We start from the raw sequence: 57,671 nt of genomic DNA on the forward strand, positions 1-57,671 counted from the left end.
CCCCCCCCCCCCCCCCCCCCCCCCCCCCCCCCCCCCCCCCCACCCCCCCCCCCCCGCCCCCCCCCCCCCGGGGGGGGGGGCCCCCCCCCCCGCTGCTCGGGGCTCTTCATCCGGATCATCCTAGGCGGAGTTTGTGACGCGGGTTCATCGGCGGTGTCCGTCGTGGGTACGGCGTCTGTGCGGGTACGGGGTCTGTGGGCACGGGCGTCAGTGGGTACGGACGTCGGCGTTCCCGTGTTCACCGTGCTCGGTCCCGCGGCGGGCGGTGGCCCGGTCACTCCTCGTCGGCTGTCACGCCCGGTTACTATGCTGACTTCGTGCCGGAGGCTGGAAGCAACAGTGGGGCCTTGGAAAATGCTGAGAGAGGTCACCGCAACCCGCTACCTCGAACCCCTGCGGTCCGGCGGCTCCGTCCCCGGCATCGTCGAGGCCGACGACCTGGGCACCTACGTCGTGAAGTTCACGGGTTCCGCACAGGGCCGCAAGGCGCTGGTCGCCGAGGTGATCGTCGGTGAGCTGGCGCGAGCTCTGGGGCTGCGCTTCCCCGAGCTGGTCCTGGTGCACTTCGACCCGGCCATCGCGGGGCACGAACCGCACCAGGAGGTACGGGACCTGCACGCCGCGAGCGCGGGGCTCAACCTGGGAATGGACTTCCTGCCGGGCGCGAAGGACTTCACCCCGGAGGTCGCCGCGGCCTTCCCGGTGGATCCGCTGGAGGCCGGAAGGATCGTCTGGCTGGACGCCCTGACCGTGAACGTCGACCGCACGGTCCACAGCTCCAACCTGATGGTCTGGCCCACGTTCGGCACCGTCCCGCCACGGCTGTGGCTCATCGACCACGGCGCCGCCCTCGTCTTCCACCACCGCTGGGACGGCGCCGACCCCGAGAAGGCGTACGACTTCCGCCACCACGCGCTCGGTCACTCCACCCCGGACACCCGCGCGGCCGACGCCGAGCTGGCGCCCAGGGTGACCGAGGAACTGCTGCGCCGGATCGTGGCGGAGGTCCCGGACGCCTGGCTGACCGCCGAAGAGGGGTTCGCCACCCCGGACACCGTCCGGGAGGCGTACGTGCGGTACCTCCACGCGCGCGTGCGGGCCTCCGCGGACTGGCTGCCCACCGACTTCCCCGCCCCGGAGGAGCTCGCCGCCGACGAGGCCCGGCGCGCGGCGCGGACCCGGCAAGGACGGCCCGACTGGCTCAAGCGGGTCCCCGACCTGCACGGCAAGCCGGCCGCGGAACAGGATTGGTCGGTACACCTCGGATGAGCGACCTGAGCGACCTGAGCGACCTGAGCGACTGGGCGGACTGAGTGACGTGGGTGACATGAGTGACACGAGCGGACCGAGTGAGCCGAGTGGGTCGAGTGACCCGAGCGAGTCGCGTCGGCGGGTCGAGATCGAGTACTGCACCCAGTGCCGTTGGCTGCCCCGCGCGGCCTGGCTGGCGCAGGAGCTGCTCACCACGTTCGAGGCGGAGCTGACGGAGCTGGCCCTGAAGCCCGGCAAGGGTGGGGTCTTCGTCGTCCGGGTGAACGACGAGGTGGTCTGGGACCGCCGTGAACAGGGCTTCCCGGAGCCCACGGCGGTGAAGAAGCTCGTACGCGACCGAGTGGCCCCGGGGAAGTCCCTGGGCCACTCGGACAAGTGAGCGTTCCGGTTCGCGCGGGGACTCAGCCCTTGAGCTGCTCGTACGCCGGCAGGGTGAGGAAGTCCGCGTAGTCGTCGTCGAGGGAGACCGTCAGCAGCAGGTCGTGGGCCTGCTGCCAGTGGCCGGCCGAGAAGGCCTCCTCGCCGATCTCCTCGCGGATCGCCGCCAGTTCCCCGGCGGCGACCTCGCGGGCCAGCTCGCGCGTTGCCCTGACCGTATGACCGGCGTGCTCGAACTCCACACCCGCGTTGATCCACTGCCAGATCTGCGAGCGGGAGATCTCGGCGGTGGCCGCGTCCTCCATGAGGTTGAAGATGGCGACCGCGCCCAGGCCGCGCAGCCAGGCCTCGATGTAACGGATGCCGACCTGCACGGCGTTGACCAGACCCTCGTATGTCGGCCTGGCCTCCAGCGAGTCGACGGCGATCAGGTCGGCCGCCTTGACGTCGACGTCCTCGCGCAGCCGGTGCTTCTGGTTCGGCCGGTCGCCGAGCACGGCGTCGAAGGAGGCCATGGCGATCGGCACCAGGTCCGGGTGGGCCACCCACGAACCATCGAAACCGTCGTTCGCCTCGCGGTCCTTGTCGGCCTTCACCTTCTCGAAGGCGACCTTGTTGACCTCCTCGTCGCGGCGGGACGGGATGAAGGCCGCCATGCCGCCGATGGCGTGCGCGCCGCGCTTGTGGCAGGTGCGGACGAGGAGTTCGGTGTACGCCCGCATGAACGGGGCGGTCATCGTGACCGCGTTGCGGTCCGGGAGGACGAACCTGGGTCCGCCGTCACGGAAGTTCTTGACGATGGAGAACAGGTAGTCCCAGCGGCCGGCGTTCAACCCGGAGGCGTGGTCGCGGAGTTCGTAGAGGATCTCCTCCATCTCGTACGCGGCCGTGATCGTCTCGATGAGCACGGTGGCGCGGACGGTGCCCCGCGGGATGCCGATGTGGTCCTGCGCGAAGACGAACACCTCGTTCCAGAGGCGGGCCTCCAGGTGCGACTCCGTCTTCGGGAGGTAGAAGTACGGCCCCTTGCCGAGGTCGAGGAGACGCCGGGCGTTGTGGAAGAAGTACAGGCCGAAGTCGACGAGGGCGCCCGGCACCTGACCGCCGTCCGCGTCGACGAGGTGCCGCTCGTTCAGATGCCAGCCGCGCGGGCGCATGACGACCGTGGCGAGTTCGGCCTCGTCCTTCAGGGCGTACGACTTGCCGGACCCCGGGTCCGTGAAGTCGATGCTCCGGGTGTACGCGTCGGCCAGGTTGAGCTGACCGACGACGACGTTCTCCCAGGTCGGCGCCGAGGCGTCCTCGAAGTCCGCGAGCCAGACCCGGGCGCCGGAATTGAGGGCGTTGATGGTCATCTTGCGGTCGGTCGGCCCGGTGATCTCGACCCGGCGGTCGTCCAGGGCCGCGGGGGAGGGGGCCACCTTCCAGGAGTCGTCCGCGCGGATCGCGGCGGTCTCCGGGAGGAAGTCGAGCGAGGAGGTGCGGGCGATCTCGGCGCGGCGCTCCGCGCGCCGGGCCAGGAGCTCGTCGCGGCGCGGTGTGAACCGCCGGTGCAGCTCGGCCACGAAGGCGAGCGCCGCCTCGGTGAGGACCTCCTCCTGCCGCGGCAGGGGCTCGGCGTCGACGATGGCCAGCGGGGACGGCGCTGGTGCGGACATGAGCGGTCACTTCCTTCAGCGGTGGCACCGGGTGCCAGTCGAACCGGGTACGGCGAGCGGGGTCCCGAACGGGCCGGACCCTTCTGAGCAGTGGATACTAGTTTCCTCATCGTGGAACTTCAATGATTTGTTGATGTCGAGATTCTCCGCGTCGAGGGAAGGTGGCGCCCGGTGCCGGGCGGCTCACTCGAGGTGGGCGAGATCCTCGTGGGTGTCGATGTCGAACGGGCGGGCCACGTCCGCGCACTCGACGAGCGTGATCGCCTCCTCGTGCTCCTTCAGATAGGCACGTGCCCCCCGGTCGCCGGTGGCAGTCACCGCGATTCCCGCCCAATGGGCGGCCCCGAAGAGGACGGGGTGGCCGCGTACGCCGTCGTAGGCGGCGCAGACGAGCGAGGACTCGTCCTCGTACGCGGCGAGCACCCGGGCCACGGCCTCCGGCCCGATGCCGGGCTGGTCGACGAGGAGGACCAGCGCGGCGCGCGCTCCGGTCCCGGGGAGCGAGTCGAGCCCGGCCCGCAGCGAGGTGCCCATGCCCTGCTCCCACTCCGGGTTCGGCACGATCACGCACCCCTCCAGCCGTGCCCGCTCCCGTACGGCGTCGGCGGCGGCCCCGAGGACCACGTGCACCCGTGCGCAGCCCGCCGTGCGCAGAACCCCCACCGCGTGTTCGACGAGTGGTCGATCCCGGTGTTCGAGCAGCGCCTTGGGCTGTCCGCCGAGCCGCCGGCCCCCGCCCGCCGCGAGGAGCAGGCCCGCCACCTGGTCTGCGGCCCGGTTTCCCTTTCGTGTCATGCGTCCTGCATACCTGACCCGGCGGTGTCCGCACGGTTTCCAGGGGCTGAATTTCGGTCCGCGCGGTGGCGCACGCCGTGTCGGGTGGCGTTTACTGACCCGCGCGTCCTGCGGTGCCCGGTCGGCGCCACGCGGATGCGGGGCGGGTGAAGCGCGCACTCGCGCTCGGCGGAGCGTGAGGGGGGAGAGCTGTGTTGCGGAGCTTGGGGCAGAGGGCAGTGACCGGCGGCGACGAGGATCAGAGGGTGGCGGAACTGCGGACCGCGGTCTCCCGGCTGCGCCGCGAACTCGCCACGCACCCGGCCGAGTTCCCGGACCGGGTCATCGCCGAGGACGAACTCGCCGACCTCGCCGCGATGGTGACCCACGGTGTCCCCGAACTCCCGCGGTTACGCCGCTCGTTGCTGCTGATCGCGGGGGCGATCGGCTCGGTGAGCGCACTGGCCCGGAGCCTGTCGGACGTACACCGGGCCGTGGAGCAGTTCGGGGAGACGCCACGCCGCTGAGCCGCGGCCGGCGCCGGTGTCCCGGGCCGTCCCCGGGGCGAGGGCCTGCCCTAGGCCGTCGGGCCGGGGCTCGCCAGCGCCTGCGACAGTTCCACCGCCACCTGCTGCAGCACCGGCACGATCCGCTCCGTGGCCGACTCCGTGACGCGGCCGGCCGGGCCCGAGATGGAGATGGCCGCGGCCGTGGGTGAGTCCGGAACCTGCACCGCCAGGCAGCGGACGCCGATCTCCTGCTCGTTGTCGTCGACCGCGTAACCGGCGTGCCGCACCTCCGCGAGGGCCGCGAGGAAACCGTCGGGGGTGGTGATCGTCTTGTCCGTGGCGGCGGGCATGCCGGTGCGGGCGAGCAGAGCGCGCACCTCCCCGTCCGGGAAGCCCGCGAGCAGCGCCTTGCCGACGCCCGTGGAGTGCGGCAGGACCCGGCGGCCGACCTCGGTGAACATCCGCATCGAGTGCTTGGACGGCACCTGCGCCACATACACGATCTCGTCGCCGTCGAGCAGCGCCATGTTCGCCGTCTCGCCGGTCTCCTCGACCAGGCGGGCCAGATAGGGGCGGGCCCAGGTGCCCAGCAGCCGGGCGGCGGACTCGCCGAGCCGGATCAGCCGAGGGCCCAGCGCGTAGCGGCGGTTCGGCTGCTGGCGGACGTAACCGCAGGCCACCAGGGTGCGCATCAGGCGGTGGATGGTGGGCAGGGGCAGCCCGCTGCTCGCGGACAGCTCGCTCAGACCGACCTCGCCGCCCGCGTCCGCCATCCGCTCGAGCAGATCGAAGGCGCGCTCGAGGGACTGGACCCCGCCGCTTGCGGACTTGGCGGAGTCGGTGGTGCTGGCGCTGGACGTCGGCACGGCGCGTTCCTTTCGAAACTGGCGGGAAGGGCTGAAGCCTACCCGGCGGTCGGTTGACTCCTCGTTTGTGCGTAGCTACGTTCTGCTGGTCGGAATATTAATTCCATTATGTGGAAACGTCCAGAGGGGCGGGGATGGGTGCACTGTGGGGGAGTGTGCTCTTGACGGCGCGAAGGCGGGAGGTGAGACTCCTTCAACAGAACGTTGAATTCCGTTGCGTGGAAGTTTCCGCCGAGTAAACGGAAGAGAGGGGACCGGGTGTCCGACGCTGAACTGGTGCTGCGCTCGACGCGCGTCATCACTCCCGAAGGTTCACGGCCGGCTACGGTCGCGGTCGCCGGCGGCAGGATCACGGCCGTCCTGCCCTACGAGGTGCCCGTACCCGGCGGAGCCCGCCTGGAGGACCTCGGCGACGACGTCCTGCTGCCCGGACTGGTCGACACGCACGTGCACGTCAACGACCCCGGCCGCACCCACTGGGAGGGCTTCTGGACCGCCACGCGCGCGGCGGCGGCCGGCGGCATCACCACGCTCGTCGACATGCCCCTCAACTCCCTCCCGCCGACCACGACGGTGGACCACCTCCGGGTCAAGCAGGAGGTCGCCGCCGACAAGGCGCACGTCGACGTCGGCTTCTGGGGCGGCGCCCTGCCCGGCAACGTCAAGGACCTGCGCCCGCTGCACGACTTGGGCGTCTTCGGCTTCAAGGCGTTCCTGTCCCCGTCGGGGGTGGACGAGTTCCCGCACCTCGACCAGGACGGGCTCGCCCGCTCCCTCGCCGAGATCGCCGGATTCGACGGCCTGCTGATCGTGCACGCCGAGGACCCGCACCACCTCGACGCCGCCCCGCAGCAGGGCGGCCCCCGGTACGCGGACTTCCTCGCCAGCCGTCCCCGCGACGCCGAGGACAGCGCCATCGCCCACCTCATCGCGCAGGCGGCACGCCTGCACGCACGCGTGCACGTGCTGCACCTCTCCTCCAGCGACGCGCTGCCGCTGATCGCCGCCGCCAAGGCGGACGGCGTCCGCATCACGGTCGAGACCTGCCCGCACTACCTGACCCTGACCGCCGAGGAAGTCCCCGACGGCGCCAGCGAGTTCAAGTGCTGCCCCCCGATCCGCGAGTCCGCCAACCAGGACCTGCTCTGGCAGGCCCTGGCGGACGGCACGATCGACTGTGTGGTCACCGACCACTCACCGTCCACGGCCGACCTCAAGACCGACGACTTCGCGACGGCTTGGGGCGGCATCTCGGGTCTTCAGCTGAGCCTGTCGGCCGTGTGGACGCAGGCCCGGCGCCGGGGCCACGGCCTGGAGGACGTCGTGCGATGGATGTCCGCCCGCACGGCGGCCCTCGCGGGCCTCTCCCACAAGGGCGCGATCGAAGCGGGCCGTGACGCGGACTTCGCCGTCCTCGCGCCCGACGAGACCTTCACCGTCGACCCGGCCTCCCTCCAGCACCGCAACCGCGTCACGGCGTACGCCGGAAAGACCCTGTACGGCGTGGTGAAGTCCACCTGGCTGCGCGGCGAACGGATCGTCGCCGACGGCGAGTTCACCGAGCCGAAAGGCCGACTCCTCACCCGCACCCCCTGAACCGAGGCAGCGGCCCGGCCGCGCTTCCGGCTCCACCCGCACCCGCACCGGCCGACTCCGAAAGGCAGACCTGATCACCGTGACGGCGATAGAGAGCTTCACCGGCGACGCGAACCCCTACGGCGGCGGCGACCCGTACGCGGACTACCGCACCGCCGACTTCCCCTTCACCCGGCACGCCAACCTCGCCGACCGGCAGCTCGGAGCGGGAGTCGTCGCCGCCAACGACGAGTTCTTCGCCCAGCGCGAGAACCTGCTGGTCGCCGGTCCCGCGGAGTTCGACCCGGAGCACTTCGGCCACAAGGGCAAGATCATGGACGGCTGGGAGACGCGCCGCCGGCGCGGCGCCTCCGCCGACCACCCGTGGCCGACCGACGAGGACCACGACTGGGCGCTCGTCCGGCTCGGCGCGCCCGGGGTGATCCGCGGCATCGTCGTCGACACGGCCCACTTCCGCGGCAACTACCCGCAGGCGGTGTCGGTCGAGGGAGCCTCGGTGCCGGGCTCGCCGTCCCCCGAGGAGCTCCTCGGCGACCACGTGAAGTGGACGACGCTGGTGCCGCGCACACCGGTCGGCGGCCACGCGGCGAACGGCTTCTCCGTGTCGGTGGAGCAGCGCTTCACCCACCTGCGGGTCAACCAGCACCCCGACGGCGGCATCGCCCGCCTGCGCGTGTACGGGGAGGTCGTGCCCGATCCCGGCTGGCTCACGGTGCTCGGCACCTTCGACGTCGTCGCCCTGGAGAACGGCGGCCGGGCCGAGGACGCCTCCAACCTCTTCTACTCACCCGCGGGCAACACCATCCAGCCGGGCCGCTCCCGCAAGATGGACGACGGCTGGGAGACCCGCCGCCGCCGCGACCGGGGCAACGACTGGATCCGCTACCGCCTGGCGGCCCAGGCGCGGATCCGCGCGCTGGAGATCGACACGGCCTATTTGAAGGGCAACAGCGCCGGCTGGGCCTCGGTGTCGGTCAGGGACGGCGAGAGCGGCGAGTGGACGGAGATCCTCCCGCGCACCCGCCTCCAGCCCGACACCAACCACCGCTTCGTCCTGCCGGCCCCGGCGGTCGGCACCCACGCGCGCGTGGACATCTACCCCGACGGCGGCATCTCCCGCCTCCGCCTGTTCGGCTCCCTCACGGAGGCGGGCGCGGCGGCGCTGGCCGCCCGCCGGCAGGAGCTCGGCGACTGAGCCGGCCGCCGTCGCCGCGCACATCCCGGCGGGAGACGGGGCGTGCACGGCAGCGGAGCGACGGCGGTCCTGCCCCCTGGAAGGTCCCGGCCCTGTCCCGGCCCGGTCCTCAGGCCGCGTGCCCGCCGTCCACGGCGAACTCCGCGCCGGTGACGTACGCGGCTCCCGCGAGGTGCGCGACCGTGGCGGCCACCTCCTGCGCGGTGCCGAAGCGGCCCAGCGCCGTCATCGTCGCCTGACCGGCCGCGTACGGGCCGTCCGCCGGGTTCATGTCGGTGTCGATCGGGCCCGGGTGCACGAGGTTGGCCGTGATCCCGCGCGGGCCGAGCTCCCGGGCGAGCGCCTTGGTCAGACCGACCAGGGCCGCCTTGCTCATCGCGTACAGGGTGCCGCCGGGACCGGGCACCCGCTGGGTCATACAGGTGCCGATCGTGATGATCCGCCCGCCGCCCGCCATCCGCCCGGCGGCCGCCTGCGAGGCCAGGAACACCCCCCGCACGTTCACCGCGAGCACCCGGTCGACGTCGGAGAGGGCGAGCCCCTCCAGTGGGCCGAGGACGCCGACGCCCGCGTTGTTCACCAGCACGTCGAGGCCGCCCAGCGCCCGGGCCGTACGGTCCACCGCCCCGGCCGCCTCGTCCGGGTCCGCAGCGTCCGCGCGCAGGGCCACCGCCCGCCGCCCCAGCGACTCCACCGCCCGTACGACCTCCTCGGCCGCCTCCTTGCCGTTCACGTACGTCACCGCCACGTCCGCGCCTTCGCCGGCGAGCCGCAGGGCGGTGGCGGCTCCGATGCCGCGGCTGCCGCCGGTGACGAGTGCAACCTTGCCGTTCAGGGTCTTCCCGTTCGTTGTCATGGGTCCATCCCAGCGGCCGGCACCCCGTCCTGCTGGCGGTGAACGGACGTCGAGTGTCCGGCCCGGCGCCCGGTACGCCGTCCGAGGAGACCGGAACTCTTTCCTCCGCCTCCCGCGTTCTCCTTCTGTGACCCTTCAGCAAGAGATCGTCGGCAACGCCATGCAGATGGCGGTCGTCAGCCTGCAGCCCGGCCAGACCGTGTACTGCGAGGCCGGAAAGTTCCTCTTCAAGACGACGAACGTGACCATGGAGACCCGTCTGGGCGGCCCCTCCGACGGCGGTCGGCAACCCCAGGGCGGCGGGGCCGGAGGCGGCGGCATGGGCGGCATGCTGCGCCAGGCCATGGGGACGGCCATGCAGGCAGGTCAGCGCGCCCTCGCCGGCGAGTCGCTGGCGTTCCAGTACTTCGCGGCCCAGGGCGGCGAGGGCACGGTCGGCTTCGCGGGCGTGCTCCCCGGTGAGATGCGTGCCCTCGAGTTGGACGGCACACGTGCGTGGTTCGCCGAGAAGGACGCGTTCGTGGCCGCCGAGTCCACCGTCGACTTCGGCATCGCCTTCCAGGGCGGCCGCACCGGCATGAAGGGCGGTGAGGGCTTCGTGCTGGAGAAGTTCACCGGCCGCGGCACGGTGATCATCGCGGGGGCCGGCAACTTCATCGACCTCGACCCGGCCGACTTCGGCGGACGCATCGAGGTCGACACCGGCTGCGTGGTCGCCTTCGAGGAGGGCATCCGGTACGGCGTCCAGCGCGTCGGCGGTCTCAACCGCCAGGGGGTCATGAACGCCGTGTTCGGCGGCGAGGGTCTGTCCCTGGCCACGCTGGAGGGCAGCGGCCGGGTCATTCTCCAGTCCCTCACCATCGAGAGCCTCGCCAACGCCCTGAGGAAGGCCCAGGGCGGCGACAAGCAGGGGCCGACGGGCGGACTGTTCTCGACGAACGCCGGCTGAACCGATGAGCTGCGGGTGCCCGTCGGGTCCGAGCTGGCTCGCCTGGGCCTGTTCGTCGAGGGCTCGCCGCGCACGGCCTTCCGGCACATCGGCGGCCTGATCACCGCGGCGGGCGTCTCCGTCCAGACGTACGACCTCGACGGCCACCCGCGCTACGGCTCCTGCGCACTCCCGGACGACGCCCCAGCCGTGAGGTGACCCCCGGTGACCCGGCCGGACGTGCCTCGCCCCGCGGCCGGCAGAGGTGGGGGGACCGCGGGGCGAGAGTCTCGGATCGGTCGAGCCGCGAACGGTCGAACAGGGTCGCTCAGCAGCCGTAGTTGATCAGCTTGAAGGTGACGTAGTGGTCCGCGGTGTAGTAGTCCTCGGCGGTCTTCTTCCCGGTCACGACGCGGCGTGCTCCGCGCGTCGAGGAGCCGGGCGTCTTCACCGTGTACTCGTGGTAGTAGCCGGACGTCTGGCCGGGCAGGACGCCTTCCCGGTTCTGGAAGACGGCCCCGTCCTGCGAGTACGGGAACGGCCCGCCCTGCTCGATCAGTTCGAGCGTGTCGTACGCCTGGGAGGGCAACTTCGTGTAGCAGACGCTGCCGACGGCGGCGTGGGCGGTGGTGGCGGAGACGGCGCCGCCGACGAGGAGGGCGGTCAGGGCGGCGGCCGAGACGCCGGTACGAGTGATCCGTGGGGGGAATCTCATGGCTTCATGATGACGCGCGTAGACAGTGTCATGTCAATGACAAGGTAAGGGAATTCGCTGTCGGTCCCGAGAAGTTTTCACGGCGTTAACGGCGCTCCGGCCCCGCCCGCTCAGTCCGGCTTCCGGCTCTCCGAGGCGGCGAACAGGGCGAACGCCAGCACGATGAGCGCGACGCCGGCGTACACCTCGTAGCCGTCGAGGACGCCGAGGCGCTGCACGAGGCCCACGTGCCAGCGGGTGAACTCGTGCAACAGGGCCAGGACGCCCTGCGCCAGAGCGAGAAATCCGAGTACTCCCAACAGTTCCCTCATGCTCGGGACCCTCGCCCCGCGGACCCTCCGCGCGCCATCGGCCACGGGTCGGGACCTGTCCGACGGAAGACTGCGGACCGCGGGTCCGGCCGAGCCGAAAGTAGGCGGCGGTGCGACCTGGGTCGGTCGTTCCCGCCCTTTGGTAGAGGTTCCGTCGACGGAGAGGTGTCGCGGCCCTCGGCTGCATAGATTTGTCGACCATGAGGGCAGACGACAGCGCGGCCCCGGCGGCGCCCGAGTTCACGGAACGCCGATGGCTGATGCCGTCGGCCGTGATCGCGGAACTCTCCCCGGACGCCGAGCACCCCGGCCGGCCGTACCGGCGCACCGCACGTGACTGGGCCGTCGACTTCTGCTGCTTCCTCGTGGCCGTCGCCGTCGGTCTGGCGGTCGCGGACTCCTTCCCCGGCGAACGGGACCTCCCGGACGTCGTCGCCGCGGCCGACCAGCTCCTCGGCGCCCTCGCCTGCGCGGCGATCTGGCTGCGCCGCCGGTGGCCCGTCGCCCTGGCGATCGCGATGGTCCCCCTCGGCTTCCTGGCGACCACCTCGGCCGGCGCCTGCACGGTCGCCCTGTTCAGCCTCGCCGTGCACCGGCCGTTCCGGTACGTGGCCTGGGTGGGCGGCGCCCAGCTCGGCCTGATCCCGCTGCTGGCCTGGGCCCGCCCGGATCCCACCCTGGCGTACGGGCCCTCGGTGGCGTGGAGCGTGCTGTTCACCGTCACGGCCATCGGCTGGGGCATGTTCGTAAGGTCCAGGCGGCAGCTGATGCTGAGCCTGCGCGACCGGGCCCGGCGCGCCGAGACGGAGGCGCGGCTGCGGGGCGAGCAGGCGCAGCGGCTGGCCCGCGAGGCCATCGCCCGCGAGATGCACGATGTGCTCGCGCACCGGCTGACCCTGCTCAGCGTGCACGCGGGCGGGCTGGAGTTCCGCCCGGACGCGCCCCGCGAGGAGATCGCGCGGGCGGCCGGTGTCATCCGCGAGAGCGCCCACGAGGCGCTCCAGGACCTGCGGGAGATCATCGGCGTGCTGAGGGCCGGTGAATCCGACGAAGCGGGCCGCCCCCAGCCGACGTTGGCCGCCCTGGACACGCTGGTCGCCGAATCCCGCGAGGCGGGCATGAAAGTCACCCTGGACCAGCGCGTCACCGACGCCGCGGCCGTTCCCGCCTCCGTCGGCCGCACCGCCTACCGCATCGCCCAGGAGTGCCTCACCAACGCCCGTAAGCACGCCCCGGGCGCGGAGGTCGCGGTCACCGTCACCGGCGGCCCGGGCGAGAGCCTCGCCGTGACCGTCCGCAACCCGGCCCCCGAGGGCGACGTACCGCCCGTCCCCGGCTCCGGCCAGGGCCTGATCGGCCTGACGGAACGAGCCACCCTGACCGGGGGGCGACTGGAGCACGGGGCGTGGGGGCAGGGGGGATTCGAGGTACGGGCGTGGCTGCCGTGGCCTGCGGCACCGTGAGGCGGCCGGGCGCCGAAGCCACCACCGCCCGCCCTGCGCGACACCCGTCGTCCGCGGCGCGACCCGACTCCCGCGAACCGTGAACCCGGCCACTCGCCACCGTGATTACGTAAGGGCCATGACTGCGATCAGACTCCTCCTCGTCGACGACGATCCCCTGGTGCGGGCCGGTCTGGCCTTCATGATGCGGGGTGCCGACGACATCGAGATCGTCGGCGAGGCCGCGGACGGCGGCGAGGTCGAGGAACTGGTCGAGCGCACCCGGCCCGACGTGGTCCTGATGGACATCCGGATGCCCGCCGTGGACGGCATCACCGCCACGGAACGGCTGCGCGGGCGCCAGGACGCCCCGCAGGTCGTGGTGCTCACCACCTTCCACGCCGACGAGCAGGTGCTGCGCGCGCTGCGCGCGGGTGCCGCCGGGTTCGTCCTCAAGGACACCCCGCCCGCCGAGATCCTCGACGCCGTGCGCCGGGTGGCGTCCGGCGACCCGGTGCTGTCGCCCACGGTCACCCGGCAGTTGATGGACCACGCGGCGGGTGCCGCGGCCGACACCCGGCGCTCCCACGCGCGCGTGCGCCTCGCGGCCCTGGGGGAACGCGAACGCGAGGTGGCCGTCGCGGTCGGCCGCGGACTGTCCAACGCGGAGATCGCCGCCGAACTGTTCATGAGCGTGGCCACCGTGAAGGCCCACGTCTCCCGGGTGCTGGCCAAGCTCGGACTCGACAACCGTGTGCAGATCGCCCTGTCGACCTACGACGCGGGGCTGCTGGACGAAGCGCAGGACCGGGCGGGACGGGCGGACGGCGAAGAGCGCGAGCGCGGCGGGCACTAGGCGGGACCCCCGCTCGTTGTGGGTGTGACGGAATGGTCGCGGAGGGTGACCGGGGAGGGGGAGTGTCATGACCGAGGTGATCGACCTGGGGGAGTTCGGCGACGGTTTCCGGAGGAACCCGCATCCGGTGTACGCGCGACTGCGCGAGCGCGGCCCGGTGCACCGGGTGCGGCTGCCCGAGCCCGACGCGCACCATGTGACCTGGCTCGTCGTGGGCCACGAGGAGGCGCGCGCGGCGCTCGCCGACCCCCGGCTGGCCAAGGACTCCGCACGGGCCGGCACCACGTTCCTCGACGAGGAGCTGATCGGCAAGCATCTGCTGACCGCCGACCCGCCGCAGCACACGCGCCTGCGCTCCCTGGTCTCCCGCGCCTTCACCATGCGCCGGGTGGAGGAACTGCGGCCGAGGATCCAGCGGATCACCGACGACCTGCTCGACGCGATGCTGCCGCACGGCCGCGCCGACCTCGTGGAGTCGCTGGCCTACCCGTTGCCCCTGACGGTCATCTGCGAGCTCCTCGGCGTCCCCGAGACGGACCGCACGGAGTTCCGCGCGCTGTCGAACGAGGCCGTCGCGCCCACCAGCTCCCAGACCGAGTACGACGCGTTCGTGCGACTCGGCGCCTATCTCACCGACCTGATCGAGGACAAGCGGTGCGCCGGGCCGAGCGGCGACCTGCTGGACGACCTGATCCGCACCACCGCGCAGGACGGCGACCGGCTCTCACCCGGTGAGCTGCGCGGCATGGCGTTCATCCTCCTCATCGCCGGACACGAGACCACCGTCAACCTGATCGGCAACGCCGTCCACGCCCTGCTCACCCACCCGGACCAACTGGCCGCCCTGCGCGCCGACATGACGCTCCTCGACGGCACGGTCGAGGAGGCCCTGCGCTACGAGGGGCCGGTGGAGAACGCCACGTACCGGTTCGCCGCCGGACCGCTGGAGATCGCCGGCACGGCCGTCGCGCAGGGCGAGGCGGTGATGATCGGCCTGACCGCGGCCGACCGTGACCCGGCGCGTTATCCGGCCCCCGACGACTTCGACATCCGCCGCGACAGCCGGGGCCACCTGGCCTTCGGGCACGGCGTCCACTACTGCCTCGGCGCCCCGCTGGCCCGCCTGGAGGCGCGCACGGCGATCCGCTCCCTGCTCGACCGCACCCCCGCCCTGGCGCTCGACGGCCCGCCCGGCGAGTGGCTTTCCGGCCCCCTGATGCGCGGAATGCGCAGCCTTCCGGTGCGCTGGTAGCCGGCGGGCGCGGGCGCGGGCGCGGGCACGGGCGGACGGGCGGACCGGGCCACGGCCCGCCGGCCAGGCGCTCCCCGGATCAGCATGTGCTCCCCGGGCCGGGCACCGCCTGCCGGGTGCTTCCCGGGACGGTCGTGCTCAGCTCGTCTCCAGGGCCGCCGGGATCTCCGCGAGCCACACCGCCCTGCGGTCCTGTCGGGAGACCTCGCAGGCCTCGGCGATCCGCAGCGCCTGAAGCGCCTCGCGGCCGTCGCAGGGGTTGGCCCGTCCGCCCCGCACGACGTCCACGAAGGCGTTCAGCTCCGCCTCGTAGGCGGGCTCGAACCGTTCCAGGAACCCCGTCCACGGTTTGTCCGCGGCCGGTGGACCGGTGGGTTCGGTGGACGCGATGGGGGTGCGGTCGTCCAGACCCACGACGATCTGGTCGAGCTCCCCTGCCAGCTCCATGCGGACGTCGTAACCCGCCCCGTTCAGCCGCGTCGCCGTCGCCGTGGCGAGGGTGCCGTCGTCGAGGGTGAGCACCGCGGCCGCCGTGTCCACGTCTCCCGCCTCGCGGAACATGGCGGGCCCGGCGTCGGACCCGGCGGCGTACACCTCCGTCACCTCGCGCCCGGTCACCCACCGCAGGCAGTCGAAGTCGTGGAGGAGGGCGTCCCGGTAGATCCCGCCGGACACCGGCAGCCAGTCGGCCGGCGGCGCCGACTGGTCGGACGTCAGCGCCCGCACGGTGTGCAGCCGTCCGAGCCGCCCCGACCGCACTGCCTCCCGGGCCCCGGTGTAGCCCGCGTCGAAGCGGCGCTGGAAGCCCATGTGAAGGATCGTTCCGGCGGTCTCCACCTCGGCTATCGCCTGTAAGGTCCCCGCCAGATCCAGGGCGATCGGCTTCTCGCAGAAGACCGGGAGCCCGGAGCGTGCTGCCCGACCGATCAGTTCGGCGTGGGCCGAGGTCGCCGTCGTGATCACCACGGCGTCCACGCCCCAGCGGAAGATCTCGTCCACCCCTGGGGCGGCCGTCTCACCCAGCCGGTACGCGAGCTCCTGGGCCCGCGTGTGGTCCGCGTCCGTCAGGATCAGGGATCCGACCTCGCGGTGACGGCTGAGTGTGTTCGCATGAATGGTGCCTATGCGGCCCGTCCCGATGACCCCGATGCGCATGAATCAAAAGTGACGTCGCAGGCCGCACGCTGTCAATGCGTATGTCCGGACAATCGAACTACACGACTTCCCGTCAACCGGTCACGGAGCTACGCTCGGCCCGTGCCGAAACCAGAAGTGGACCCGACTGTGCAGCTCGAACTCCGTGTGGACCGTAGCTCGCCGGTGCCGTTGTACTTCCAGCTGGCCCAGCAGTTGGAGGCCGCTATCGAGCACGGATCGCTCACCCCCGGCAGTCTGCTGGGCAACGAGATCGAGCTCGCGGCGCGGCTCGGCCTGTCCCGGCCGACCGTCCGCCAGGCGATCCAGTCGCTGGTCGACAAGGGTCTCCTGGTGCGCCGCCGAGGCGTCGGCACGCAGGTCGTGCACAGCCAGGTCAAGCGCCCACTGGAGCTCAGCAGCCTCTACGACGACCTGGAGGCCGCCGGGCAGCGTCCGGCGACGACGGTCCTGGTCAACACCATGGTCCCGGCATCCGCCGAGGTCGCGGCCGCGCTCGCGGTGACCGAGGGCAGCGACGTCCACCGGGTGGAGCGGCTGCGGCTGGCGCACGGGGAGCCGATGGCGTACCTGTGCAACCACATCCCCTCCGGCCTGCTCGACCTGGACACCGGGCAGCTGCAGGCCACCGGCCTGTACCGGCTGATGAGGGCCGCCGGGATCACCCTGCACAGCGCACGCCAGTCCATCGGCGCCCGCGCCGCGACCACCGCCGAGGCCGAGCGGCTCGCCGAGGACGAGGGCGCCCCGCTGCTGACCATGCAGCGCACGACCTACGACGACACCGGCCGGGCGGTGGAGTTCGGCGACCACATCTACCGGCCGACCCGCTACTCCTTCGAGTTCCAGCTGCTCGTGCGCCCCTGAAATTCCGAGCGGGCGTTCCTGGTCGTATTGTCCGGACAAGGTGAGTCCATGTCGGACAAGGTGAGCGATGGGCGGTCCCCGGCCAGGGGCGCGTGGGCGCACGGGGACGCGACCGGCCGCGACACACCCGCGCGCCGCGCAAGCCGCACGCCCCCTCCGCTGCCCGGCTCGGCGTCCGACGGGGCGGTGAGGCAGAATCGGCGACGATGAGCACCTACGGCACCTTCACCGCCCCCATCGGCTCCCGCCGCGCCACCGCACTCCGCACCGTGGGCACGAGGGAGCGCCGATCGCACCTCACCGCGCCCCGCGTGCCGACGGTCGGCATCGACATCGGCGGCACCAAGGTGATGGCGGGGGTCGTCGACGCCGACGGCAACATCCTGGAGAAGCTGCGCACCGAGACGCCGGACAAGTCCAAGAGCCCCAAGGTCGTCGAGGACACCATCGTCGAACTCGTGCTGGACCTGTCCGACCGGCATGACGTGCACGCGGTCGGCATCGGTGCGGCCGGCTGGGTCGACGCGGAGCGCAACCGCGTCCTGTTCGCGCCGCACCTGTCCTGGCGCAACGAGCCGCTGCGCGACCGGCTCTCCGGCCGGCTGTCGGTTCCCGTCCTCGTGGACAACGACGCCAACACCGCCGCCTGGGCCGAGTGGCGTTTCGGCGCGGGCCGCGGCGAGGACCACCTGGTCATGATCACCCTCGGCACCGGTATCGGCGGCGCGATTCTGGAGGACGGCCAGGTCAAGCGCGGCAAGTACGGCGTCGCCGGCGAGTTCGGCCATATGCAGGCCGTGCCCGGCGGTCACCGCTGCCCGTGCGGCAACCGCGGCTGCTGGGAGCAGTACAGCTCGGGCAACGCGCTGGTCAGGGAGGCTCGCGAACTGGCCGCCGCCGACTCCCCGGTCGCCTACGGGATCATCGAGCACGTCAAGGGCAACATCGGCGACATCACCGGCCCGATGATCACCGAGCTGGCCCGTGAGGGCGACGCCATGTGCATCGAGCTGCTCCAGGACATCGGCCAGTGGCTCGGCGTCGGCATCGCCAATCTGGCCGCCGCCCTCGACCCGTCCTGCTTCGTGATCGGCGGCGGCGTCTCAGCCGCCGACGACCTGCTGATCAGCCCCGCGCGAGACGCGTTCAAGCGCCAGCTCACCGGCCGCGGCTACCGCCCCGAGGCCCGCATCGTCCGCGCCCAGCTGGGCCCCGAGGCAGGCATGGTCGGTGCCGCGGACCTGGCCCGCCTGGTCGCCCGCCGTTTCCGGCGCGCCAAGCGCCGCCGCGTGGAGCGCTTCGAGCGTTTCGAACGGTTCACGGAGGCGGCCCGCCGCACCCAGGACACGGCATGACCTCCGTATCGCTCCGTCCCCAGGACACCGCATGACCCAGGACACCGCATGACCGCCGCACCACCCCGCACGACCCAGGACACCGCATGACAGCATCGCTGCCCCGCCAGGCCGCAGCCCCCGACGAGCCGCCCCGTCCGCCGGAGGACCGCCGGCACGTGATCCGCCGCAGGGCGCTCACCCTGCTGATCATCGTGCTGCTCATCGGTGTCCCGGCCGGCTACCTGGTGATCTCCGCGAACCAGAGCCGTGACAGCGGCAAGGACAAGGAGGCGAAGTACTCGGCGACCGGCCTGACCGAGGGCTGGCCCTCGAAGATCCAGCGCCGCCTGTACCAGGTGCCGATCCCGCACCCCTCGAACCAGGTCGCCTACTACGAGACGAACAACTGGAAGACCAGCCGTCTCTACACGCAGTTCCAGACCACGCAGGTCGGACTCGACCAGTTCCTCGCGGACATCGGCGTCGGCAGGGCCGACCTGAAGAAGGACGACATCACCATCAGCGCCCGCGACCGAGAGATCACGGGCTGGAAGTTCACGGGCCCCGGCTCCCGCCCCGGCGACTACTTCGGCATCGTCCACGAACAGAAGAAGCCCATGCCGACGCTGGACGTCGTGGTGAACACCGGCAACGCGGTCTACCCCTTCGTCTACGTGGTGTCGCGCACGGTTCCCTGACCGGCCCCGGCCAGGTCACGGCCCGACCAACGACGCGACGGCCCGGCCGGCCGCCGGGACCGATTGTCAGACCCCGCCCGTAGAGTCGAAGACGACTGATCCGACACGCGGGGCGGAGGTGGACACAAGGCATGAGCGTCATGGCCGAAGGCACGGCCGCGGCCGACCCCGGTCGCCTCTGCGTGCGACTCGCCGCCGTCTTCCTGCCCGCGGCGCTCCCGCGCGAGGGCCGCGTCGCCTTCTGGGACCCGGCGGACGGCCCGCTGCCTTCCCCGGCGGACGCGGAGCACACGGAGCTCGGCGTGGTCCGGCGCCACGGCTCCTCCATCCGCCGCGCACGGATCCCCGCCCTGTCCCTGCCGCTCGACAAGGCCCTCCCGCTGCTCGTGCGGGCCCGCCGCGACCCCGCCGCCCACCCGGCGACCGCCTGCTGGGGCGCGGCCGCGCTGCACGCGCTGCGGCTCACCGCCCGCGGCCGGCTGCTGCCCGGGCTGACACCCACGGGACACGACGCCTGGCGGGCCGGCCCCCTGGACCCGGAGGACATCGCACACCTGCGCGCGATCGCCGCCGCGCTGCCGTACGAGGGCCACGCGGTGCCCCTCCCCGGCCCCGGCGCGCTCCACCTGCCCCGGCCCGAGGCCCTGATGCGGTCCTTCCTGGACGCCGTGGCGGACACCCTGCCCCGCACCCCGGCCGCGCCGCACGCGTGCGGGAAGCCCTTCGCGGACCGTCGGCCCCAGCGGCTGCCCGGCGCGCACGACTGGGCCGCCGAGGTCGCCGCCGGCATGGACGCGGGCGTGCGGGTCTCGCTCCGTCTCGACCTCTCGGCGTACGACATGTTCGACCGGCCCGACGACGGCGAGCGCGCGCGCCGGGCGGGCGCCGCGATCGTCCAGGTGCACAGCCTCGCCGACCCCACGCTGATGACCGACGCGGCGGCCCTGTGGGCGGGCGAGGCCGACGCCGCCTTCGGGGCACGCGCGCGCGTGGACGCGGCCCTCGCCGTACGGCGCGCGGCCCGCGTCTGGCCGCCCCTCGCCCGGCTCGCCGAACAGGACACTCCGGATGTCCTGGCCCTGTCCGAGGACGAGCTGAGCGATCTCCTCGGCGTGGCGGCCACCCGGCTCGCGGCGGCCGGGGTCGCCGTGCACTGGCCGAGGGACCTGGCGCAGGACCTCAGCGCGGCGGCGGTGGTGCGGCCCGCGCCCGGCTCGGCGACCGACGGCACCGGCTTCTTCGAGAGCGAGGACCTGCTCCAGTTCCGCTGGCAGCTGGCGCTCGGCGGCGACCCGCTCAGCGAGGGCGAGATGGACACGCTGGCGGAGGCCCACCGCCCGGTGGTCCGGCTGCGCGACCAGTGGGTGCTGGTCGACCCGGCGCTCGTACGCAAGGCCCGCAAGCGGGAGCTGGGCCTGCTTGACCCGGTCGACGCCCTGTCCGTCGCCCTCAGCGGCACCGCGGAGGTCGACGGCGAGAGCGTCGAGGCCGTCCCCGTCGGCGCCCTGGCCGCTCTGCGCGACCGTCTCACCACCGGTGTGCAACCCGCGCAGCCGCCCGCCGGCCTGCACGCCACCCTGCGCGACTACCAGCTGCGCGGCCTGGCCTGGCTGGACCTCATGACCTCCCTCGGCCTCGGCGGCTGCCTCGCCGACGACATGGGTCTCGGCAAGACGATCACCGTCATCGCCCTGCACCTGAAGCGGGCCCGCGCCGAACCGACCCTGGTGGTCTGCCCGGCCTCCCTCCTGGGCAACTGGCAGCGCGAGATCAACCGCTTCGCGCCCGGCGTCGCCGTCCGCCGCTTCCACGGCCCCGACCGCAGCCTGGCGGACCTCTCCGGCGGCTTCGTCCTCACCACGTACGGCACGATGCGCTCGGCGGCGCCGACCCTGGCCGGACAGACCTGGGGCATGGTCGTCGCGGACGAGGCCCAGCACGTGAAGAACCCCTACTCGGCGACGGCGAAGGCCCTGCGCACGATCCCGACCCCCGCGCGCGTGGCACTGACCGGCACGCCCGTCGAGAACAACCTCTCCGAGCTCTGGGCCCTGCTCGACTGGACGACCCCGGGACTCCTCGGCCCCCTGAAGTCCTTCCGCGCCCGGCACGCGCGCGCGGTCGAGAACGGCGAGGACGACCAGGCGGTGGAGCGCCTGGCCCGGCTGGTGCGCCCGTTCCTCCTGCGGCGCAAGAAGTCCGACCCCGGCATCGTGCCCGAGCTGCCGCCCAAGACCGAGACCGACCACCCGGTGCCGCTCACCCGTGAACAGGCCGCGCTGTATGAAGCGGTGGTGCGGGAGTCCCTGCTGACCATCGAGACGGCGGACGGTATCGCCCGGCGCGGCCTGGTCCTGAAGCTCCTGGGCGCGCTCAAGCAGATCTGCGACCACCCGGCGCTCTACCTGAAGGAGGAGGCCGCCTCCGTCGGCGACGCCCTGGCCGCCCGCTCCGGCAAGCTCGCCCTGCTGGACGAGCTGCTGGACACCCTGCTCGCCGAGGACGGCTCGGCCCTCGTCTTCACGCAGTACGTCGGCATGGCCCGCCTCATCACCGCCCACCTCACCGCCCGCGCGGTCCCGGTCGACCTGCTGCACGGGGGCACCCCGGTACCCGAGCGGGAGCGGATGGTGGACCGCTTCCAGGACGGCGCGACCCCGGTGCTCGTCCTCTCCCTGAAGGCCGCAGGCACCGGTCTCAACCTCACCCGCGCGGGCCACGTCGTGCACTTCGACCGCTGGTGGAACCCCGCGGTGGAGGAACAGGCCACCGACCGCGCCTACCGCATCGGCCAGACCCAGCCGGTCCAGGTGCACCGTCTCATCACCGAGGGCACGGTCGAGGACCGCATCGCCGAGATGCTCCAGGCGAAGCGCGCCCTGGCCGACGCGATCCTCGGCTCCGGAGAGTCGGCCCTCACCGAACTGACGGACCGCGAACTGTCCGACCTGGTCAGGCTGCGGAGGGAGGCGTGATGGGGGAGACGGAGAAGGACGAGACCGCGGCGGAGACCGCCGTCCCGGCCGAGGCACCCCGGGATAAGGCCTCCAGCCCGGCCGACGAGGCACGCCGTGCGCTGCGGGCGGCTCGGGAGCGGTCGCAGGAACACCTGCGGAGGCAGACGGAGCCGCAGAGCCACTCACCGCAGCCGCCGCACAGGACGCCACTTGAACGGGCGCCGGAACAGCCGCGGCAGCGGCCCTCCTCCGCCCCGTCGCGCGAGTCCGTTGCCGCGGAGGGCTCCCCAGCAGCCGCTGCCGACCCCTCCGGGGCGGCCCCCACTCCACCGCCGGAAGCCGCCCCACCGAGGGACGTCTCGCCGACGGGTACGTCGCCGCAGGACGCCTCGCCGGCGGGTACGTCGCCGAGGGACGCCTCCTCGCCGGCGTCTGCCTCAGCGCAGGACGTCTCGTCGGCCGCTCCCTCGCCGAGGGACGCCTCCTCGCCGACGGGCACATCGCCGCAGGACGTCTCGCCGGCGGGTACCTCGACGCAGGACGCCTCGACGCAGGGCGTGCCGTCGGGGATCGCCGAGTCGGGCGGCACGCGGGCCGCGGCCGGCTCGCGGCCCGGGGACGTCGCGCGGGAGGCGCTGCGTGCGGCACGCGCGCAGGCTCGGCAGGGCACGGCCGAAGGCCCGGCGCAGGCCGGGCACCGGGCAGGTCACAGGACAGGGCGCAGCGGCCTCCGCCCCCGTACCGACGCCCGTACCGACGCCCGCCTCGCCGAAGCCCGGCGGCCCGACCGCGCGCGTGACCCTGTCGCCGACGAACGGGCGCGCGTAGTGAGGGAGTTGCTCGCGGGCGCCTTCCAGATGCCGTCGGAGGATGCGGGGGAGCCCGAGGCAGACCCCGGCGACGCGGGGGCGGTGGAAGCCGGTGCGCCCCCGCCGATCGCTCCGGAACGCGCGCCTTCCCTGCCTCAGCCCCAGGAACCGCCCCACACGCCCCGCTCCATGGCCGCCCCCGCACGGGACGGCGACCACCGCCGCACCTTCCCCGCCTTCCCCCCTCGCACCGGCGGATCCTTCGCCGGGACCTGGTGGGGCAACGCCTGGGTCACCGCCCTCGAGGAAGGCGCCCTCGATCCCAAGCGCCTGGCCCGCGGACGCGGTTACGCGGAGCAGGGAAACGTCGACGCGATCACCGTCACCCCCGGGCTCGTCCTGGCGTACGTGCAGGGCAGCCGCCCCCGCCCCTACCGTGTGCAGGTGCGGCTGCGCACCCTGGGGAACGAGGACTGGGAGCGCTTCCTGGAAGCGGCCGCCGAGCGCCCCGGGCACATCGCCGCGCTGCTCGACAAGGAGATGCCCGAGTCCCTCGCCGAGTGCGGGGTGCCGCTGCTGCCCGGCCCCGGCGACCTCGAGCCGCAGTGCAGCTGCCCCGACCGCGGTCACCCCTGCAAGCACGCGGCCGCCCTCTGCTACCAGACCGCACGTCTGCTCGACGCCGACCCGTTCGTGCTGCTCCTGCTGCGCGGCCGAGGGGAACGAGAGGTGCTCGACGCGCTGTCCCGCCGTAACGCCACCCGTGCGGCCCGCGCGGCCCAGGAACAGGAACCGGAACCCCTGCCGGGCGTACGGGCCGCCGAAGCCCTCGCCGAACGCCGGCTCCCGCCGCTGCCCGCCCCGCTGCCCCTGCCCGCGCACCCCGAACAGCCCCCGGCCTACCCGTCCGCACCGGGTGGCCCCGACTCCTTCGCGCTGGACCACCTCGCGACCGACGCGGCCGCCCGCGCCCACGCCCTGCTGACCACCGGCCACGACGAGATCGGCGAACTGGACCTCTGGCGGGACGCCGTACGACTGGCCGCGTCCCGCCCCGGTTCCGGCCTCACCGTCTCCACCCGCGCCCTCTACGCCGCGCTCGCCTCCGCCGTCGGCCGAACCCCGTCCGAACTGGCGCGAGCGGTGGCCGCCTGGCGACAGGGCGGCCCGGACGGGCTCACCGTCCTGGAGGAGACCTGGGACCCGCCGGCCGGCCGCTTCGACCGGGCCAGGCCGCTCCTCCTCGCCGCCGACCTGCCCGCCTTCCGCCCGAGCCGCAACCACCTCACCCACCCCCGCGGTCATGTCCAACTCCGATTCGGCCGCGACGGGTTGTGGTACGCGTACGAGTCGGAGCCGGGCCATGACGACTGGTGGCCACGCGGCACCCCGGACCCGGACCCGGTGGGCGCGCTGACCGGTCTGGGCGGCTCGGACGCGTTCTGAACCCGTCGGTGCGAAGTGCGCCCGAGGGGCGGCCGACGCCGACCCCGGCCGGCCGCTGCCCCCGACCCCGGCCGACCGCTGCCCCCGACCCGGCGGCCCGGCGGCCGCTGCCCCCGGCCGGGCCGATGGCCGTCGCTCGCGGTCCGCCCTCCCCGACTCCCGTGGACGCGTTCTGAACCCGTCGGTGCGAAGTGCGCCCGAGGGGCGGCCGACGCCGACCCCGGCCGGCCGCTGCCCCCGACCACGGCCGACCGCTGCCCCCGGCCCGATGGCCCGGCGGCCGCTGCCCCCGGCCGGGCCGATCGCCGTCGCTAGCGGTCCGCCCGCCCCGAGTCCCTGAATCCTCGCCCCCGTTCGCCGTCCGCCTCGTACCATGGCGCCCGTGATCCTCGACGACCACCGCCCCGCCCCGCGGTCCCGCGCGCTGCTCTCGCGCGGCTGTTGTTGATCCTCACTCACCCCACTCCTCTCCACCCTCCTGCCGTGGACGCGCCGCGCCTTCTGACGCCCTGATCGCGTCCCGGCCCAGGCACCCCGCGTCCGGAAAGGCAGACCCATGCCCATGTCTCCCCCGCCCGAATCCGCCTACGACCGCCGCAGACTGCACCAGTGGCTGGCCGGCGAGGCCCGCGCCGACGGCGTCGCCCGGCGCGATCTGCTGCGCCTCGCCGCCGCCGCCGGACTCACCGCCGCCGCGGTCCCCGCCTTCTCCGCACAGGCAGCCGCAGCGACGTCGCCCGGCATCGTCAAGGCGCTCCCCGACGACTGGTTCGCCGTCCGGGGCACCAACGCCGAGACGAAGTTCGCCTCCCTCGCCGGGACGGGCTACCACACCCCGGTCGACCACTTCTTCGTCCGCAACCACACCTCCACCCCCGTCATCGACGCAGCCGACTGGACGCTCACCGTGCACGGAGACGGGCTCTCCCACGCCACGCCCGTCGAGTTCACCCTCGCCGACCTGAAGAAGTTCCCCGCGGTCACCCGCACGGCGTTCGTGGAGTGCGCGGGCAACGGCCGCAGCTTCTTCACCTCCCAACAGGGCCAGAGCGTCACCGGCACGGCGTGGACGCTGGGCGCCATCGGCACCGCGCGCTGGCGCGGAGTCCGCCTGGCCGACGTCCTTCGGCGGGCCGGGCTCGCCCGAGGCGCCGTCGACGTCCTGCCCCGTGGCCTCGACCCCGACTACGTCACCGCCGACGGCACGAACCTCGGCCGGGTCCGCCGTCCCCTGCCGGTGTCCAAGGCGCTCGACGACGTCCTCCTCGCCTACGAGATGAACGGCGAGCCGCTGCCGTACGACCACGGCTTCCCCGTACGCGTCCTGGTGCCGCACTGGATCGGCATCGCGTCGATCAAGTGGGTCGGTGACATCGAGGTGTCCGCGAGGCCCCTCTACTCGCCCTGGAACACCGACTTCTACCGGCTGTTCGGCAGCGCGCACCCCGACGGCGGCAGCGCCCCGCTGACCCGGCAGACCGTCAAGAGCGCCTGGGAGCTGCCCTGGGACGCGAGCCTCGAGGCGGGTGCCGCCCACCGTCTGACCGGCCGCTCCTGGTCCGGCGCGGGGGGCGTGGTACGCGTCGACGTCAGCACCGACGGAGGCGCCCACTGGCGGCGCGCCCGGCTGCACGACGCGCCGCGCCGCGCGGGCTGGGTCCGCTGGTCCACCGACTGGCGCCCGTCGGCCCCGGGCGCGTACACCCTGCTGGCGCGGGCCACCGACAGCGCCGGCCGCACCCAGCCGGACACGACCGTTCCCAACACACAGGGCTATCTGTTCGACGCCGTCGTCCGGCATCCCGTACAGGCGGTGTGAGGGGAGCGAACGAGCGTACGGCAGGACGGCGTTTCGGGGGGTGATGTCGCGGAGGCCTCGGGGCGTGCGGGCCGCGTCTGTACGATGCTCGAGGCCGCAGAGCGGCATACGGAGTCCGTCCCGAGGATCTTCGCGATGCCGCCACAACGTGGGAGGGACTGCGCAGCGGTTCCACCCGACGTCGTGAGAGAACGTGAGATGTGAGAGCGTGAGTCGAGTGAGTGAGACGACTGCCGCACCCCTGCAATACCGCTTTGACGGGCCGGAAGACGCTCCGGTGCTGATCCTGGCTCCCTCACTGGGCACCACCTGGCACATGTGGGACCGTCAGGTTCCCGAGCTCGCCCAGCAGTGGCGGGTGTTCCGGTTCGACCTGCCCGGGCACGGCGGCGCCCCGGCCTACCCGGCGGCTTCGGTCTCCGACCTCGCCGGGCGGCTGCTCGCCACCCTCGACGTGCTCGGTGTGCAGCGCTTCGGTTACGCGGGCTGCGCGTTCGGCGGCGCGGTCGGCGTGGAGCTGGCGCTTCGGCATCCGGAGCGCGTCGCCTCGCTCGCGCTGATCGCGGCCTCACCGCGGTTCGGCACCGCCGACGAGTTCCGGCAGCGCGGCGTGATAGTCCGCACGAACGGCCTCGACCCGATCGCCCGCAGCTCGCCCGACCGCTGGTTCACCAGCGGTTTCGCGGCCGCGCAGCCCGCGATCACCGAGTGGGCCGTGCAGATGGTGCGCACCACCGACCCCGGCTGCTACATAGCGGCGTGCGAGGCGCTGGCCGCGTTCGACGTACGGGCCGAGATCGGCCTGATCGGCGTGCCGACGCTGGTCCTGGTCGGCTCGGACGACCAGGTCACCGGCCCCGCCGAGGCGCGCACCCTGGTGGCTGGCATCCCGGACGCGCGGCTGGCCGTCGTGCCGGGCGCCTCGCACCTGGTGCCGGTGGAGCAGCCCGCGGCCGTCACCGACCTGCTGGTCCGCCACTTCTCCACGGCCTGGCAGCCCGCCTACGACTCCGCCACCGGGCAGACGGCCGTCCCGGGCATTCCCGTCAGAGCGGTGCCGGTGGCGCCCCAGCAGCCTCCGCAGCCCGTCGCCATCGCGGAGATCGCGCCCGCCCCCGTCCTCGAACCGGTGCAGGTCATGGGTCGCCCCGATCCCTACGACGCCGGTCTCAAGGTGCGCCGGGAAGTTCTCGGGGACGCCCATGTCGACCGGGCGCTGTCCCAGGCCGACGACTTCTCCGGGGACTTCCAGGAGCTCCTCACCCGCTACGCCTGGGGCGAGGTCTGGGACCGGCCCGGCCTCGACCGGCGCTCCCGCTCCTGCGTCACCCTCACCGCGCTGGTCGCCGGCGGCCACCTGGAGGAGCTCGCCTTCCACGTCCGTGCCGCGCTGCGCAACGGCCTCACCCCCGGCGAGATCAAGGAGGTGCTGCTCCAGGCGGCCGTCTACTGCGGCGTACCCGCGGCGAACAGCGCGTTCAGGGTGGCGCAGCAGGTGATCCGCGAGGAGACCACCCCCACCGAGTGAGTCCCCGGCCGGGTGGGTCTCCGGCCGGTCCCCCCCCGGCCGGGTGAGCCCCGTACCGGACGCGGGGGCAGGATGGACTCCATGACGGCTCTGACACTCACCAAGAAGTCGCACGCGTGCGTGCGTCTGGAGAAGCACGGGCGCACGCTCGTCCTCGACCCCGGCGCGTTCAGCGAGGCGGACGCCGCTCTCGGCGCTGACGCGATCCTGGTCACGCACGAGCACCCCGACCACTTCGACGAGAACCGGCTGCGGGCCGCCCTGGAGGCCGACCCGGCAGTGGAGATCTGGACGCTCAGGTCCGTCGCGGAGAAGCTCTCCGCCGCGTTCCCGGGCCGTGTGCACACCGTCGGCCACGGCGACACGTTCACCGCGGCGGGCTTCGACGTCCAGGTCCACGGCGAGCTGCACGCGGTCATCCACCCCGATCTCCCGCGCGTCACCAACGTCGGTTTCCTGGTCGACGGGGGACGCGTCTTCCACCCCGGTGACGCGCTCACCGTCCCCGAGCACCCGGTGGAAACCCTGCTGGCGCCGGTCCAGGCCCCCTGGAACAAGATCTCCGAGGTCATCGAGTACGTCCGCGAGGTCCGGCCGCAGCGCGTCTACGACATCCACGACGCCCTCCTGACCGACCTCGCCCGCCCGATCTACGACACGCATCTGGGCAACCTCGGCGGCGCCGAGCACGGCCGGCTGGCGCCGGGAGCGTCCGCGGAGCTCTGAGGGCCCGCGTTGTCGGACCCGCCGGGTAGGTTGTGGGACATGCGCATCGCGACCTGGAACGTGAACTCGATCACCGCCCGCCTGCCGAGGCTCCTTGCCTGGCTGGAGAGCAGCGGCACCGACGTGCTCTGCCTCCAGGAGGCCAAGGTCGCCGAGGCGCAGTTCCCGCTCGAGCAGCTGCGCGAACTGGGCTACGAGGCGGCGGTGCACGCCACGGGCAGGTGGAACGGCGTGGCGGTCATCTCCCGCGTAGGCCTGGAGGACGTCGTCAAGGGCCTGCCCGGCGATCCCGGCTACGAGGGCGCGACGGAGCCCCGCGCCGTCTCGGCGACCTGCGGTCCGGTCCGCGTCTGGTCGGTGTACGTACCGAACGGCCGCGAGGTCGACCACCCGCACTACGCCTACAAGCTCCAGTGGTTCGAGGCACTCAGGGCGGCCGTCGCGGGCGACGCGGCGGGCAGCCGCCCCTTCGCGGTGATGGGCGACTACAACGTGGCGCCGACCGACGACGACGTCCACGACCCGGCTGCCTTCGAGGGCCTCACCCATGTCACCCCGGCCGAGCGCGCCGCCCTGGCGTCCCTGCGCGAGGCCGGCCTGTCGGACGTCGTCCCGAGGCCCCTGAAGTACGACCGTCCCTTCACGTACTGGGACTACCGTCAGCTCTGCTTCCCCAAGAACCGAGGCATGCGCATCGACCTGGTGTACGGCAACGAGCCGTTCGCCAAGGCGGTCAAGGACAGCTATGTCGACCGTGAGGAGCGCAAGGGCAAGGGGGCCTCGGACCACGCTCCGGTCGTGGTCGACCTCGACGTGTAGCCGGAGTCTGAGCCCGGGCCCGGGGCCCGTCCGTCCACGCGCCGGTGCCCGTCCGGGCCGGGCATCGGCCGTGAGCGGGTGCCCGCGCGCCTGTGGTGTGCACGCCGGTGCGAATGTCACGCTGGGCTTATGAACATCCCTTTCCTGGGCAACAGGAGCAAGAAGTACCGTGCGGCGGTGCTGGCCGAGGAGGACTCCGAGGGGATCGCCGAACTCCTCTCCGAATGTGAGCTGTTGCGTTCCCACGCGGCCCGGGAGGGGATCGGGCTCGACGACACGGCCGCCTCGTTGGAGGCGTTGGACCAGCTCCCGCCGCGCTGGCGCGAGGACGAGGAGACCCTGCCCTGGTTCGGTCACGACGCCGGGCTCTACCTGGGGACGGTCGTCGTGCGCACCGTGCCCGGTGCGGTCTGGGTGGTCTGGCCCGACGGGGAGCCGGTCGTCCGGCTGCGGTCCGGCCGGGAGGTCGACGTGGTCAACGCCGGGCGCGAGTGGGCCGCGAGCGGCACTCCCGAACTGTCCCAGCTGTACGCCGAGGTGGCCGAGAACTGAGGCCGGGAACCGAACAGGGGAGCGTAAATACGGCTAATGGCGGAAAGGTGCGTGTCTTCCCTTAACGCCGACCTTATGTGGATAGTTTGCGGCAACCACGACACAGCTGAGAGTGAGTAGGGCTGCGCATGGCCGTCGATCCGTTGATCGAGCTGCGTGACGTCAACAAGTACTTCGGGGAGCTGCATGTCCTCCAGGACGTCAACCTCACCGTCGGCAGGGGGGAGGTGGTCGTGGTGATCGGCCCTTCGGGGTCGGGGAAGTCGACACTGTGCCGCGCGATCAACCGGCTGGAGCCCATCCGGTCCGGCTCGATCACGCTCGACGGACAGCCGCTGCCCGAGGAGGGCAAGGCGCTGGCGGGACTGCGTTCCGAGGTGGGCATGGTCTTCCAGTCCTTCAACCTCTTCGCCCACAAAACGGTCCTGCAGAACATCTCGCTGGGCCAGGTGAAGGTCCGCAGGCGCAAGAAGGACGAGGCCGACCGGCGTTCCCGCGAACTGCTCGACCGCGTGGGCCTCGCCGACCAGGCCGACAAGTTCCCGGCGCAGCTCTCCGGAGGCCAGCAGCAGCGTGTGGCCATCGCCCGCGCCCTCGCCATGGACCCCAAGGCGCTCCTGTTCGACGAGCCCACCTCCGCCCTCGACCCCGAGATGATCAACGAAGTCCTCGAGGTCATGCAGCAGCTCGCCCACGAGGGCATGACCATGGTCGTGGTCACCCACGAGATGGGCTTCGCGCGCTCGGCCGCCAACCGTGTGGTCTTCATGGCCGACGGCCGCATCGTCGAGGACCGTAGTCCCGAGGAGTTCTTCACGGCGCCGCGCAGCGACCGCGCCAAGGACTTCCTCTCCAAGATCCTCAAGCACTGATCGACGGCGCCAGCCGCAGAACCCACCCGCCCGGCGCCAGCCGCAGAACCCACCCGCCCCGGCGGCGGCCGGAGATCACTGTTCGCGCAGCGGAACCGACACGTACGACGGGTCGTTCGCCGGCGAGGAGAAGGTCAGCCGCGCGCCGGACGGGTTGTGCTCGATGTAGAGCGGGTCGACCGTGTCGACGACCAGGGCGAGCCGGTGCCCTGCCGGGACGTCGTAGGCCGTGGAGAACAGATCCAGGTCGAGGCCGAACGGCTCGCCGGGCGTGCGCCCGTGGAAGGTGTACGGCGCGTGGGCGACCAGCTTGCCGATGCCGAGCGGCCCCACGTCGTAGAGATGGGCGACGAGGGTGCCGCTCTCCTCGGTCGGGGTGACGGTGGTGTGCAGCTTCGCGGTCCCGCGCACCCGCTGGGCGGTGGCGTACTTCCCGGACTGCCACACGGCGGCCCAGCGGCGGGGGAGCAGGGGGACGGCCGCCACCGGGGGCAGCTTCGCCACCTGGTCGAGGATGCTGGACAGGAAGACGATCCCGCCGTCCGCGCCCGAGTCCACGTTGGTGTGGATCGTGGCGGAGCCCGGGAGGGCGACCTTCGTCCGGTTCGCGTTCACCGACTTCCAGTCCGGATAGCCCTCGTAGCCGCCGGTGGAACGGGACTTCAGTCGGACGGGCTGTTCGCGGTCGATGCCGTTGTCCGCGCCCTTGAGGTAGTGGTCGAACCAGCGCCCGGTGTCGGTCCACACGTCGTTGGGAAGCCCGAACAGGCCGGTGAGCTCGGCGGTCGCGTGGTCGCCGGGGCGGAACTCCAGCCGCTTCGGGCCGGTCAGCTTCTCGTAGAAGGCGGCCGACTGGTTGGGCGGGAAGATCGTGTCGCCCCAGGAGCCGGCGAGCATGATCGCCGCCCCGTTCTTGTTGAGCTGGTCCAGGTAGGTAGCGGGGGAACGTTTCTTCCCCCAGGCGACGATGTCCTTCTCCTTCGACAGGTCGGAGGAGTAGAAGGCGGAGAACACCTGCCGGGACTCCGCGCTCTGACGACCGACCACCGTCCCCACGGTGTCGAGCACGGCGGCGGCCTGGACGTGCTGGGTGCGGCCGGAGTAGATCGAGTCGATCAGATCGCCCCAGCCGCTGAGCGAGGCGACGGCCTTGACGCGGGAGTCGTGGGCGGCGGCCAGCAGGCTGATCCCGGCGCCGTAGGAGACGCCCGCCATGCCGATGTTCTCCGGGTCGCTGGGGGTGTTGGCGAGCGCCCAGTCGACGACCTTGGCGGCGTCGGCGACATCGTGCGGTCCGGCCACGTCGATGTCGCCGCCGGACTGCCAGAAGCCCCGCACGTTGTAACTGAGCACGACATACCCGGAGTCGGCGAGCCGCTGCGCCTGTACGAGGTACTCGACCTGCGGGAAGCCCCAGCTCGTCGGCAGCACGATCAGCGGGTGGCGGCGCGTGCCGTCGGCCGGGGTGACCACGTTGGCCTTGAGGACCGTGCCGCCGTCCCCGGCGATGTCGACGTACCGCACGCTCCCGGCGGCGGCCTGCGCGGCGGGGGCGAGGCCCAGTACCCCGCCGGCGACCAGGGTCGCGGAAACGGCGCCCATGGCGGTCGTGCGAAGGGCCATGCGGTGCGGTCGTCCCACGGGTCACTCCTCAAGCCTGCGCCATCGCAAAGTGACCCGACGGTAACCTCCCGGTCCCATCGGCGGTAACCTTCGGTAAGTTACGTGGGAGTAACGATTGGCTCGGGCGGCAGCGGAGCCTGCGCCGTGCGGGTCACGTCCTCGACCAGTTCGACCACGTCGGGGCCGTACGCCTGGGAGTTGATCACCTTCAGGAGCAGGACGAAGGAGCCGTTCCCGTGCTTGCGGGCCAGCCGCTCGTGGTTGCGGACGAGATAGCGCGTCGCGGCCTGGTTGTTGATCGCGCGCTGGCCGCAGAACAGGAACACCGGTCGTCCGCCGCGTCGTTGGCCGGCGGTGAGCCGGGCCAGCAGGACGTACTCGATGACGCCCGGGTCCATGCGGTGGTGCTCGTCGCCGATCCGGAACGCCAGTCGGTCCGGGCCGGGTTCCCGGTCGGTGTTGACACGCACGCCGGGCAGCATGGCCTGGATGTGGGCCGCCATCCGACGGTTCGACCCCGGGCCGCCGACACAGAACTCGGTCCGTTCCCCGAATCCCTGCCGGGCCGCCTCCTGGGTGACCACCTCGGCGCCCGCGCCGCAGTCCTTGATGAGCGCGGCGAGTTCCAGGAGCGCGAACACGTCGTGGCGGTGCACCGCGAGGTCCGGGCTGCCCGCGTCGCGGTTGACGACGAGCAGGCACTCCGAGTTCTCGGGCAGCCCGAAGAAGGCCTGCTTGCGCCGGAGTCTGCGCTTCCACAGGTACGTGCGGGTCAACCAGCCGAGCGCGGCACTGATGCCGGCGGCGACCACGCCCAGGACGATGTTGCGCACGTCGTCGTTCATGGGCGCGCATGGTAGCGGGCGAGCACGGCCGGGGCGTACCCGTGTTCGAGGTGTGGCAGTCGTATGACACTGCCCGGAAGGAGGCTGTCGGGGCCCCGGGAATCTGGTTACGCTGCGCGGACTGTCCTGGCCTGGAGGTACGGATGCGTCGCCCAGTCGCGCGGAAACTGTCGGTCCTGGCGGTCTCGGCCGCCGTGGTCACGGTGGGGGCCGCCGCGCCACCCGCCGCCGAGAGAGCCACTGTTGCGAAGGTACCGGTCGCCGTCGGCTACGGCGGTGCCGTGTCCAGCGTCGACGCGGACGCCTCCGCGGCCGGCATCGAGGTGCTGCGCACGGGGGGCAACGCCGTCGACGCGGCCGTCGCCACCGCCGCCGCCCTCGGCGTCACCGAGCCCTACTCCGCCGGCATCGGCGGAGGCGGCTACTTCGTCTACTACGACGCCCGGTCCCGCACGGTGCACACCATCGACGGCCGGGAGACCGCACCGCTGACGGCGGACTCCGGTCTCTTCCTGGAGAACGGCAAGCCGCTCGCCTTCGCCGACGCCGTGAGCAGCGGCCTGGGCGTCGGTACGCCCGGGACACCCGCCACCTGGGCGACCGCGCTGAACGAGTGGGGCAGCGAGAAGCTCGGCACGGTCCTGAAGCCCGCCCAGCGCATCGCGCGCGACGGCTTCACCGTCGACGACACCTTCCGCACCCAGACCGCGGCCAACGAGACCCGGTTCCGCTACTTCCCGGACACGGCGAAGCTGTTCCTGCCCGGAGGACAGCTCCCCGTCGTCGGCTCGACGTTCAAGAACCCCGACCTCGCCCGCACCTACCGGGAGCTGGCCCGCAAGGGCGTCGGCGCGATCTACCGCGGCGGCCTCGGCAAGGACATCGTCGCCACGGTGAACAAGCCACCGGTGGACCCGGGTTCGGGCTGGAACGCCCGGCCGGGCGAACTCTCCGCCAAGGATCTCGCGGCCTACCGCGCCAAGCTCCAGGCGCCCACGAAGACCTCGTACCGCGGCCTGGGCGTCTACTCCATCGCGCCCTCGTCCTCGGGCGGAACGACGGTCGGCGAGGCCCTCAACATCCTGGAGGGGACCGACCTGTCGAAGGCGAGCGAGGTCCAGTACCTGCACCACTACCTCGAAGCCAGCCGGATCGCGTTCGCCGACCGCGGGCGCTGGGTCGGCGACCCCGCCTTCGAGGACGTGCCCACCAAGCAGCTGCTGTCGCAGAAGTACGCCGACTCGCGCGCCTGCCTCATCAAGGACGACGCGGTCCTCACCAGCCCGGTGGCGCCCGGCGACCCGCGCGATCCGGCCGCCTGCGGCACGGGCGGCACGGCGGCGCCGACGACGTACGAGGGCGAGAACACCACGCACCTGACCGTCGCCGACAAGTGGGGCAACGTCGTCTCCTACACGCTCACCATCGAGCAGACCGGCGGCAGCGGCATCACCGTGCCCGGCCGTGGCTTCCTGCTCAACAACGAGCTGACGGACTTCTCCTTCGCCCCCGCGAGCCCGGCCGTCCACGACCCGAACCTGCCCGGCCCGGGCAAGCGGCCGCGTTCGTCCATCTCGCCGACGATCGTGCTCGACGAGCACAACAAGCCGGTGGTGGCGCTGGGTTCGCCCGGCGGCGCGACCATCATCACCACCGTGCTCCAGACCCTGACCGAGTTCCTCGACCGCGGACTGCCGCTCGTCGACGCCATCGCCGCACCGCGCGCCAGCCAGCGCAACGCCGCCCAGACGGAGTTGGAGCCCGCGCTCTACAACGACACGAGCCCCGCGGGGCTGCGGGCCCGGCTGGAGGCCATCGGGCACTCCTTCAGGCTCAACGCCGAGATCGGCGCGGCGACGGCTGTGCAGCGGCTGCCGAACGGCAAGTGGCTGGCCGCCGCCGAGACCGTACGGCGCGGCGGCGGCTCGGCGCAGGTGGTGCGTCCGGCGCCGTGACGCCCTGAGCGCACAAGGACGGGATCAGAGTTCAGGGGCGGGCGGTTCGCCGGTGTGCGTACGGAACGCGAGCCGCCCGTCCTCGACCTCCACCGTCACCCGGTCGCCGTCGGCGACCCGCCCTTCGAGCAGCAGCCGGGACAGCTCGTTGTCGACCTCGCGCTGGATGGTGCGCCGCAGCGGCCGGGCGCCGTACTCGGGCTGGTAGCCGCGCTCGGCGAGCCAGCCCGTGGCCGCGTCGGTGAACTCGACCGTGATGCCCCGCGCGTGCACCAGCCGACGCGTCTTCTCCAGCAACAGGTCGGTGATCTGCCGCAGTTGCTCACCGGTGAGCTGGCGGAACACGACGATCTCGTCGATCCGGTTCAGGAACTCCGGCCGGAAGTGCTCGCGCAGCGGCCGCAGGATCTGCTCGCGCCGCGCCTCCTCGTCGGCGTCCGCTCCTCCCGATCCGAAGCCGATGCCGGCGCCGCGCCGGTTGATCGCCTCCGAACCCAGGTTGCTGGTCATCACGATCACCGTGTTGGTGAAGTCGACCGTGCGGCCCTGGGAGTCGGTGAGCCGGCCGTCGTCGAGGACCTGGAGCAGGATGTTGAAGACATCCGGGTGCGCCTTCTCCACCTCGTCGAGCAGCAGCAGGGAATACGGGTGCCGGCGGACGACCTCCGTCAGCTGCCCGGCCTCCTCGTGTCCGACGTAGCCGGGCGGGGCGCCGACCAGACGGCTGACGGTGTGCCGCTCCTGGTACTCGCTCATGTCGAGCCGGACCATGCGGTCCTCGCTGCCGAACAGCGACTCGGCGAGCGCGCGGGCCAGTTCGGTCTTGCCGACGCCGGTCGGGCCGAGGAACAGGAAGCTGCCGATCGGGCGGTCCGGACTGGCGAGCCCCGCCCGTGAGCGCAGCACCGCGTCCGCGACGACCCGTACGGCCTCCTCCTGACCGACGACCCGCTCGTGGAGGTGCTCCTCCAGGGCGAGCAGGCGGTCCTTCTCCTCCTGGGTGAGGCTGGCGACCGGGATGCCGGTCTGCCGGGACACGACCTCGGCGATCGCCTCCGCGGTGACCTCCAGATGCCGGCCCTCGTCGGAGGTGTTCTCGCCGCTCGCGTCCGCGATGCGCTGCTTCAACTCGACGATACGGTCGCGCAGTCGGGTGGCCTGCTCGTAATTCTCGTCCGCGACCGCCTGGTCCTTGTCGCGGGCCAGCTCCTCGGCCTCGCGCTCCATGGCCCGTACGTCGGTGCCCTTCGTGCGGGCGCCGAGCCGGACCCGGGCGCCGGCCTGGTCGATCAGGTCGATCGCCTTGTCGGGCAGACGGCGGTCGGTGAGGTAGCGGTCGGACAGCTCCACGGCCGCCACCAAGGCCTCGTCGGTGTAACGGACCTGGTGGTGGGCCTCGTAGCGGTCGCGCAGCCCGCGCAGGATCTCCAGCGCGTCTCCGGCGGACGGCTCCGGGACGAGGATCGGCTGGAACCGGCGGGCGAGCGCCGCGTCCTTCTCGATCCGCCGGTACTCCTCCAGCGTCGTCGCGCCCACGATGTGCAGCTCGCCGCGGGCCAGGGCCGGCTTGAGGATGTTCCCGGCGTCCATCGACCCGCCCTCGCCACCGCCACCCGCGCCGACGACGGTGTGCAGCTCGTCGATGAAGACGATCAGCTGGTCGGAGTGCGCCCGGATCTCGTCGACGATGCCGGTCAGGCGTTCCTCGAAGTCGCCGCGGTAGCGGGTGCCCGCGACCACTCCCGTCAGGTCCAGGGCGACCACGCGCCGCGCGACGAGGACGTCCGGCACGTCCCCGTCCGCGATCCGCTGGGCCAGTCCCTCCACGATGGCGGTCTTGCCGACGCCGGCGTCACCGATCAGCACCGGGTTGTTCTTGCCGCGCCGGGAGAGCACCTCGATGGTCTGCTCGATCTCGTCGTCCCGCCCGATCACCGGGTCGATCCGGCCCTGGCGGGCCTGCTCGGTGAGATCGCTGCCGTACTTGTCCAGGGTGGGGGTGCCGGTGGGCCGCTGACGGTCACCGGCGCGGGCCGTCTGCGCGGTGTCCGGCGGGTCCGGCGGCAGACTCGCGGCGGCGAAGCGGGCCGCGTTGAGGATGTGCCCGGCCGCGGAGTCCGGGTTCGCGGCGAGGGCGCTGAGCACGTGCTCCGGGCCGATGTAGCCCACGCCGCGGGAACGGGCCAGGTCGTGCGCGTCCAGCAGGGCGCGTTTGGCGGCCGGGGTCAGCGACAGCGACGTGGGCGGTGGCACCTCGCCCGGCGGGTGCTGGACGGGGCCCGACCGCTCGTCGATCTCCGTCGCGAGGGCGTCGGGGTCGGCGCCGGCCCGGCTGAGCAGACCGCGGGTCGGCTCCGCGGAGAGGGCCGCGCGCAGCAGGTGCTCGGTGTCCAGGTCGCGGCTGCCGTGCTCGGCGGCGTACTGGGCCGCGCCGCGGACGAGCTCCCTCGCGGGGCGGCTGAGGAGCTGGCCGATGTTGATCTGACGGGGGCCGGGGCGGGGCCCGCCGAAGAAGCGGGCCAGGAACTCGCCGAAGGGGTCGCCGTAGCCCTCCGGGCCGGTGAAACCGCTGGTCATGGCGTTCCGTTCGATCGACGTGCGATGCCGGTGCCGGGTGCCCTCGGCTGGGGGCGGTTACACCCACCTTCGCACGATCGTTCCCCGTGGGCATGCGCAGGAAGGCCCACGGATCGAGGGTCGTGGCGCGCTGCCCGGCGCCCGGGTGGGCGTGCCCCTGCGCACACGCCGCCCGGCGTCCGCGAGTTGCTGTGCAGCGCTCGGGCCCACGGGGCGCGGGGCGGGGCGTGGGGCGGGGGTGGCGCCGGTGCCCCGGCGGGGCCGTCGGTCGGCAGGGAGTCCCGCGTCGTTCGGCGTTGCTTGTGCCCGCGGGGCGGGGCTGCCGGTCGGCAGGGAATCCGCGCAGCTGGGCGTTGCTCGGCCTGCGGGGCGGCGCGTGGGTGGCGCCGGTGCCCCGGCGGGGCCGTCGGTCGGCAGGGAGTCCCGCGTCGTTCGGCGTTGCTTGTGCCCGCGGGGCGGGGCCGCCTGTCGGTTCGGCCCCGCGCCCCGTGGGGGGACGTTCCTACCGTCGTTCGGTGAGGACCCTGGGTCCTGCGTCCGTGATCGCCACCGTGTGTTCCGCGTGGGCCGCCCTCGAACCGTCGTTCGTCCGCAGGGTCCAGCCGTCCGGAGCCTCGTGGTAGCCGTCCCCGCCACCGGCGATCAGCATGGGTTCGATCGCGATGGCCATGCCGTGGCGCAGCGGGTAGCCGCGCCCCGGGCGGCCCTCGTTGGGGACCCCCGGGTCCTCGTGCATGTGGCGGCCGATCCCGTGGCCTCCGAAGCCGTCCGGGATGCCGTAGCCCGCCGACCGGCACACCGTGCCGATCGCGTGCGCGATGTCGCCGATGCGGTTGCCGACGACCGCCGCCTCGATGCCGGCCGCGAGGGCGCGCTCGGCGGTCTCGATCAGCCGGACGTCCGCCGGGCGGGCCGTGCCCACGGTGAAGCTGATCGCGGAGTCGCCGACCCAGCCGTTCAGCTCGGCGCCGAAGTCCATGGAGACGAGGTCGCCGTCGCGCAGCCGGTAGCCGGTGGGGATGCCGTGCACGATCGCGTCGTTCACGGACGCGCAGAGCACCGCGGGGAAGGGCGTCGCGGCGAAGGACGGGCGGTAGCCGAGGAAGGGGGACGTCGCCCCCGCGGCCCGCAGTACGTCATGCGCCAGCTCGTCCAGTTCCAGCAGGGAAACGCCCACGTCGGCGGCTTCGCGCACGGCCGTCAGCGCCCGCGCGACGACCTGTCCCGCCTCGTACATGGCCTCGATCGATGTGTCCGTCTTCAGTTCCACCATGCCAATTACTATACCGGTATTAGAATGGCCGCATGGTGCGTACCCCCCTGACCCCCGAAGAGCGCGAACGCGGCGAACGGCTCGGCCGGCTGCTGCGCGAGGCCCGCGGCGGCCACAGCATGGCCGCGATCGCGGCGAGCGCCGGCATCTCCGCCGAGACCCTGCGCAAGATCGAGACCGGCCGCGCGCCCACCCCGGCGTTCTTCACCGTCGCCGCGCTCGCCCGCGTGCTGGGCCTGTCGATGGACGAGATCGCGGGGCTGTGCGTGCCCGCCCCCGCGTGACACCCTGGGGTCGCTGTCCGCGCATGGTCCGGATCACGCAAAAACCCGCCGTCGCGTCAGCTTCGCAAACCGGCCGTAGCAGCGCTGTAACACGGCTGGTGTTTTCTACGAACCGGAAGTGTCCGGTCTGGGCGGGAGTCGAGCGATGGCTGTGGATCAACTCCCGGGCAGGGTGCGGGAGTTCGCGAGCTACCTGAACGGACTGCTGTCACGCCTCGACCAGCGCGCCGGCTGGTGCGCGGTGTTCTGGCAACGCGATCCCGACGGTATGCAGGCCTGCCTCGAAGGACGCGAGGTGCCGCCCTGGGACGTGGTGGAGGCGGTGCTCCAGGACCTCGCCGCCGAGTACGGCACTGCGGTCGCCGCACAGCAGGCGGAACACGTCAGGCCCCTGCACGCCGCCGCGCTCGCCGCCCACGACGCCCGGCCCGGCGGCCGCGACGCCCTCGCGGACCGGCTCGACGTGATGCTCCGCGAACAGCGCTACGCCGCCGAACGGCTGGCCGAACTGGGCCGCCGGCTCCCGTCCGCGGCCACCCAGGAGCAGGCCGACGCCATCCGTCTCGATCTGGCCTGGGCCCACGACGACCACGAACGGGCCACCGCCCGGTGCGCCGAACTCCGTTACCGGATAGCGGAGTCGGACCGGCTCCCGGCCACCGGCACGAACCCGGCACGCGCCCCGCACGCCGCCGCCCCGGGCACGCACTCCGGCCCCGCCCGGCGCACCACCGCCCACTCCGCGTACGACGCCCCGGCCGCCGGGCCGACGGCGGGCCCGACAGGTGACGCGTACGACGCTCCGGCCGGTCACCGCGCCCCCGAGCCCGCGGTCGGCCCCGCCGGCCACGCGTACGACGCCCCCGCCGGTCACCGCGCCCCCGAACCCGCGGCCGGCCCCGCGTACGACGCCGAAGCGCCGGTTGCCCACGTTCCCGCAGCCCGGCCGACTCCCGTCGAGGACGCTCCCGCCCCGGCCGCCGTCCCCAAGCAGCGCAAGCGCCGGCGTGGCAGCGCCCGCTTCGCCGGCCTGGCCGAGGACGACGAGGCGGCCACCGTCGCCGTACCGCCCGACGGCCGGCCCGCGGTACCCGTGCCCGCCACGACCACGCGTCGCACCCCGCGCGGCGCCCGCTTCGCCGGAGCCGCAGCCGAGAAGGCCGAGCGGCCGTCCGAGCCGCAGCGCGAGCCGCTGGACTCGGTGGCCCGGCGGGAGACCGTCGAGACGGTGGAACGGCTCGTGCGACTGCGCGGCGAAGGCCGCAGCGGTGAGGCGCACGCCCTCCTCGTCGAGCTCGCGTACTGGCCGGCCGCCCGCATCCCGCTGCTCGCGGCCGAACTCCAGCGCGCCGGACTCACCGCCGACTGGACCACCCTGCTCTGGGAGGCCGCCTCCCTTCCCGCCGACCGGCTCGTCGCCGCGGCCGACGCGCTGGTCGCGGTCGGGCGCGCGGCCGACGGCGAACAGATCCTGCGCCAGGGCGTCGCCCGGCCGGCCGCCGAGATCGGAGAGGCCGTCCTCGGCCTGGTCGAGGACGGCCGACGACGCGAGGTCCGCGCGCTGCTCGACGCCTACGTCCGGGTCCGCACCCCCGAGGAGGCAGCCCGCAGCGTCGCCCCGGCCCCGCAGACCCTGGTCCCGCTGCTGCTGGAGGCCGCCAGGACCGTCTCGGAGGAGCGCCACTGGGACCTGGTGCACGCTCTGCGGGTGGCCGGCTTCACCGCCTGACCCGGATCGCCCCCTTACGCCGTACGCCCCGCGACTGCCCCACCGGAGTGTGAAACGCGATCGACTCGGCGGGTTAACGACGATGGTCTTGGCAAGCCCGTCCCGGAGGCTTACGTTCGTCCCTCTACGACCTTCGTCTACGGGCGTAGAGGCTCTGACGTCCCGTCGAAGGAGCAGCTCATGGCCAACGTCGTACGTGCCGCACTCGTCCAGGCCACCTGGACCGGCGACACCGAGTCCATGGTGGCGAAACACGAGGAGCACGCCCGCGAGGCGGCCCGTCGGGGCGCGAAGATCATCGGGTTCCAGGAGGTCTTCAACGCTCCCTACTTCTGTCAGGTCCAGGAGCCGGAGCACTACCGCTGGGCCGAGCCGGTCCCGGACGGGCCGACGGTGCGTCGTATGCAAGAGCTCGCGCGCGAGACGGGCATGGTCGTCGTCGTGCCGGTCTTCGAGGTCGAGCAGTCCGGTTTCTACTTCAACACCGCCGCGGTGATCGACGCCGACGGCTCCTACCTCGGCAAGTACCGCAAGCACCACATCCCGCAGGTGAAGGGCTTCTGGGAGAAGTACTACTTCAAGCCCGGCAACATCGGCTGGCCCGTCTTCGACACGGCCGTCGGCAAGGTCGGCGTCTACATCTGCTACGACCGGCACTTCCCCGAGGGCTGGCGGCAACTCGGTCTCAACGGCGCCCAGCTCGTCTACAACCCGTCCGCCACCCACCGCGGCCTCTCCGCCCACCTCTGGCAGCTGGAACAGCCCGCGGCCGCGGTCGCCAACGAGTACTTCGTCGCCGCGATCAACCGGGTCGGCGTCGAGGAGTACGGGGACAACGACTTCTACGGGACGTCGTACTTCGTCGACCCGCGCGGAAAGTTCGTCGGCGAGGTCGCGAGCGACAAGGACGAGGAACTCGTGGTGCGCGACCTCGACTTCGACCTGGTCGACGAGGTCCGGCAGCAGTGGGCCTTCTACCGCGACCGCCGTCCCGACGCCTACGACGGGCTGGTGCGGCCGTGAGCGAACTTCACGCCCGTCATCGCAGCGTCCTGCCGGACTGGCTCGCCCTGTACTACGAGGACCCGCTGGAGCTCACCCACGGCGAGGGCCGGCACGTCTGGGACGCCGAGGGCAACAAGTACCTCGACTTCTTCGGCGGCATCCTCACCACCATGACCGCGCACGCGCTCCCCGAGGTCACCAAGGCGGTGAGCGAGCAGGCCGGGCGGATCATCCACTCGTCGACGCTCTACCTCAACCGGCCGATGGTGGAGCTCGCCGAGCGCATCGCCCACGTCAGCGGCATCCCCGACGCCCGCGTCTTCTTCACCACCTCGGGCACCGAGGCCAACGACACCGCACTGCTGCTCGCCACCACCTACCGGCGCAGCAACACGATTCTCGCGATGCGCAACAGCTACCACGGCCGTTCCTTCAGCGCGGTCGGCATCACCGGCAACCGCGGCTGGTCGCCGACCTCGCTGTCCCCGCTGCAGACGCTGTACGTGCACGGCGGGGTACGCGGACGCGGCCCGTTCGCCGGCCTCGACGACGCCGCCTTCATCGAGGCCTGCGTCGCGGACCTCAAGGACCTGCTCGGTCACACCCGCGCGCCCGCGGCCCTCATCGCCGAGCCCATCCAGGGCGTCGGCGGCTTCACCTCGCCGCCCGACGGGCTGTACGCGGCCTTCCGCGAGGTGCTGGACGCACACGGGATCCTGTGGATCGCCGACGAGGTGCAGACCGGCTGGGGCCGCACCGGCGAGCACTTCTGGGGCTGGCAGGCACACGGTCGCAGCGGTCCGCCGGACATCGTCACCTTCGCCAAGGGCATCGGCAACGGCATGTCCATCGGCGGTGTCATCGCCCGCTCCGAGATCATGAACTGTCTGGACGCCAACAGCATCTCCACGTTCGGCGGCACCCAGGTCACCATGGCGGCCGGCCTCGCCAACCTCTCCTACCTGCTGGAGCACGACCTCCAGGGCAACGCCCGGCGGGTCGGCGGCCTGCTCATCGAGCGGTTGCGGGCCGTCGCCGCCCAGGATCCGGGCGTACGGGAGGTGCGCGGGCGGGGGCTGATGATCGGCGTCGAGCTGACGAAGCCCGGCACCGACCTGGCGGACCCGGACCGGGCGGCCGCCGTGCTGGAGGCGGCCCGCACCGACGGGCTGCTGATCGGCAAGGGCGGCGGTCACGACACCAGCGCCCTGCGCGTCGCCCCGCCGCTGTCCCTGACCGTGGCGGAGGCCGAGGAGGGCGCCGCCATCCTCGAAGGCGCGCTGAGGAGCACGCAGTAGCGCAGGCCTGAGCAAGGGAACACAACGCCATGACCATCGCCTTGGAGCCCTGGGGGCCCGTAGAGCCCCTGGAACCCGCCCTGTCGGTCCGTCAGGTCCTGGCCCTGGAGAGGGTGCTGGCCGGTGAGCCCGAGGTGGTGGCCGGCGCGGGCCAGCTCGACCGGCCGGTGCGCTGGGTGCACGTCGCCGAGGCCGCGGACGTCGGCGTGATGCTCAGCGGCGGTGAGATGGTCCTCACCACCGGTGTGCTGCTCGCCGGTGACGAGAACGCGCAGACCGAGTACATCCAGTCCCTGCACCGCGCGGAGGCCGCGGCCGTGGTGCTGGGCCTGGGACGGGCGTTCCCCGCCCCGCCGGACGTGATGCGGCGCGCCGCCGAGCGGTGCGGGCTGCCGATGGTCGTGCTCCACCGCCCCTTCCCCTTCGCCGAGTTGACGGAGGAGGTGCAGTCCCGGCTGGTCCGGCGGAAGTTCGCCGCCGTCAGCCTGTCGGAGGCCGTACGGACCGCCCTCACGGGACTGATCACCGCGGGCGCCCCGCTCCAGCTGCTGCTCGACGTGATCGCGCAGCACGCCGCCTGTCCCGTCGTCGTCACCAACCTCGCCCACCGGGTGCTGGCGACGGCGGGGGAGCGGTCGGCCGTCGACGACGTGCTGCGGGACTGGGAGCGCATCGCCCGCCAGGCCGGCGGCAGTGAGGGCGACGGCTGGATCCGCGCCGAGCTGGGCGGACGCGGCGAACGGTGGGGGCAGATCATGCTCTGCGGGCACCGCGGCGACACCGCGGGCGGACGGCTGCTCGCCGACCGGGCCGCCGAGGCCCTCGTCCTGCACCGCATGCTCGGCGGCACCTCCGCCCACACCTGGGAGGAGCAGTCCGCGCAGAGCCTGCTCACCGACCTGATCTCCGGCGTCGTACCGGCCCGGCAACTGCTGCCCCGGGCCCGGGCCGCCGGGCTCCCCGTCAACCGGCGCACCTTCGTCCCGCTGGTCGTCCGCGACGGCGATCCCGCCCAACTCGAACGGATGCTGCGTCTGCTGGGCATGCCCGGGCTGGTCGCCGAGCTCGCCGACGGGGCCACCGCCGTGCTGCTCAGCCTCGCCCGCGACCAGGACGCCGAGGCGCTCGCCGCGCACTTCGCCGCCCGGCTGCGGACCGAGTCGGGGGAGAGCCGTACCGTCGTCGCGGCGGCCGACCCGCGCATCGTCTGGGACGACGTGTCCGCCGGGCTGCGCGAGGCCCAGCATGTCGCGGACGCCGTGGCCGACCACTCGGCCGCTCTCGACCTCCCGGCCGTCGTCCGCCTCAAAGACGTCCATTTGCGCGGACTGGTCCGGCTGCTGCGGGACGACCCGCACGTGCAGTCCTTCGCCGAACGGGAGCTGGACGGGCTGCTGTGCGCGGCCGGGGAGGACCTGCTCGCCGTGCTGCGGACCTACCTGGCCACCGGCCGCAACAAGTCCCGCACCGCCCAGCTCCACCACGTCTCCCGGCCCGCGCTGTACCGCCGGCTGGAAGCGATAGAGGGACGGCTCGGCGTGGACCTCGACGACTTCGAACAGGCCGCCTCGGTGCACATCGCGCTTCTCGCGCACGACGCGCAACAGAGCTGACCGCACAGGGGGGCAACAGCCCCGAAACATGGAACGACCAGGGAAAACGGCGGTGAAACATGGGTCCCGGAAGACGTGACACGGTGGCACGCCGGACGCCCGTAGGCGTGACACCGTGCAACTCAAAGCGGGCTTCCCGGCTTCCTAGGCTCCTCGTACACCGAGCGACCGGAGGTCCCGATGAGCAGAGTGATCCGTGCCGCCGTCTTCCAGACGGCCTGGACCGGCGACAAGGAATCGATGATCCAGGTGCACGAGCAGGCGGTCCGCGACGCGGCCGCGCAGGGTGCTCAGGTCCTGTGTTTCCAGGAGCTGTTCTACGGACCGTACTTCTGCCAGGTCCAGGACCCGCAGTTCTACGAGTACGCCGAGCAGATCCCGGACGGCCCGATCGTCAAGCGTTTCCAGGCGCTCGCCAAGGAGCACGGCATCGTCCTGGTGCTGCCGATGTACGAGGAGGAGCAGCCGGGCGTCCTCTACAACACCGCCGCCGTGATCGACGCGGACGGCTCGTACCTCGGCAAGTACCGCAAGCACCACATCCCGCAGGTGAAGGGCTTCTGGGAGAAGTTCTACTTCAGGCCCGGAAACGTGGGCTGGCCGGTCTTCGAGACGGCCGTCGGCAAGGTCGGCGTCTACATCTGCTACGACCGCCACTTCCCGGAGGGCTGGCGCGCGCTGGGACTGGAGGGCGCCGAGATCGTCTTCAACCCGTCGGCGACCTCGCGCGGACTGTCCGCGTACCTGTGGCAGCTGGAACAGCCGGCGGCGGCCGTCGCCAACGAGTACTTCGTCGGCGCGATCAACCGGGTCGGCGTCGAGGAGCTCGGCGACAACGACTTCTACGGGACCTCGTACTTCGTGGACCCGGAGGCGCAGTTCGTCGGCGAGGTGGCGAGCGACAAGGAGACCGAACTCGTCGTCCGCGACCTCGACATGGCCAAGCTGCGCGAAGTACGCGACCGCTGGCAGTTCTACCGGGACCGCCGTCCCGACGCCTACCCCCCGCTGACCGCTCCGTAGTCGGCCGCAGTCGTCGCCGGTCCGGTGCACGGGGGCCGGACCGGCGGCACCCTCCAGGCACGACACCAGTGTTGAACACGGCAGGAGAGGGAGTATGAGCAGCCGTACCGTCATCCGGGGTGGCCTCGTCATCACCGCGTCCGACGAGATCCACGCCGACGTCCTGATCGAGGACGGCCGCGTCGCCGCCCTCGCCGCCTCCGGCACCCAGGCCGCCGGGGCCTGGAGCGCCGAGAGGGTCATCGACGCCACCGGGAAGTACGTGATCCCGGGCGGGGTCGACGCCCACACCCACATGGAGCTGCCGTTCGGCGGCACCTTCGCCTCCGACACCTTCGAGACCGGCACCCGGGCGGCCGCCTGGGGCGGCACCACGACCATCGTGGACTTCGCCGTGCAGAGCGTCGGACGGAGCCTGCGCGACGGGCTGGACGCCTGGCACGCCAAGGCCGAGGGCAACTGCGCGATCGACTACGGCTTCCACATGATCGTCTCCGACGTGAACCAGGACACGCTCAAGGAGATGGACCTGCTGGTGGAGGAGGGCGTCACCTCCTTCAAGCAGTTCATGGCCTATCCCGGCGTCTTCTACAGCGACGACGGTCAGATCCTGCGCGCCATGCAGCGCTCCGCCGAGAACGGCGGACTGATCATGATGCACGCGGAGAACGGCATCGCCATCGACGTCCTGGTCGAGCAGGCCCTGGCGCGCGGCGAGACGGATCCGAGGTACCACGGCGAGGTCCGCAAGGCGCTTCTGGAGGCGGAGGCCACCCACCGCGCCATCAAGCTCGCCCAGGTCGCCGGAGCCCCGTTGTACGTGGTGCACGTGTCGGCGATGGAAGCGGTCGCGGAACTGGCGCGGGCGCGCGACGAGGGGTTGAACGTCTTCGGCGAGACCTGCCCGCAGTATCTGTTCCTGTCGACGGACAACCTCGCGGAGCCCGACTTCGAGGGCTCGAAGTACGTGTGCTCGACGCCGCTGCGGCCCAAGGAGCACCAGGCCAAGCTGTGGCAGGGCCTGCGGACCAACGACCTCCAGGTCGTCTCCACCGACCACTGCCCCTTCTGCTTCGTGGGTCAGAAGGAGCTCGGCCGGGGCGACTTCTCGAAGATCCCCAACGGTCTGCCGGGCGTCGAGAACCGGATGGACCTGCTGCACCAGGCCGTCGTCGACGGGCACATCAGCCGCCGCCGCTGGATCGAGATCGCCTGCGCGACCCCGGCCCGCATGTTCGGCATGTACCCGAAGAAGGGCACCATCGCCCCGGGCGCCGACGCCGACGTCGTCATCTACGACCCGCACGCCGAGCAGATCATCTCCGCCGAGACCCACCACATGAACGTCGACTACTCGGCGTACGAGGGCAAGCGGCTCACCGGCCGCGTCGAGACGGTCCTGTCACGGGGCGAACTCGTCATCACCGAGCGGGAGTACACCGGACACGCCGGTCACGGCGTCTACACCCCGCGCTCCACCTGTCAGTACCTCAACTAGGAGCAGCGCACATGGACTTCGGACTCGTCCTGCAGACCGACCCGCCGGCCTCGAAGGTCGTCGAGCTGATGAAGCGCGCCGAGGACAACGGCTTCACCTACGGCTGGACCTTCGACTCCGCCGTGCTCTGGCAGGAACCGTTCGTGATCTACAGCCAGATCCTGGCGAACACCAGCAGGCTGACGGTGGGCCCGATGGTGACGAACCCGGGCACCCGCACCTGGGAGGTCACCGCCTCCACCTTCGCCACCCTCAACGACATGTTCGGCAACCGCACGGTGTGCGGCATCGGCCGCGGCGACTCCGCGATGCGCGTCGCGGGCCGCGCCCCGAACACGCTCGCCCGGATCAGCGAGGCCATGAAGGTCATCAGGGCGCTCGGCTCGGGCCAGGAGGCGGACCTCGGCGGTACGGTCGTGCGGTTCCCCTGGATCAAGGAGGACGCGCAACTCCCCGTCTGGATGGCCGCGTACGGGCCCAAGGCGCTCAAGATGACCGGCGAGGAAGCGGACGGCTTCATCCTCCAGCTCGCCGACCTCTACCTCACCGAGTACATGGTGAAGGCCGTCAAGGGCGCCGCCGTCGCCGCCGGCCGTGACCCCGACGAGGTGAAGATCTGCGTCGCCGCCCCGGCGTACGTCACCGAGGACGACTCGCCCGAGGCACTCGCCCACGCGCGTGAGCAGTGCCGCTGGTTCGGCGGGATGGTCGGCAACCACGTGGCCGACCTCGTCTCCAAGTACGGCGAGCACTCCGCCGCCGTACCGGACGAGCTCACCGACTACATCAAGTCCCGCGAGGGGTACGACTACTCGCACCACGGGCGGGCCGACAACCCCGACACCGCGTTCGTGCCCGACGAGATCGTCGAACGGTTCTGCCTCATCGGACCGGTGGAGAAGCACATCGAGAAGCTCGAGGCGCTGCGTGAGCTGGGGGTCGACCAGTTCGCCGTCTACGACATGCACGACGCCCAGGAGGCCACCATCGACGCGTACGGGGCACGGGTGATCCCGGCCGTCAACGGCTGACCCGCGTACCCGGACCGCCGTACGGCACAGGAAGAACCCCCGAGACCGCTCGACTCCCCATCCCCCCACTCCAGTTCTCCCCTCCTCCGGCATCACGGAGGAGGGGGCCGGAGACCCCGCACGGCCTTTCCGGATCCGCCCCTCGTTTGATTGGCCTGCCCATGACCGACACCGCTCCCACGGCCATACCGCCGACCTCTCAAGTCACCCTCGCCGACGGCCGGGTGGAGATCGCCCCTGGTTCGCCGCAGCCCAGCGGCCCCTACGCCAACGAGGACCTGCTTCCGGTCCCCGTGGAGAAGCGCACCTGGACCACGTACAACTTCTCCGCGCTGTGGGTCGGCATGGCCCACAACACGGCGTCGTGGACGCTCGCCTCCGGTCTGATCGCCGTCGGCATGGACTGGAAGCAGGCGGTGCTCACCATCGCCCTGGCCAACCTCATCGTGCTGGTCCCGATGCTGCTCACCGGGCACGCGGGACCGAAGTACGGCATCCCCTTCCCGGTCTTCGCCCGCGCCTCCTTCGGCGTCCGCGGCGCCAACCTCCCCGCCGTCGTGCGGGCGTTGGTGGCGTGCGGCTGGTTCGGCATCCAGACCTGGATCGGCGGTGAGGCGATCTACTTCCTCGCCGGGAAGCTGATCGGCAACGGCTGGTCCGACGCCGGGAAGGTCGGCGGCTACGCCTGGACCATGTGGCTGTCGTTCGCGATCTTCTGGGCCCTCCAGGTCGCGATCATCTACCGGGGCATGGAGACGATCCGCCGCTTCGAGAACTGGGCGGCGCCCTTCGTCCTCGTCGGCGCGCTGGTGATGCTGATCTGGATGAGCAACAAGGCCGGCGGGTTCGGACCGTTGCTCGACCAGCCGTCCAAGCTCGGCTGGGGCGGCGACTTCTGGAAGCTGTTCTGGCCGTCCCTGATGGGCATGATCGGGTTCTGGTCGACGCTGTCGCTGAACATCCCCGACTTCACGCGGTACGGGAAGTCGCAGAAGGCGCAGACGTGGGGACAGGCTCTTGGTCTGCCCACGACCATGACGCTGTTCGCGCTGCTGTCGGTGATGGTCACCTCGGGTTCGCAGGCGGTGTACGGCGAGACCATCTGGGATCCGGTACAGCTCGCCGCCAAGACGGACAACGTCTTCGGTCTGCTGTTCGCGCTGGTGACCGTGCTGGTGGCGACCCTGTCCGTGAACGTCGCGGCCAACCTGGTCTCGCCGGCCTTCGACTTCTCCAACATCGCGCCCCGGAAGATCAGTTTCCGTACCGGCGCCCTCGCCACCTGTGTCCTCGGGGTGCTGATCTTCCCGTGGAAGCTGTACTCCGACCCGCAGGGCTACATCTTCACCTGGCTCGGTCTGGTCGGCGGTCTGCTGGGCACGGTCGCCGGCATCCTCATCGCCGACTACTGGGTCCTGCGCCGCGGCAAGCTCGACCTGACCGATCTGTACCGCACGGGAGGCCGTTACTGGTACGACAGCGGCTGGAACTGGCGGGCCGTGGTGGCCTTCGTGACCGGCGGAGTGCTGGCCGTCGGCGGCGCCAGCTTCAAGCCGCTGATCGACGGCCGGCCGATCCCGGCGCTGGAAACCCTCGCCGACTACGGCTGGGCGGTCGGGCTCGGCACCTCGATGGTGCTGTACCTGGCCCTGATGCTGCTGCTGCCTCCACGGCAGCAACAGGACGCCGTCTGACCGTCGGTGCGGGAACAAGAACGGGAACGAGAACGGGAACGGCCGGAAGAGCGCAGTCGCTCTTCCGGCCGTTCCCGTACCGCGTTCAGCTCTTCTTGCCGGCCGCCAGGGCGGCGACCACTTCCTTCGCCGCCTTGATGGCGCCCTTGTTGATCTCGTCGGTGCTCGGCGCCTTCTTCGTCTCGAAGTCGCTGCCGTTGTAGTTGACGATCACCAGCGCGTTGGACACCTGGGCGATGACGACGCCCTCACGGGTCTGCTGCTTGTCCTGAGTGGTGAGGTTCACCACCGAATAGGCGGCGTCACCCAGCCCCGGGACCGCCCCGCCGCCGCTCTTCTCGCCGATACGCTCCTTGTACGAACTCTGTGCCGTCTCATCCGACTCCGTGATCTCGAAGGAGACGTCGAGCCACCGGTAGTCGTACCCCTTCAGCGCGTTCCAGGAGCAGGTGCGGCGCAGAGCGGTGTCCGTCGACGGGATCTCCTTGCCCGCAGTCTTGGCACCCGGCACGAGTGCGGTGACCGTCTTCGTGGCCACGCTGGTGCAGGGGGCCGGCGCCGCGGAGTACGTCTTGGACACGGCCGTGGAGGAGGGGCCGGACGACTTCTCGGACTGGGTCTTCTGCGTGTCCTTGGCCGCGGTGTCCTGCGTTTCGGTGAGCGGGCCGGACGACAGCGCCCAGCCCGCGCAGGCGAGCACGGCCACGGGGGTCAGGCGCGCGGTGAGGGCGAGCGGCAGTGGGAGTGAGCGCACGGCGCACTTTCGTGGGGGACGGTGGGGACGGAGTCCGCGGTGCGGACAGAAGCGCCAGTCTCACACGACTCCCTGTGGGGTGGAAGCGAAAACTCGCTGCGTGCACGGGTGGTGACGAAGGGCCGCGCCACTTCCCGGGCATTACCGGGACATTGGCGCGTACCAGGGCAAATAGTGCGGACCGCGCCGGTCGTACGATCGCCGGACCGGCTGTCGCGCAGTGAGGAGCGTTCCGTGTTCACCACCCGCCCCACCCTCCAGGGCACCTTCGGCATGGTGTCCTCCACGCACTGGCTGGCCTCGCAGTCGGCGATGGCCGTCCTGGAGGGCGGCGGCAACGCCTACGACGCGGCCGTGGCCGGCGCCTTCGTGCTGCACGTCGTCGAACCGCATCTCAACGGGCCCGCGGGCGAGGTCCCCATCCTCCTCGCCCCGGCCGACGGCGAGGTACGGGTGCTGTGCGGGCAGGGGGTGGCGCCGGCGGGCGCGACGGTCGCCCACTACCGGGCGCTCGGCCTGGACCTCGTCCCCGGCACCGGACCGCTGGCCGCGGCCGTGCCCGGCGCGTTCGACGCCTGGATGCTCCTCCTGCGCGACCACGGCACCAAGTCCCTGGACGACGTGCTGAAGTACGCCATCGGGTACGCCGAACACGGGCACGCTCCCGTGGAGAACGTCGGCGCGACCGTCGAGACCGTGCGGGAGCTGTTCGAGAAGGAGTGGACCTCGTCGGCGGAGGTGTATCTGCCGGGCGGGAAGCCGCCCCGTCCCGGCGCACTGCTGCGCAACCCCGCGCTCGCCGCCACCTGGAAGCGGCTGCTCGCCGAGACCGCCGGGGCGGGCGACCGGGAGGCGCGGATCGAGGCCGCGCGAGAGGTGTGGCGGACCGGGTTCGTCGCCGAGGCACTCGTCCGGCAGGCCGCCCAACCCACCCTGGACACCAGCGCAGAGCGTCACACCGGCACCCTCACGGCTGCCGATCTCGCCTCCTGGTCCGCGTCCTACGAGGCGCCGGCGACGTACGACTGGAACGGCTGGACCGTGTGCAAGGCCGGCCCCTGGAGCCAGGGTCCGGCCCTCCTCCAGCAGCTCGCCCTGCTCCCGCCCGAACTGCCCGCGTACGGCTGCGCCGACTACGTCCATCTCCTGATCGAGGGCTGCAAGCTCGCCATGGCCGACCGCGAGGCCTGGTACGGCGACGCGGCCGAGGTCCCGCTGGGCGAGCTGCTCGACGCCGGCTACAACGCGGACCGGCGGCGGCTGATCGGTGACAAGGCGTCCTACGAGCTGCGGCCCGGCTGCCCCGGCGGGCGTACCCCGCGGCTGAGCACGCACGCGTACACGGTCGCCACCGACGACCCCGCCTTCAGCCCCATGGGCGCCGGCGAGCCGACGGTCGCCAAGAGCCCGGCGTCCCCCGTTCCCGGCGAACCGGAGGTCGGGGCGGAGGGCGCGACCCGTGGGGACACCTGCCACCTCGACGTCGTCGACCGCTGGGGCAACATGGTCGCGGCCACGCCCAGCGGCGGCTGGCTGCAGTCCAACCCGGTCGTGCCCGAGCTGGGTTTCCCGCTCGGGACCCGGCTCCAGATGACCTGGCTGGAGGAGGGGCTGCCGAACTCGCTTACGCCCGGCCGCCGACCCCGCACCACCCTCACCCCCTCGATCGCACTGCGGGCAGGGGTGCCGGTGCTGGCGTTCGGCACGCCCGGCGGCGACCAGCAGGACCAGTGGCAGCTGCACTTCCTGCTCGCCGTCGCCCTGCGCGCGCGGGTACGCGGCGGCCTCGACCTCCAGGGCGCGATCGACGCCCCGAACTGGCACAACGACGGCTTCCCCGGTTCCTTCTACCCGCGCGGCATGCGGCCGGGCAGCGTCACCGTGGAGTCCCGGATGCCGACGGAGGTGGTGGACGAGCTGCGGCGGCGAGGCCACGACGTCACCGTCGCAGACCCGTGGTCCGAGGGCCGGCTGTGCGCGGTCGCCCGCGACCCGGACACCGGGGTCCTGCTCGCGGCCGCGAACCCGCGCGGGATGCAGGGGTACGCGGTCGGCCGCTGACACGGCGGCACAATCGTTTCTCCCGGACGGCTGCGCGGCGGGTCGCCCGCACCCGTGCGTGGTGGCCGCTCTCCTCTTCTTCATCCCGATTCCACCCGGGATGCACCGGGCGGGCGGGGATTGTCAGTGGGGCGTGCTCTCATGGAGGCATGATCGAACACACGGAAACCATCGACGAGTTTCTCGCCCGCCACTCGGCCGACGTGGAGGAGGCGGTCCGCAAGGCCGCCGCGGCCGAGATCATGCCCCGCTTCCGGCAGCTCGCCGCGCACGAGGTCGACCAGAAGAGCGGACCGCACGACCTGGTGACGGACGCCGACCGCAACGCCGAGCTGTACCTCACGCAGGCCCTGTCCGCCCTCCTGCCCGGCTCGGTCGTCGTCGGCGAGGAGGCGGTGCACGCCAACCCGGCCACCTACGAGGCGATACAGGGCGACGCGCCGGTCTGGATCGTCGACCCCGTCGACGGAACACGGCAGTTCGTGCGCGGCGAAGACGGCTTCTGCACCCTGGTCGCGCTCGTGCGGCACGGCGTCCTGCACGCCTCCTGGACCTACGCTCCGGCCCGCGACCAGCTGGCCACGGCCGTCCGCGGCGGCGGTGCCTTCCTGGACGGCGAGCGGCTGTTCGCCGGCCCGCCCGAGCCGGGACGCGACCTGCGGGTGGCCACCTCCCACCCCGACTACACGACCGACGAGCAGAAGCGTGCCCTGCTCGCGCTGTGGACGGACGGGGTCGCACCACGCGCGTGCGGATCGGCCGGACTCGAGTACCTCGCCATAGCCCGGGGCGAGTCGGACGCCACGGCGTTCTCCTGGGAGGCCGCCTGGGACCACGCGGCCGGACTGCTGCTGGTCGAGGAGGCGGGCGGCGCCCACCTCACCCTCACCGGCGAGCCGTTCCGCGTCACGGGCGGCAACTCGCTGCCGTTCACGGCGGCCCGGGACGCGGCCACAGCCCGACGGGTGGTGGGACTGCTCTCGGGCGCCGGGCCCCTGACACGGTGAGGCATCCCGCGGAGCGGCCGCTCCGGGTGGAGGCACCCCCCGGGGGCGGTTCGATCGAGGCGGCGCGCGGTGTTTCGAGGGCCCCGCGCCGCCGGTCCTGTCGTACCCCCGGCATATCCTGCTTGCGGGGGCCACCGGTCTACGGAGGTCACCGGCTGACGAAGGGGTCGAAGTGCCGTCGATGCTCGATGCGGTCGTGGTGGGAGCGGGGCCCAACGGGCTGACCGCGGCGGTGGAGCTGGCCAGACGCGGCTTCTCCGTGGCGCTGTTCGAGGCGCGGGACACCGTGGGCGGGGGAGCCCGCACCGAGGAACTGACCCTGCCGGGCTTCCGCCACGACCCGTGCTCCGCCGCGCACCCCCTCGGCATCAACTCACCCGCGTTCCGCGCACTGCCCCTGGAGCGCTACGGCCTGGAGTGGCTGCACGCCGAGCTGCCGATGGCCCACCCCTTCCTCGACGGCAGCGCCGCGGTGCTGTCGAGGTCGGTCGCCGAGACGGCCGCCTCCTTCGGGCCGCGCGACGCCGGCGCGTACCGCCGTCTGGTCGAGCCCTTCCTGCCCAAGTGGGACACGCTGGCCCGCGACTTCATGTCACTGCCGCTGACCGCGCTGCCGCGCGACCCGGTCACGCTGGCCCGCTTCGGCCTGGCCGGCCTGCCCCCGTCCACCTGGCTCAACCGCCGCTTCCGTGACGAGCGGGCCAAGACCCTCTTCGCCGGTCTCGTCGGGCATGTCATGGCCCCGCTGAGCGGGTTCGCCACCGGCGCCGTCGGACTGGTCTTCGCCCTCGCCGCGCACGCCCGCGGCTGGCCGGTGGCCCGCGGCGGCTCCCAGTCCCTCTCGGACGCCCTCGCCGCCTACCTCGAGGACCTCGGCGGCAGTGTCCACACCGACTACGAGGTCAAGCGCCTCGACGACCTGCCCCCGGCCCGCGCCTACGTCTTCGACACCTCTCCCACCGCGCTCGGCCGCATCGCCGGCTTCGGCAACTACTACGAGGGGTACCGGTACGGACCCGGCGTCTTCAAGATCGACTACGCGCTCGACGGCCCGGTCCCGTGGACCGCGAAGGAGGCCCGCGCCGCCGGGACCGTGCAGATCGGCGCGGACAGCGCGGAGATCGGCGCCGCTCTGCGAGCGGCCTCCCGGGAGGGCCGGGCACCCGACAGGCCCTTCATGATCACGGTGCAGCCCAGCGTCGTCGACCCCTCGCGCGCCCCGGCCGGCAAGCACGTCTTCTGGGCGTACGGCCATGTGCCCAACGGCTGGACCGGCGACCTCACCGACGCCATGGAACGCCAGCTGGAGCGCTTCGCGCCGGGGTTCCGCGACCGGGTCCTCGCCCGTGCGACCGCGGGCCCCGCCGAACTCGCCGCCCGCAACGCCAACTACGTGGGCGGGGACATCGCCACCGGCGCGGTCTCCGGGCTCCAGATCCTGTTGCGGCCCAAGCTGACCGCCTTCCCGTACGCCACTCCGCACCCGGCCGTCTTCCTCTGCTCCTCGGCGACCCCGCCCGGCCCGGGGGTGCACGGCATGTCGGGCCACAACGCGGCGAAGGCGGTGTGGCGCCGGCTGCGGCAACAAAGGTGAGCGGTCGGCCGGTTCCCGTTGGTATACACACGCTCATGACCACGATCACCCTCGTCCAGGGCGACATCACCCGGCAGTCCGTGGACGCCGTCGTCAACGCGGCCAACTCCTCACTGCTCGGCGGTGGTGGCGTCGACGGCGCCATCCACCGCCGGGGCGGCCCCGCGATCCTCGCCGACTGCCGCCGCCTGCGCGCCTCTCACTACGGCAGGGGCCTGCCCACCGGCCGGGCGGTCGCCACGACGGCGGGTGAGCTGAACGCGCGCTGGGTGATCCACACCGTGGGCCCCGTGCACCAGGGGCCCGGCAGCGATCCCTCGCCGCTGGCCTCCTGCTACCGCGAATCGCTGAAGGTCGCGGACGAACTGGGAGCGCGTACCGTCGCGTTCCCGGCCATCTCCGCCGGGGTGTACGGCTGGCCGATGGCGGATGCCGCCCGGGTCGCCGTCGCGGCGGTGCGGGCGGCGGAGACGGCGGTCGAGGAGGTCCGGTTCGTGCTCTTCGACGAGCGGGCGTACCAGGCGTTCGACGAGGCGATGCGCTGAGCCGGCGTGCCGGTCTGTCGGGTGTCTCGCTGAGCCGGCATGCCGCTCTGTCGGGTGTCTCGCCGTGCCGGTGTGCTGCTGTGCCGGTGATCCGCCGATCGGCGGGTCGCCGGGTGGGCTGACCGGCGGGTGCGTGAGGACCGGCGAACGGGGCCGCGGGTAACGCCGGACGGCGTTACCCGCGACCCCCGATGGGTGACAGGATCAGCCCTCGATGCGGTGGGTGGTCCAGAACGACGTCAGGTCCGTGGTCGTGGCGGCCTGGGCGGCCGTCTTGAACTCGGCCGTGGTCGAGACGCCGTACCAGTGCGAAGTGGCGTAGTCCTTCAGCAACTTGGCCATCGCGGTGTCGCCGATGAGCCGGCGCAGGTCGTGCAGGGCGCACTTGCCGTAGCCGTAGACGACGGTGGAGTAGCGGGACGAGTGGGTGTCCCAGTAGGCCATCGAGTTGGTGATCTTCTCCGCCGACGAGGCCCACGAGACGCTGCTCCAGCAGCTGGTGCCCGTCTTGCCCAGCGCCAGGTCGGTGGCGTAGTCGGTGAACGACTCGTCCAGCCAGGGGCTGTTGTACTCGTCGTCGCCGACGATCCCGTACCACCACTGGTGGCCGATCTCGTGGGTCAGCGCGGTCGTGCTGACCAGGTCGAGGACGAAGCCGGGGTACTCCATGCCGCCGAACCAGAAGTTGTTGTCGATGACGGCGTCCAACTCGCCGTACGGGTAGGCGCCGAAGCGGGAGGAATGGGCGTCCACGGCGGTCTTGGCCGTGGTGAGCATCGACTGGGCGTTGGCGGCGCTGATGCCCGAGACGGAGTAGACGTTGATCGGGGTCCCGGCGGTCGAGGTCCCGGAGATCTTGCTGAACGGGCCGGCCGCCCAGGCGAAGTCACGCACCTTGGAAGCGGTCGCCGTGGTGATGGTGCGGCCGCTGGTACCGGCGGCGTCGACCGAGGCGCCGGTGGCCGGCACCAGCAGTGTGGTCGGGTGGTCGAGCGTCACCTTGAAGTCGGCGGCCAGTGAGTAGAACGACTCGCCGTTGTTCGTGTACGGGTCCAGGTGCCAGCCCGCCCCGTCCTTCACCGCCAGTACGGGCAGCGCGTTGCCGATGAAGCTGAACGCCCCGTCGTAGCCGAACCGGTCGGCCCCGCTGGGCACGGTGATGCCCAGGTCGAAGCCGATCGTGGCGCTCTGCCCCTGGGCGAGGGGGGCGGCGAGGGTGATCTGGAGGGCCGTGCAGCCGACCGAGAGGGCGCCCGCGGTGCCGCCGGTGACGTTGCTGACCGCGATCGGCATCGATGCGCAGGTGCCGTGGTAGTTGTCCCAGAGCCGCAGGTACACCTCGGTGAGCGCGGTCGCGGCGGCGTTGGTGAAGGTCGCGCTCTCGTGACCGGTCCAGGCCGTGCCGGCCGTGTTGCCGGTCAGACTGACGGTGTACGACGGTGCCGCCGGGGTGCGGGTGGAGTCGGCGGGCGGTGCGGTGTCGCCCGAGGTGTTGAGCGCGATGTCGTCGAGGACGAAGCTCGACTGGAGGCTGGAGTCCTCGGTTCCGGTGAAGGCGAGGCTCACGGTCTGGCCCGCGAACGCCGACACGTCGAACGACTTCTGGACGTAGCCGGTGTTCTTGTCGAGGTTCGAGTACGTGGCCAGCGTCGTCGTGCCGATCTTGGCCGTGAGCTTGTCGTACGCGGTGGACGAGGTCGTCTCGGCCGTGTCGATGTGCAGCCAGAACGTGAGGGTGGCGGCGGCGCACCCGGACGGGATCGTGACGCTCTGCGCGAGCGTGTCGGTGTGGGTGCCGCCCACGCCGTCCAGCCAGGCGAAGGCGGTCCCGCCGTGCGCGGTCTGGCCGGTGCGGCTGGTGATCACGCCGGTCGAGGACTGGGTCCACGGCGAGGTGCCGCTCTCGAAGCCACCGTTGGTGATCACCTGGGCCGGGGTGCAGGCGTCGGCCGCGGCGGCTGCCCTCCCGGGCGCGGTGACGCCCGCTGGGGCGGTCCCGTCCGGTACGACGGCTGCCGTCGGGGCGCCGGTCCCGGGCGCGACCGCGGCGGTCTTCTCCGGCGCGGCTG

At 72.3% G+C, this 57,671-nt stretch carries 48 protein-coding genes (1 of these 48 running past the window's edge); 35 read left to right on the top strand and 13 right to left on the bottom strand.

Annotated features, from left to right (window positions below):
• The first annotated feature begins 354 nt into the window (after positions 1–354).
• Positions 355–1,269 carry a HipA family kinase gene (locus ACIPFH_RS24070; RefSeq protein WP_401829265.1) on the top strand — a complete coding sequence of 305 codons (915 nt, stop codon included), beginning with the start codon at positions 355–357 and terminating at the stop codon, positions 1,267–1,269.
• 58 nt (positions 1,270–1,327) lie between these two features.
• Positions 1,328–1,651 carry a SelT/SelW/SelH family protein gene (locus tag ACIPFH_RS24075; protein WP_401829266.1) on the top strand — a complete coding sequence of 108 codons (324 nt, stop codon included), beginning with the start codon at positions 1,328–1,330 and terminating at the stop codon, positions 1,649–1,651.
• Between the two features lie 22 nt (positions 1,652–1,673).
• Here the strand turns inward: ACIPFH_RS24075 and aceB are convergent, their stop codons facing one another.
• Together aceB and ACIPFH_RS24085 are read right to left on the bottom strand one after the other, a co-directional pair.
• Positions 1,674–3,308 (bottom strand): malate synthase A, encoded by a 1,635-nt coding sequence (gene aceB / locus ACIPFH_RS24080; RefSeq protein WP_401829269.1) that lies wholly within the window; start codon positions 3,306–3,308, stop codon positions 1,674–1,676.
• A 183-nt stretch (positions 3,309–3,491) separates the two neighbouring features.
• Complete coding sequence (locus ACIPFH_RS24085; RefSeq protein ID WP_401829271.1) at positions 3,492–4,103, bottom strand: NTP transferase domain-containing protein; 612 nt, start codon at positions 4,101–4,103, stop codon at positions 3,492–3,494.
• A gap of 191 nt (positions 4,104–4,294) precedes the next feature.
• Between ACIPFH_RS24085 and ACIPFH_RS24090 the strand changes: the two genes are divergently transcribed.
• Positions 4,295–4,609 carry a DUF5955 family protein gene (locus tag ACIPFH_RS24090; RefSeq protein WP_401829272.1) on the top strand — a complete coding sequence of 105 codons (315 nt, stop codon included), beginning with the start codon at positions 4,295–4,297 and terminating at the stop codon, positions 4,607–4,609.
• Positions 4,610–4,659: 50 nt separating this feature from the next.
• Here ACIPFH_RS24090 and ACIPFH_RS24095 read toward each other — a convergent pair whose 3' ends face one another.
• A complete protein-coding gene (locus ACIPFH_RS24095) occupies positions 4,660–5,457 on the bottom strand; it encodes an IclR family transcriptional regulator (protein ID WP_356260922.1) in 798 nt (265 codons plus the stop codon).
• 258 nt (positions 5,458–5,715) lie between these two features.
• Here ACIPFH_RS24095 and allB point away from each other — a divergent pair, with 258 nt between their 5' ends.
• Both allB and alc read left to right on the top strand, forming a co-directional pair.
• Positions 5,716–7,053 (top strand): allantoinase AllB, encoded by a 1,338-nt coding sequence (gene allB / locus ACIPFH_RS24100; RefSeq protein WP_401829273.1) that lies wholly within the window; start codon positions 5,716–5,718, stop codon positions 7,051–7,053.
• 79 nt (positions 7,054–7,132) lie between these two features.
• Entirely contained in the window at positions 7,133–8,248 is a 1,116-nt protein-coding gene (gene alc / locus ACIPFH_RS24105) for an allantoicase (protein WP_401829275.1), read from the top strand.
• A 109-nt stretch (positions 8,249–8,357) separates the two neighbouring features.
• Here alc and ACIPFH_RS24110 read toward each other — a convergent pair whose 3' ends face one another.
• Positions 8,358–9,104 (bottom strand): SDR family oxidoreductase, encoded by a 747-nt coding sequence (locus tag ACIPFH_RS24110; RefSeq protein WP_401829276.1) that lies wholly within the window; start codon positions 9,102–9,104, stop codon positions 8,358–8,360.
• 127 nt (positions 9,105–9,231) lie between these two features.
• On the opposite strand from ACIPFH_RS24110, the gene ACIPFH_RS24115 reads away from it, so the two are divergent.
• Together ACIPFH_RS24115 and ACIPFH_RS24120 are read left to right on the top strand one after the other, a co-directional pair.
• Positions 9,232–10,053: an AIM24 family protein gene (locus ACIPFH_RS24115; RefSeq protein ID WP_401829278.1), complete on the top strand. Its 822-nt coding sequence runs from the start codon at positions 9,232–9,234 to the stop codon at positions 10,051–10,053.
• Positions 10,054–10,068: 15 nt separating this feature from the next.
• Positions 10,069–10,251 carry a hypothetical protein gene (locus ACIPFH_RS24120; protein WP_401829279.1) on the top strand — a complete coding sequence of 61 codons (183 nt, stop codon included), beginning with the start codon at positions 10,069–10,071 and terminating at the stop codon, positions 10,249–10,251.
• Positions 10,252–10,360: 109 nt separating this feature from the next.
• Here the strand turns inward: ACIPFH_RS24120 and ACIPFH_RS24125 are convergent, their stop codons facing one another.
• Together ACIPFH_RS24125 and ACIPFH_RS24130 are read right to left on the bottom strand one after the other, a co-directional pair.
• Positions 10,361–10,747 carry a ribonuclease gene (locus tag ACIPFH_RS24125; RefSeq protein ID WP_356260906.1) on the bottom strand — a complete coding sequence of 129 codons (387 nt, stop codon included), beginning with the start codon at positions 10,745–10,747 and terminating at the stop codon, positions 10,361–10,363.
• A gap of 110 nt (positions 10,748–10,857) precedes the next feature.
• The gene (locus ACIPFH_RS24130; protein ID WP_401829280.1) at positions 10,858–11,058 is read right to left on the bottom strand and encodes a hypothetical protein; all 201 of its coding nucleotides are present in this window, start codon (positions 11,056–11,058) and stop codon (positions 10,858–10,860) included.
• Positions 11,059–11,258: 200 nt separating this feature from the next.
• Between ACIPFH_RS24130 and ACIPFH_RS24135 the strand changes: the two genes are divergently transcribed.
• The 3 genes from ACIPFH_RS24135 to ACIPFH_RS24145 all read left to right on the top strand — a co-directional run bounded on the left by ACIPFH_RS24135 (position 11,259) and on the right by ACIPFH_RS24145 (position 14,608).
• Entirely contained in the window at positions 11,259–12,521 is a 1,263-nt protein-coding gene (locus ACIPFH_RS24135) for a sensor histidine kinase (RefSeq protein ID WP_401829282.1), read from the top strand.
• 118 nt (positions 12,522–12,639) lie between these two features.
• Positions 12,640–13,356 carry a response regulator gene (locus tag ACIPFH_RS24140; protein ID WP_401829285.1) on the top strand — a complete coding sequence of 239 codons (717 nt, stop codon included), beginning with the start codon at positions 12,640–12,642 and terminating at the stop codon, positions 13,354–13,356.
• Between the two features lie 67 nt (positions 13,357–13,423).
• Positions 13,424–14,608 (top strand): cytochrome P450, encoded by a 1,185-nt coding sequence (locus tag ACIPFH_RS24145; protein WP_401829287.1) that lies wholly within the window; start codon positions 13,424–13,426, stop codon positions 14,606–14,608.
• A 138-nt stretch (positions 14,609–14,746) separates the two neighbouring features.
• Here the strand turns inward: ACIPFH_RS24145 and ACIPFH_RS24150 are convergent, their stop codons facing one another.
• Positions 14,747–15,763: a Gfo/Idh/MocA family oxidoreductase gene (locus ACIPFH_RS24150; protein ID WP_401829288.1), complete on the bottom strand. Its 1,017-nt coding sequence runs from the start codon at positions 15,761–15,763 to the stop codon at positions 14,747–14,749.
• Positions 15,764–15,892: 129 nt separating this feature from the next.
• On the opposite strand from ACIPFH_RS24150, the gene ACIPFH_RS24155 reads away from it, so the two are divergent.
• From ACIPFH_RS24155 to ACIPFH_RS24205, 11 genes are all read left to right on the top strand, one after another.
• The gene (locus ACIPFH_RS24155) at positions 15,893–16,630 is read left to right on the top strand and encodes a GntR family transcriptional regulator (protein WP_356260934.1); all 738 of its coding nucleotides are present in this window, start codon (positions 15,893–15,895) and stop codon (positions 16,628–16,630) included.
• Between the two features lie 206 nt (positions 16,631–16,836).
• Entirely contained in the window at positions 16,837–17,985 is a 1,149-nt protein-coding gene (locus ACIPFH_RS24160) for an ROK family glucokinase (protein WP_359127899.1), read from the top strand.
• A gap of 86 nt (positions 17,986–18,071) precedes the next feature.
• Complete coding sequence (locus ACIPFH_RS24165) at positions 18,072–18,665, top strand: sugar kinase (RefSeq protein ID WP_401829290.1); 594 nt, start codon at positions 18,072–18,074, stop codon at positions 18,663–18,665.
• A 140-nt stretch (positions 18,666–18,805) separates the two neighbouring features.
• Complete coding sequence (locus ACIPFH_RS24170; RefSeq protein WP_401830198.1) at positions 18,806–21,640, top strand: SNF2-related protein; 2,835 nt, start codon at positions 18,806–18,808, stop codon at positions 21,638–21,640.
• A gap of 101 nt (positions 21,641–21,741) precedes the next feature.
• Positions 21,742–23,877 carry an SWIM zinc finger family protein gene (locus tag ACIPFH_RS24175; protein WP_401830199.1) on the top strand — a complete coding sequence of 712 codons (2,136 nt, stop codon included), beginning with the start codon at positions 21,742–21,744 and terminating at the stop codon, positions 23,875–23,877.
• 556 nt (positions 23,878–24,433) lie between these two features.
• On the top strand, positions 24,434–25,696 hold the full coding sequence (locus tag ACIPFH_RS24180; RefSeq protein WP_401829292.1) for a sulfite oxidase: 1,263 nt from the start codon (positions 24,434–24,436) through the stop codon (positions 25,694–25,696).
• Positions 25,697–25,913: 217 nt separating this feature from the next.
• On the top strand, positions 25,914–27,224 hold the full coding sequence (pcaC, locus tag ACIPFH_RS24185; protein WP_401829293.1) for a 4-carboxymuconolactone decarboxylase: 1,311 nt from the start codon (positions 25,914–25,916) through the stop codon (positions 27,222–27,224).
• Positions 27,225–27,314: 90 nt separating this feature from the next.
• Positions 27,315–27,950, top strand: coding sequence for an MBL fold metallo-hydrolase (locus ACIPFH_RS24190; protein ID WP_401830202.1), 636 nt, complete (start codon positions 27,315–27,317; stop codon positions 27,948–27,950).
• 39 nt (positions 27,951–27,989) lie between these two features.
• Entirely contained in the window at positions 27,990–28,769 is a 780-nt protein-coding gene (locus ACIPFH_RS24195) for an exodeoxyribonuclease III (RefSeq protein ID WP_359120685.1), read from the top strand.
• A gap of 129 nt (positions 28,770–28,898) precedes the next feature.
• Positions 28,899–29,321, top strand: coding sequence for a DUF6278 family protein (locus ACIPFH_RS24200; protein ID WP_356259744.1), 423 nt, complete (start codon positions 28,899–28,901; stop codon positions 29,319–29,321).
• A 128-nt stretch (positions 29,322–29,449) separates the two neighbouring features.
• Positions 29,450–30,193, top strand: coding sequence for an amino acid ABC transporter ATP-binding protein (locus ACIPFH_RS24205; RefSeq protein ID WP_401829297.1), 744 nt, complete (start codon positions 29,450–29,452; stop codon positions 30,191–30,193).
• 75 nt (positions 30,194–30,268) lie between these two features.
• Here ACIPFH_RS24205 and ACIPFH_RS24210 read toward each other — a convergent pair whose 3' ends face one another.
• Positions 30,269–31,816, bottom strand: a complete 1,548-nt coding sequence (locus ACIPFH_RS24210) for an alpha/beta fold hydrolase (RefSeq protein WP_401830204.1) — start codon at positions 31,814–31,816, stop codon at positions 30,269–30,271.
• Between the two features lie 98 nt (positions 31,817–31,914).
• Positions 31,915–32,661: a hypothetical protein gene (locus ACIPFH_RS24215; protein WP_401829299.1), complete on the bottom strand. Its 747-nt coding sequence runs from the start codon at positions 32,659–32,661 to the stop codon at positions 31,915–31,917.
• Positions 32,662–32,804: 143 nt separating this feature from the next.
• Here ACIPFH_RS24215 and ggt point away from each other — a divergent pair, with 143 nt between their 5' ends.
• The gene (gene ggt, locus ACIPFH_RS24220) at positions 32,805–34,616 is read left to right on the top strand and encodes a gamma-glutamyltransferase (RefSeq protein ID WP_401829301.1); all 1,812 of its coding nucleotides are present in this window, start codon (positions 32,805–32,807) and stop codon (positions 34,614–34,616) included.
• Positions 34,617–34,640: 24 nt separating this feature from the next.
• Here the strand turns inward: ggt and ACIPFH_RS24225 are convergent, their stop codons facing one another.
• Both ACIPFH_RS24225 and map read right to left on the bottom strand, forming a co-directional pair.
• Positions 34,641–37,193, bottom strand: a complete 2,553-nt coding sequence (locus tag ACIPFH_RS24225) for an ATP-dependent Clp protease ATP-binding subunit (protein WP_401829303.1) — start codon at positions 37,191–37,193, stop codon at positions 34,641–34,643.
• 502 nt (positions 37,194–37,695) lie between these two features.
• Positions 37,696–38,466, bottom strand: a complete 771-nt coding sequence (gene map, locus ACIPFH_RS24230) for a type I methionyl aminopeptidase (RefSeq protein ID WP_401829305.1) — start codon at positions 38,464–38,466, stop codon at positions 37,696–37,698.
• A gap of 32 nt (positions 38,467–38,498) precedes the next feature.
• On the opposite strand from map, the gene ACIPFH_RS24235 reads away from it, so the two are divergent.
• The 9 genes from ACIPFH_RS24235 (at position 38,499) to ACIPFH_RS24275 (ending at position 49,641) form a co-directional block, all read left to right on the top strand.
• On the top strand, positions 38,499–38,750 hold the full coding sequence (locus ACIPFH_RS24235; RefSeq protein ID WP_356259723.1) for a helix-turn-helix transcriptional regulator: 252 nt from the start codon (positions 38,499–38,501) through the stop codon (positions 38,748–38,750).
• Positions 38,751–38,895: 145 nt separating this feature from the next.
• Positions 38,896–40,479: a hypothetical protein gene (locus ACIPFH_RS24240; protein WP_401829307.1), complete on the top strand. Its 1,584-nt coding sequence runs from the start codon at positions 38,896–38,898 to the stop codon at positions 40,477–40,479.
• Between the two features lie 180 nt (positions 40,480–40,659).
• Complete coding sequence (locus ACIPFH_RS24245; protein WP_359120703.1) at positions 40,660–41,502, top strand: nitrilase-related carbon-nitrogen hydrolase; 843 nt, start codon at positions 40,660–40,662, stop codon at positions 41,500–41,502.
• A complete protein-coding gene (locus tag ACIPFH_RS24250) occupies positions 41,499–42,782 on the top strand; it encodes an aspartate aminotransferase family protein (protein ID WP_401829309.1) in 1,284 nt (427 codons plus the stop codon). Before ACIPFH_RS24245 ends, ACIPFH_RS24250 begins: the two co-directional genes overlap by 4 nt.
• 29 nt (positions 42,783–42,811) lie before the next feature.
• Complete coding sequence (locus tag ACIPFH_RS24255) at positions 42,812–44,395, top strand: PucR family transcriptional regulator (protein ID WP_356263561.1); 1,584 nt, start codon at positions 42,812–42,814, stop codon at positions 44,393–44,395.
• Between the two features lie 180 nt (positions 44,396–44,575).
• Positions 44,576–45,418: a nitrilase-related carbon-nitrogen hydrolase gene (locus tag ACIPFH_RS24260; RefSeq protein WP_401829312.1), complete on the top strand. Its 843-nt coding sequence runs from the start codon at positions 44,576–44,578 to the stop codon at positions 45,416–45,418.
• A gap of 94 nt (positions 45,419–45,512) precedes the next feature.
• Positions 45,513–46,916: a dihydropyrimidinase gene (hydA, locus tag ACIPFH_RS24265; RefSeq protein WP_401829313.1), complete on the top strand. Its 1,404-nt coding sequence runs from the start codon at positions 45,513–45,515 to the stop codon at positions 46,914–46,916.
• Positions 46,917–46,927: 11 nt separating this feature from the next.
• The gene (locus ACIPFH_RS24270) at positions 46,928–47,947 is read left to right on the top strand and encodes a TIGR03842 family LLM class F420-dependent oxidoreductase (protein WP_401829315.1); all 1,020 of its coding nucleotides are present in this window, start codon (positions 46,928–46,930) and stop codon (positions 47,945–47,947) included.
• Between the two features lie 161 nt (positions 47,948–48,108).
• The gene (locus ACIPFH_RS24275) at positions 48,109–49,641 is read left to right on the top strand and encodes an NCS1 family nucleobase:cation symporter-1 (protein WP_401829318.1); all 1,533 of its coding nucleotides are present in this window, start codon (positions 48,109–48,111) and stop codon (positions 49,639–49,641) included.
• 85 nt (positions 49,642–49,726) lie between these two features.
• Here ACIPFH_RS24275 and ACIPFH_RS24280 read toward each other — a convergent pair whose 3' ends face one another.
• The gene (locus tag ACIPFH_RS24280; RefSeq protein ID WP_359120710.1) at positions 49,727–50,395 is read right to left on the bottom strand and encodes a hypothetical protein; all 669 of its coding nucleotides are present in this window, start codon (positions 50,393–50,395) and stop codon (positions 49,727–49,729) included.
• A 234-nt stretch (positions 50,396–50,629) separates the two neighbouring features.
• Here ACIPFH_RS24280 and ACIPFH_RS24285 point away from each other — a divergent pair, with 234 nt between their 5' ends.
• The 4 genes from ACIPFH_RS24285 (at position 50,630) to ACIPFH_RS24300 (ending at position 55,602) form a co-directional block, all read left to right on the top strand.
• Positions 50,630–52,456 carry a gamma-glutamyltransferase family protein gene (locus tag ACIPFH_RS24285; protein WP_401829320.1) on the top strand — a complete coding sequence of 609 codons (1,827 nt, stop codon included), beginning with the start codon at positions 50,630–50,632 and terminating at the stop codon, positions 52,454–52,456.
• A 149-nt stretch (positions 52,457–52,605) separates the two neighbouring features.
• Positions 52,606–53,463 (top strand): inositol monophosphatase family protein, encoded by an 858-nt coding sequence (locus ACIPFH_RS24290; RefSeq protein WP_401829321.1) that lies wholly within the window; start codon positions 52,606–52,608, stop codon positions 53,461–53,463.
• Positions 53,464–53,644: 181 nt separating this feature from the next.
• A complete protein-coding gene (locus tag ACIPFH_RS24295; protein ID WP_401830206.1) occupies positions 53,645–55,057 on the top strand; it encodes a phytoene desaturase family protein in 1,413 nt (470 codons plus the stop codon).
• 35 nt (positions 55,058–55,092) lie between these two features.
• Positions 55,093–55,602: an O-acetyl-ADP-ribose deacetylase gene (locus tag ACIPFH_RS24300; protein WP_401829322.1), complete on the top strand. Its 510-nt coding sequence runs from the start codon at positions 55,093–55,095 to the stop codon at positions 55,600–55,602.
• A 204-nt stretch (positions 55,603–55,806) separates the two neighbouring features.
• Here the strand turns inward: ACIPFH_RS24300 and ACIPFH_RS24305 are convergent, their stop codons facing one another.
• Positions 55,807–57,671, bottom strand: the 3' portion of a protein-coding gene (locus tag ACIPFH_RS24305) for a M1 family aminopeptidase (protein WP_401829324.1). The gene runs 88 nt beyond the window's last position; only the last 1,865 of its 1,953 coding nucleotides appear in the window; its start codon lies beyond the right edge, outside the window; the stop codon is at positions 55,807–55,809.

Origin of the sequence: Streptomyces sp. NPDC088157 (assembly GCF_044741545.1) — a bacterium.
GTDB lineage: Bacteria > Actinomycetota > Actinomycetes > Streptomycetales > Streptomycetaceae > Streptomyces.

Coding starts and splice junctions, on each gene's coding strand:
- ACIPFH_RS24070 (WP_401829265.1), top strand. CDS start 355: ATGCTGAGAGAGGTCACCGCAACCCGCTACCTCGAACCCCTGCGGTCC.
- ACIPFH_RS24075 (WP_401829266.1), top strand. CDS start 1,328: ATGAGTGACACGAGCGGACCGAGTGAGCCGAGTGGGTCGAGTGACCCG.
- aceB (WP_401829269.1), bottom strand. CDS start 3,308: ATGTCCGCACCAGCGCCGTCCCCGCTGGCCATCGTCGACGCCGAGCCC.
- ACIPFH_RS24085 (WP_401829271.1), bottom strand. CDS start 4,103: ATGACACGAAAGGGAAACCGGGCCGCAGACCAGGTGGCGGGCCTGCTC.
- ACIPFH_RS24110 (WP_401829276.1), bottom strand. CDS start 9,104: ATGACAACGAACGGGAAGACCCTGAACGGCAAGGTTGCACTCGTCACC.
- ACIPFH_RS24125 (WP_356260906.1), bottom strand. CDS start 10,747: ATGAGATTCCCCCCACGGATCACTCGTACCGGCGTCTCGGCCGCCGCC.
- ACIPFH_RS24130 (WP_401829280.1), bottom strand. CDS start 11,058: ATGAGGGAACTGTTGGGAGTACTCGGATTTCTCGCTCTGGCGCAGGGC.
- ACIPFH_RS24135 (WP_401829282.1), top strand. CDS start 11,259: ATGAGGGCAGACGACAGCGCGGCCCCGGCGGCGCCCGAGTTCACGGAA.
- ACIPFH_RS24140 (WP_401829285.1), top strand. CDS start 12,640: ATGACTGCGATCAGACTCCTCCTCGTCGACGACGATCCCCTGGTGCGG.
- ACIPFH_RS24145 (WP_401829287.1), top strand. CDS start 13,424: ATGACCGAGGTGATCGACCTGGGGGAGTTCGGCGACGGTTTCCGGAGG.
- ACIPFH_RS24150 (WP_401829288.1), bottom strand. CDS start 15,763: ATGCGCATCGGGGTCATCGGGACGGGCCGCATAGGCACCATTCATGCG.
- ACIPFH_RS24160 (WP_359127899.1), top strand. CDS start 16,837: ATGAGCACCTACGGCACCTTCACCGCCCCCATCGGCTCCCGCCGCGCC.
- ACIPFH_RS24165 (WP_401829290.1), top strand. CDS start 18,072: ATGACAGCATCGCTGCCCCGCCAGGCCGCAGCCCCCGACGAGCCGCCC.
- ACIPFH_RS24170 (WP_401830198.1), top strand. CDS start 18,806: ATGGCCGAAGGCACGGCCGCGGCCGACCCCGGTCGCCTCTGCGTGCGA.
- ACIPFH_RS24180 (WP_401829292.1), top strand. CDS start 24,434: ATGCCCATGTCTCCCCCGCCCGAATCCGCCTACGACCGCCGCAGACTG.
- ACIPFH_RS24195 (WP_359120685.1), top strand. CDS start 27,990: ATGCGCATCGCGACCTGGAACGTGAACTCGATCACCGCCCGCCTGCCG.
- ACIPFH_RS24200 (WP_356259744.1), top strand. CDS start 28,899: ATGAACATCCCTTTCCTGGGCAACAGGAGCAAGAAGTACCGTGCGGCG.
- ACIPFH_RS24205 (WP_401829297.1), top strand. CDS start 29,450: ATGGCCGTCGATCCGTTGATCGAGCTGCGTGACGTCAACAAGTACTTC.
- ACIPFH_RS24210 (WP_401830204.1), bottom strand. CDS start 31,816: ATGGCCCTTCGCACGACCGCCATGGGCGCCGTTTCCGCGACCCTGGTC.
- ACIPFH_RS24215 (WP_401829299.1), bottom strand. CDS start 32,661: ATGAACGACGACGTGCGCAACATCGTCCTGGGCGTGGTCGCCGCCGGC.
- ggt (WP_401829301.1), top strand. CDS start 32,805: ATGCGTCGCCCAGTCGCGCGGAAACTGTCGGTCCTGGCGGTCTCGGCC.
- ACIPFH_RS24225 (WP_401829303.1), bottom strand. CDS start 37,193: ATGACCAGCGGTTTCACCGGCCCGGAGGGCTACGGCGACCCCTTCGGC.
- map (WP_401829305.1), bottom strand. CDS start 38,466: ATGGTGGAACTGAAGACGGACACATCGATCGAGGCCATGTACGAGGCG.
- ACIPFH_RS24235 (WP_356259723.1), top strand. CDS start 38,499: ATGGTGCGTACCCCCCTGACCCCCGAAGAGCGCGAACGCGGCGAACGG.
- ACIPFH_RS24240 (WP_401829307.1), top strand. CDS start 38,896: ATGGCTGTGGATCAACTCCCGGGCAGGGTGCGGGAGTTCGCGAGCTAC.
- ACIPFH_RS24245 (WP_359120703.1), top strand. CDS start 40,660: ATGGCCAACGTCGTACGTGCCGCACTCGTCCAGGCCACCTGGACCGGC.
- ACIPFH_RS24255 (WP_356263561.1), top strand. CDS start 42,812: ATGACCATCGCCTTGGAGCCCTGGGGGCCCGTAGAGCCCCTGGAACCC.
- ACIPFH_RS24260 (WP_401829312.1), top strand. CDS start 44,576: ATGAGCAGAGTGATCCGTGCCGCCGTCTTCCAGACGGCCTGGACCGGC.
- hydA (WP_401829313.1), top strand. CDS start 45,513: ATGAGCAGCCGTACCGTCATCCGGGGTGGCCTCGTCATCACCGCGTCC.
- ACIPFH_RS24270 (WP_401829315.1), top strand. CDS start 46,928: ATGGACTTCGGACTCGTCCTGCAGACCGACCCGCCGGCCTCGAAGGTC.
- ACIPFH_RS24275 (WP_401829318.1), top strand. CDS start 48,109: ATGACCGACACCGCTCCCACGGCCATACCGCCGACCTCTCAAGTCACC.
- ACIPFH_RS24290 (WP_401829321.1), top strand. CDS start 52,606: ATGATCGAACACACGGAAACCATCGACGAGTTTCTCGCCCGCCACTCG.
- ACIPFH_RS24295 (WP_401830206.1), top strand. CDS start 53,645: ATGCTCGATGCGGTCGTGGTGGGAGCGGGGCCCAACGGGCTGACCGCG.
- ACIPFH_RS24300 (WP_401829322.1), top strand. CDS start 55,093: ATGACCACGATCACCCTCGTCCAGGGCGACATCACCCGGCAGTCCGTG.